This window comes from Pelagerythrobacter marensis, from assembly GCF_001028625.1.
GTDB classification, from domain to species: Bacteria; Pseudomonadota; Alphaproteobacteria; order Sphingomonadales; family Sphingomonadaceae; genus Pelagerythrobacter; species Pelagerythrobacter marensis.
Genome location: NZ_CP011805.1, coordinates 1,690,793 through 1,748,463 on the forward strand (window position 1 = coordinate 1,690,793; position 57,671 = coordinate 1,748,463).

At 65.5% G+C, this 57,671-nt stretch carries 49 protein-coding genes and 2 pseudogenes (2 of these 51 running past the window's edge); 18 read left to right on the forward strand and 33 right to left on the reverse strand.

What is annotated here, in order from left to right; all coding sequences use genetic code 11:
• The 4 genes from AM2010_RS08185 to AM2010_RS08200 all read left to right on the forward strand — a co-directional run.
• Window positions 1-98, forward strand: partial view of an acyl-CoA dehydrogenase family protein gene (locus tag AM2010_RS08185; protein WP_047806657.1) — the 3' portion only. 1,072 nt of this gene lie to the left of the window's left edge; 98 of the gene's 1,170 nt are visible here — the last part of the coding sequence; the start codon falls outside the window, past its left edge; it ends in the stop codon at window positions 96-98.
• Between the two features lie 127 nt (window positions 99-225).
• The gene (locus AM2010_RS08190) at window positions 226-2,628 is read left to right on the forward strand and encodes a membrane-bound PQQ-dependent dehydrogenase, glucose/quinate/shikimate family (RefSeq protein WP_047807818.1); all 2,403 of its coding nucleotides are present in this window, start codon (window positions 226-228) and stop codon (window positions 2,626-2,628) included.
• 24 nt (window positions 2,629-2,652) lie between these two features.
• The gene (locus AM2010_RS08195) at window positions 2,653-3,381 is read left to right on the forward strand and encodes a ZIP family metal transporter (RefSeq protein WP_047806658.1); all 729 of its coding nucleotides are present in this window, start codon (window positions 2,653-2,655) and stop codon (window positions 3,379-3,381) included.
• Window positions 3,382-3,384: 3 nt separating this feature from the next.
• Window positions 3,385-4,428: a sodium:calcium antiporter gene (locus tag AM2010_RS08200; RefSeq protein WP_047806659.1), complete on the forward strand. Its 1,044-nt coding sequence runs from the start codon at window positions 3,385-3,387 to the stop codon at window positions 4,426-4,428.
• Here AM2010_RS08200 and AM2010_RS08205 read toward each other — a convergent pair.
• Genes AM2010_RS08205 through AM2010_RS08220 form a run of 4 tightly spaced genes read right to left on the reverse strand, consistent with a single transcriptional unit; the run spans window position 4,425 to window position 8,475 of the window.
• Window positions 4,425-4,706, reverse strand: a complete 282-nt coding sequence (locus tag AM2010_RS08205; RefSeq protein WP_047806660.1) for a hypothetical protein — start codon at window positions 4,704-4,706, stop codon at window positions 4,425-4,427. The genes AM2010_RS08200 and AM2010_RS08205 overlap by 4 nt on opposite strands.
• Window positions 4,707-4,713: 7 nt before the next feature.
• A complete protein-coding gene (locus AM2010_RS08210) occupies window positions 4,714-7,254 on the reverse strand; it encodes a cbb3-type cytochrome c oxidase subunit I (protein WP_047806661.1) in 2,541 nt (846 codons plus the stop codon).
• Window positions 7,251-8,213 (reverse strand): cytochrome c oxidase subunit II, encoded by a 963-nt coding sequence (locus AM2010_RS08215; protein ID WP_047806662.1) that lies wholly within the window; start codon window positions 8,211-8,213, stop codon window positions 7,251-7,253. Before AM2010_RS08215 ends, AM2010_RS08210 begins: the two co-directional genes overlap by 4 nt.
• Window positions 8,194-8,475 (reverse strand): c-type cytochrome, encoded by a 282-nt coding sequence (locus AM2010_RS08220; RefSeq protein ID WP_236699526.1) that lies wholly within the window; start codon window positions 8,473-8,475, stop codon window positions 8,194-8,196. Before AM2010_RS08220 ends, AM2010_RS08215 begins: the two co-directional genes overlap by 20 nt.
• A gap of 500 nt (window positions 8,476-8,975) precedes the next feature.
• On the opposite strand from AM2010_RS08220, the pseudogene AM2010_RS14535 reads away from it, so the two are divergent.
• Window positions 8,976-9,239: pseudogene (locus AM2010_RS14535) on the forward strand (c-type cytochrome); the annotation flags it as partial.
• 13 nt (window positions 9,240-9,252) lie between these two features.
• Here AM2010_RS14535 and AM2010_RS08230 read toward each other — a convergent pair.
• The 4 genes from AM2010_RS08230 to AM2010_RS08245 form a co-directional block, all read right to left on the reverse strand.
• Window positions 9,253-9,924, reverse strand: coding sequence for a cytochrome b (locus AM2010_RS08230; protein WP_047806665.1), 672 nt, complete (start codon window positions 9,922-9,924; stop codon window positions 9,253-9,255).
• Entirely contained in the window at window positions 9,921-10,652 is a 732-nt protein-coding gene (locus AM2010_RS08235; protein ID WP_047806666.1) for a cytochrome c oxidase assembly protein, read from the reverse strand. The genes AM2010_RS08230 and AM2010_RS08235 overlap by 4 nt, the downstream gene beginning before the upstream one ends.
• A 141-nt stretch (window positions 10,653-10,793) precedes the next feature.
• Window positions 10,794-11,669: a PRC-barrel domain-containing protein gene (locus AM2010_RS08240; protein WP_082132984.1), complete on the reverse strand. Its 876-nt coding sequence runs from the start codon at window positions 11,667-11,669 to the stop codon at window positions 10,794-10,796.
• Between the two features lie 107 nt (window positions 11,670-11,776).
• Window positions 11,777-13,015 (reverse strand): S8 family serine peptidase, encoded by a 1,239-nt coding sequence (locus AM2010_RS08245; protein WP_047806668.1) that lies wholly within the window; start codon window positions 13,013-13,015, stop codon window positions 11,777-11,779.
• A 107-nt stretch (window positions 13,016-13,122) separates the two neighbouring features.
• On the opposite strand from AM2010_RS08245, the gene AM2010_RS08250 reads away from it, so the two are divergent.
• Both AM2010_RS08250 and AM2010_RS08255 read left to right on the forward strand, forming a co-directional pair.
• Window positions 13,123-13,587, forward strand: a complete 465-nt coding sequence (locus AM2010_RS08250; RefSeq protein ID WP_236699527.1) for an RNA polymerase sigma factor — start codon at window positions 13,123-13,125, stop codon at window positions 13,585-13,587.
• Window positions 13,584-14,291, forward strand: a complete 708-nt coding sequence (locus tag AM2010_RS08255) for a hypothetical protein (RefSeq protein WP_047806670.1) — start codon at window positions 13,584-13,586, stop codon at window positions 14,289-14,291. The genes AM2010_RS08250 and AM2010_RS08255 overlap by 4 nt, the downstream gene beginning before the upstream one ends.
• A 127-nt stretch (window positions 14,292-14,418) precedes the next feature.
• Here AM2010_RS08255 and AM2010_RS08260 read toward each other — a convergent pair whose 3' ends face one another.
• The 4 genes from AM2010_RS08260 to AM2010_RS13775 form a co-directional block, all read right to left on the reverse strand.
• Window positions 14,419-14,763, reverse strand: a complete 345-nt coding sequence (locus AM2010_RS08260; protein ID WP_047806671.1) for a hypothetical protein — start codon at window positions 14,761-14,763, stop codon at window positions 14,419-14,421.
• Between the two features lie 69 nt (window positions 14,764-14,832).
• The gene (locus AM2010_RS08265) at window positions 14,833-15,762 is read right to left on the reverse strand and encodes a sigma-70 family RNA polymerase sigma factor (RefSeq protein ID WP_420834958.1); all 930 of its coding nucleotides are present in this window, start codon (window positions 15,760-15,762) and stop codon (window positions 14,833-14,835) included.
• On the reverse strand, window positions 15,759-16,220 hold the full coding sequence (locus tag AM2010_RS14330) for a carboxymuconolactone decarboxylase family protein (protein ID WP_047806673.1): 462 nt from the start codon (window positions 16,218-16,220) through the stop codon (window positions 15,759-15,761). The genes AM2010_RS08265 and AM2010_RS14330 overlap by 4 nt, the downstream gene beginning before the upstream one ends.
• Before the next feature lie 170 nt (window positions 16,221-16,390).
• Entirely contained in the window at window positions 16,391-17,083 is a 693-nt protein-coding gene (locus AM2010_RS13775) for an outer membrane protein (protein WP_053044009.1), read from the reverse strand.
• Between the two features lie 287 nt (window positions 17,084-17,370).
• On the opposite strand from AM2010_RS13775, the gene AM2010_RS08280 reads away from it, so the two are divergent.
• On the forward strand, window positions 17,371-18,567 hold the full coding sequence (locus AM2010_RS08280; RefSeq protein ID WP_047806674.1) for a GGDEF domain-containing protein: 1,197 nt from the start codon (window positions 17,371-17,373) through the stop codon (window positions 18,565-18,567).
• A 694-nt stretch (window positions 18,568-19,261) separates the two neighbouring features.
• Here the strand turns inward: AM2010_RS08280 and AM2010_RS08285 are convergent.
• From AM2010_RS08285 to AM2010_RS08310, 6 genes are all read right to left on the reverse strand, one after another.
• Entirely contained in the window at window positions 19,262-21,052 is a 1,791-nt protein-coding gene (locus tag AM2010_RS08285; protein WP_236699528.1) for a flavin-containing monooxygenase, read from the reverse strand.
• A 69-nt stretch (window positions 21,053-21,121) separates the two neighbouring features.
• Window positions 21,122-23,404, reverse strand: a complete 2,283-nt coding sequence (locus AM2010_RS08290) for a TonB-dependent receptor (protein WP_150115355.1) — start codon at window positions 23,402-23,404, stop codon at window positions 21,122-21,124.
• Between the two features lie 172 nt (window positions 23,405-23,576).
• Complete coding sequence (locus tag AM2010_RS08295) at window positions 23,577-24,881, reverse strand: MFS transporter (protein WP_047806677.1); 1,305 nt, start codon at window positions 24,879-24,881, stop codon at window positions 23,577-23,579.
• Window positions 24,882-24,884: 3 nt separating this feature from the next.
• A complete protein-coding gene (locus AM2010_RS08300; protein ID WP_047806678.1) occupies window positions 24,885-25,535 on the reverse strand; it encodes a carboxymuconolactone decarboxylase family protein in 651 nt (216 codons plus the stop codon).
• Window positions 25,536-25,640: 105 nt separating this feature from the next.
• Window positions 25,641-26,858: a CoA transferase gene (locus AM2010_RS08305; RefSeq protein WP_047806679.1), complete on the reverse strand. Its 1,218-nt coding sequence runs from the start codon at window positions 26,856-26,858 to the stop codon at window positions 25,641-25,643.
• A gap of 71 nt (window positions 26,859-26,929) precedes the next feature.
• The gene (locus AM2010_RS08310) at window positions 26,930-27,727 is read right to left on the reverse strand and encodes a crotonase/enoyl-CoA hydratase family protein (protein WP_047806680.1); all 798 of its coding nucleotides are present in this window, start codon (window positions 27,725-27,727) and stop codon (window positions 26,930-26,932) included.
• Between the two features lie 455 nt (window positions 27,728-28,182).
• Between AM2010_RS08310 and AM2010_RS08315 the strand changes: the two genes are divergently transcribed.
• The 5 genes from AM2010_RS08315 to AM2010_RS08335 all read left to right on the forward strand — a co-directional run bounded on the left by AM2010_RS08315 (window position 28,183) and on the right by AM2010_RS08335 (window position 34,324).
• Window positions 28,183-29,031, forward strand: a complete 849-nt coding sequence (locus tag AM2010_RS08315; RefSeq protein ID WP_053044011.1) for an SDR family NAD(P)-dependent oxidoreductase — start codon at window positions 28,183-28,185, stop codon at window positions 29,029-29,031.
• A 66-nt stretch (window positions 29,032-29,097) separates the two neighbouring features.
• Complete coding sequence (locus AM2010_RS08320) at window positions 29,098-31,512, forward strand: TonB-dependent receptor (RefSeq protein WP_058350961.1); 2,415 nt, start codon at window positions 29,098-29,100, stop codon at window positions 31,510-31,512.
• 70 nt (window positions 31,513-31,582) lie between these two features.
• Entirely contained in the window at window positions 31,583-32,854 is a 1,272-nt protein-coding gene (locus AM2010_RS08325) for an MFS transporter (protein ID WP_047806683.1), read from the forward strand.
• Complete coding sequence (locus AM2010_RS08330; RefSeq protein ID WP_047806684.1) at window positions 32,851-33,612, forward strand: SDR family NAD(P)-dependent oxidoreductase; 762 nt, start codon at window positions 32,851-32,853, stop codon at window positions 33,610-33,612. Before AM2010_RS08325 ends, AM2010_RS08330 begins: the two co-directional genes overlap by 4 nt.
• 22 nt (window positions 33,613-33,634) lie before the next feature.
• The gene (locus AM2010_RS08335; protein WP_053044012.1) at window positions 33,635-34,324 is read left to right on the forward strand and encodes a GntR family transcriptional regulator; all 690 of its coding nucleotides are present in this window, start codon (window positions 33,635-33,637) and stop codon (window positions 34,322-34,324) included.
• Window positions 34,325-34,334: 10 nt separating this feature from the next.
• Here the strand turns inward: AM2010_RS08335 and AM2010_RS08340 are convergent, their stop codons facing one another.
• The 3 genes from AM2010_RS08340 to AM2010_RS08350 are packed head-to-tail and all read right to left on the reverse strand — an operon-like array spanning window position 34,335 to window position 37,560.
• Window positions 34,335-34,727, reverse strand: coding sequence for a nuclear transport factor 2 family protein (locus tag AM2010_RS08340; RefSeq protein ID WP_047806685.1), 393 nt, complete (start codon window positions 34,725-34,727; stop codon window positions 34,335-34,337).
• Window positions 34,724-36,490 (reverse strand): class I adenylate-forming enzyme family protein, encoded by a 1,767-nt coding sequence (locus AM2010_RS08345; RefSeq protein ID WP_053044013.1) that lies wholly within the window; start codon window positions 36,488-36,490, stop codon window positions 34,724-34,726. Before AM2010_RS08345 ends, AM2010_RS08340 begins: the two co-directional genes overlap by 4 nt.
• Window positions 36,487-37,560 (reverse strand): phosphotransferase family protein, encoded by a 1,074-nt coding sequence (locus tag AM2010_RS08350; RefSeq protein ID WP_047806686.1) that lies wholly within the window; start codon window positions 37,558-37,560, stop codon window positions 36,487-36,489. The genes AM2010_RS08345 and AM2010_RS08350 overlap by 4 nt, the downstream gene beginning before the upstream one ends.
• A gap of 145 nt (window positions 37,561-37,705) precedes the next feature.
• On the opposite strand from AM2010_RS08350, the gene AM2010_RS08355 reads away from it, so the two are divergent.
• Window positions 37,706-37,906, forward strand: coding sequence for a hypothetical protein (locus tag AM2010_RS08355; RefSeq protein WP_047806687.1), 201 nt, complete (start codon window positions 37,706-37,708; stop codon window positions 37,904-37,906).
• Window positions 37,903-39,072: a CaiB/BaiF CoA transferase family protein gene (locus AM2010_RS08360; protein ID WP_047806688.1), complete on the forward strand. Its 1,170-nt coding sequence runs from the start codon at window positions 37,903-37,905 to the stop codon at window positions 39,070-39,072. The genes AM2010_RS08355 and AM2010_RS08360 overlap by 4 nt, the downstream gene beginning before the upstream one ends.
• A 35-nt stretch (window positions 39,073-39,107) precedes the next feature.
• Here AM2010_RS08360 and AM2010_RS08365 read toward each other — a convergent pair whose 3' ends face one another.
• From AM2010_RS08365 to AM2010_RS08405, 9 genes are all read right to left on the reverse strand, one after another.
• Window positions 39,108-40,019: a hydroxymethylglutaryl-CoA lyase gene (locus tag AM2010_RS08365; protein ID WP_047806689.1), complete on the reverse strand. Its 912-nt coding sequence runs from the start codon at window positions 40,017-40,019 to the stop codon at window positions 39,108-39,110.
• Between the two features lies 1 nt (window position 40,020).
• Window positions 40,021-41,175: an acyl-CoA dehydrogenase family protein gene (locus AM2010_RS08370; protein WP_047806690.1), complete on the reverse strand. Its 1,155-nt coding sequence runs from the start codon at window positions 41,173-41,175 to the stop codon at window positions 40,021-40,023.
• Window positions 41,172-41,984 (reverse strand): acyl-CoA dehydrogenase family protein, encoded by an 813-nt coding sequence (locus AM2010_RS13780; RefSeq protein ID WP_053044014.1) that lies wholly within the window; start codon window positions 41,982-41,984, stop codon window positions 41,172-41,174. The genes AM2010_RS08370 and AM2010_RS13780 overlap by 4 nt, the downstream gene beginning before the upstream one ends.
• A gap of 32 nt (window positions 41,985-42,016) precedes the next feature.
• Window positions 42,017-42,433: a GlcG/HbpS family heme-binding protein gene (locus AM2010_RS08380; protein WP_047807823.1), complete on the reverse strand. Its 417-nt coding sequence runs from the start codon at window positions 42,431-42,433 to the stop codon at window positions 42,017-42,019.
• A gap of 28 nt (window positions 42,434-42,461) precedes the next feature.
• Complete coding sequence (locus tag AM2010_RS08385; RefSeq protein WP_236699529.1) at window positions 42,462-43,439, reverse strand: alpha-ketoacid dehydrogenase subunit beta; 978 nt, start codon at window positions 43,437-43,439, stop codon at window positions 42,462-42,464.
• On the reverse strand, window positions 43,436-44,419 hold the full coding sequence (locus AM2010_RS08390; protein WP_047806691.1) for a thiamine pyrophosphate-dependent dehydrogenase E1 component subunit alpha: 984 nt from the start codon (window positions 44,417-44,419) through the stop codon (window positions 43,436-43,438). The genes AM2010_RS08385 and AM2010_RS08390 overlap by 4 nt, the downstream gene beginning before the upstream one ends.
• A 1-nt stretch (window position 44,420) precedes the next feature.
• Window positions 44,421-44,660: a biotin/lipoyl-containing protein gene (locus AM2010_RS08395; protein WP_047806692.1), complete on the reverse strand. Its 240-nt coding sequence runs from the start codon at window positions 44,658-44,660 to the stop codon at window positions 44,421-44,423.
• 39 nt (window positions 44,661-44,699) lie between these two features.
• Complete coding sequence (locus tag AM2010_RS08400) at window positions 44,700-45,098, reverse strand: nuclear transport factor 2 family protein (protein ID WP_047806693.1); 399 nt, start codon at window positions 45,096-45,098, stop codon at window positions 44,700-44,702.
• A 70-nt stretch (window positions 45,099-45,168) separates the two neighbouring features.
• Window positions 45,169-46,617, reverse strand: coding sequence for a flavin-containing monooxygenase (locus tag AM2010_RS08405; RefSeq protein ID WP_236699530.1), 1,449 nt, complete (start codon window positions 46,615-46,617; stop codon window positions 45,169-45,171).
• Window positions 46,618-46,950: 333 nt separating this feature from the next.
• Between AM2010_RS08405 and AM2010_RS08410 the strand changes: the two genes are divergently transcribed.
• The gene (locus AM2010_RS08410) at window positions 46,951-48,678 is read left to right on the forward strand and encodes a thiamine pyrophosphate-binding protein (RefSeq protein ID WP_047806695.1); all 1,728 of its coding nucleotides are present in this window, start codon (window positions 46,951-46,953) and stop codon (window positions 48,676-48,678) included.
• A 37-nt stretch (window positions 48,679-48,715) separates the two neighbouring features.
• On the opposite strand, the gene AM2010_RS08415 is transcribed toward AM2010_RS08410, so the two are convergent.
• From AM2010_RS08415 to AM2010_RS08425, 3 genes are read right to left on the reverse strand one after another with little or no spacing between them, the layout of a single operon-like run.
• Window positions 48,716-51,946, reverse strand: coding sequence for an error-prone DNA polymerase (locus tag AM2010_RS08415; protein ID WP_047806696.1), 3,231 nt, complete (start codon window positions 51,944-51,946; stop codon window positions 48,716-48,718).
• A complete protein-coding gene (locus tag AM2010_RS08420; protein WP_236699531.1) occupies window positions 51,943-53,463 on the reverse strand; it encodes a DNA polymerase Y family protein in 1,521 nt (506 codons plus the stop codon). The genes AM2010_RS08415 and AM2010_RS08420 overlap by 4 nt, the downstream gene beginning before the upstream one ends.
• Window positions 53,369-54,070: an ImuA family protein gene (locus AM2010_RS08425; protein WP_053044015.1), complete on the reverse strand. Its 702-nt coding sequence runs from the start codon at window positions 54,068-54,070 to the stop codon at window positions 53,369-53,371. The genes AM2010_RS08420 and AM2010_RS08425 overlap by 95 nt, the downstream gene beginning before the upstream one ends.
• 339 nt (window positions 54,071-54,409) lie before the next feature.
• Here AM2010_RS08425 and AM2010_RS14520 point away from each other — a divergent pair.
• Both AM2010_RS14520 and AM2010_RS14405 read left to right on the forward strand, forming a co-directional pair.
• Window positions 54,410-54,673, forward strand: a pseudogene (locus AM2010_RS14520) (BapA/Bap/LapF family prefix-like domain-containing protein); the annotation flags it as partial.
• Between the two features lie 2,613 nt (window positions 54,674-57,286).
• Window positions 57,287-57,671: the start of an Ig-like domain-containing protein gene (locus tag AM2010_RS14405; RefSeq protein ID WP_420834977.1), read on the forward strand. Its footprint extends 3,455 nt past the window's final position; only the first 385 of its 3,840 coding nucleotides appear in the window; it begins with the start codon at window positions 57,287-57,289; the stop codon falls past the right edge of the window.

The window sequence follows — 57,671 nt, forward strand, 5'->3', positions numbered from 1 at the left end:
TCCGCGAAACGCGCCTCTACCAGGTCGCCCCGATCTCCACCAATCTCATCCTGTCCTACCTTGCCGAGCACGTTCTGGACATGCCGCGCAGCTATTGATCCGCTCTTCGCGGAACCGCCTCTCCCCGCGCTCATTACCGTAAGCAGAGGCGCATGGCAGCGGGCTGTGGCTGCGCAAACCATCTCGCACGTGCGCGAACCCTCCCGGGGCACGGAGAAGCGAACGATGGACGACGCCACCACCGGAAGGCAACATGATCGGCCGCACTGGGCGGCGATCGTGCTCGGCCTCCTGCTCGCATTGCTCGGGCTGGCGCTCTTCGCAGGCGGGGCCTGGCTCGCCGCGCTGGGCGGATCCATTTACTACCTTCTGGCCGGGCTGGTGGTGGGTATCAGCGGAATCCTGATTGCGCGCGGCCGGATCGCCGGCGTCGCGCTCTATGCCCTCGCGTTTCTCGCAACTGTCGGCTGGGCGCTGTGGGAGACAGGGTTCGACGCATGGCCGCTCGTACCGCGTATCGTCGGCCCGGCGGTTCTGCTGATCCTCGTCATCCTCGTCGCGCCGTTGATGCATCGCCGCCCCTTCGGCTGGGGTGGGGCGAGTGCGCTGGCAGCCGTGGCCTTTCTGGTAGTGGGCGGGGGTTTCTTCCTCGTCGCCCAGTCCGGCAGCAGAACCGCAGGTGCCCTGCCCGCCGCCGATTTCGCCGCCGGAGGCGATTTTCCCGCCGCTAGGGGCGAGTGGACCGCCTATGGCGGAACAGCCGAAGCGCAGCGTTATTCCACCCTCGCCCAGATCACCCCGGAAAACGTCGATCGGCTCGAACGCGCGTGGGTCGCCCACACGCGCGACCTGCCCGCCGACATGAACGACAACAGCTATGGCGCCGAAACGACCCCACTCAAGATCGGCGACCGGCTGTTCCTGTGTTCCGCCACCAATATCCTGATCGCGCTGGATGCGGCGACCGGGCGCGAGATCTGGCGCCACGACCCCGGCGTCTCGGAAGACTGGATCCCCTATACCGCCGCCTGCCGCGGGGTCGCCTATCACGAGGCGGACAGCGGCGACCCCGAAGCCCCCTGCGCCAGCCGGGTGATCGAGGGGACACTGGATGCCCGGATCATCGCGGTCGATGCGCGCACCGGGCGGCCCTGCGCCGGCTTCGGCGATGGCGGTTCGGTGGACATCACACAGGGGATGGGTCCGGTCGTACCCGGCATGGTCTCGATCACCTCGCCCCCTGTCGTGGTCCGCGGCAATATCGTGACCGGGCATCAGGTTCTCGACGGACAGAAGCTCGACGCACCTTCGGGCGCGATCCAGGCGTTCGACGCAACGACTGGCGAACTGGCCTGGGCCTGGGACATGGACGCACCTGAGCGTCAGGGCCGTCCCGAAGGCGGCGACATGTACGCCCGCGGCACGCCCAACATGTGGACGATGGCCTCCGCCGACGAGGAACTGGGCCTCGTCTATCTGCCGATGGGCAATTCTGCGGGCGATTACTACAGCAGCGGCCGCTCCGAGGCGGAAAACCGCTACGCCACTGCGCTGGTGGCGCTCGATGCCGAAACCGGGCGCCCGCGGTGGCATTTCCAGACCGTGCACAAGGACGTGTGGGATTACGATCTGGGGTCGCAGCCGACGCTGATCGATCTGCCGGGTGGCATCCCCGCAGTCGTCCTCGCCAGCAAACAGGGGGACATCTATGTCCTCGACCGGCGCACGGGCCGCTTGCTGACCCAGGCCGAGGAACGCCCCGTGCCCCAGGGCGGCGTGGAACCGGCCGAACGAACGGCGACGCAGCCCTTCTCGCTATTCCACACGCTTGCCCGGCCGCGACTGGAAGAGCGCGACATGTGGGGCATGTCCCCACTGGACCAGCTCGCCTGTCGCATCCAGTTCCGCCGCGCCGCCTACGACGGGATATATACGCCCCCCACTGCCGACCGGCGCTGGATCCAGTATCCCGGCTACAATGGCGGTTCCGATTGGGGCGGGATCGCGATCGATCCGGTGCGCGGCGTGATCGTGGCCAATTACAACGACATGCCCAACTACAACCGGCTGGTCCCGCGTGAAGAGGCGGACGCGAAAGGCTGGGCCCCGCGCGGTTCGGCGCGCGGCGGGGCGATGGGCAGCGGCGCGGAGGGCGCGGGCGATCCGCAGATGGGCGCGCCCTATGCGATCGACGTCAACGCCGGCTGGCGGCTGCCCTTCACCGGCCTGCTGTGCAAGGAACCGCCCTATGGCGGCATCCGCGCGATCGACCTGCGAACCGGCGAGACGATCTGGGACCGACCGTTCGGCACCGCCCGGCGCAACGGGCCCTTCGGCATCCCCTCGATGCTGCCGCTCGATATCGGGACGCCCAACAACGGCGGCAGTGTGGTCACCGCGGGCGGGCTGATCTTCATCGCCGCGACGACCGACAACCTGTTCAGCGCGATCGACCTGCGAACCGGCGAGACCGTGTGGCAGGATGTCCTGCCCGCGGGCGGCCAGGCCACCCCGATCACTTACGAGGCGAATGGCCGGCAATACGTCGTCGTCATGGCCGGCGGGCACCATTTCATGGAAACCCCCGTAGGGGACGAACTGATCGCCTATGCCCTTCCCCGCGAATAGCGGCGCCGCGGACGAAGGTTCCGCATGACGCTGGAGATCGCGCTCCTGCTCGCCCTGTTGCCGGCAGTCGGCAGCCTGGCTGGCTTCGGCCTTGCCGAATGGCACAAGCCGCCACCCTGGCTGACCGGCGCGGCGCTGCACATGGCCGCGGGGATTGCGACCGCGGTTGCCGCGATCGAACTGGTCCCCCGCGCGCAGGACCGCGCCGCGATCTGGTTGCTGGCGATCGCCATAGTCGCGGGTGCGCTCGTCTCCGTGCTCCTGGTCAGGCTCAGTCGCCGCGTACGGGGCGGCAAGCAGGGTTCGGGCGGTTTCGTCTGGGGTGCCTATACCGCCATAGCCGTCGATCTGTTCACCGACGGCCTGATGACCGGGGGCGGAGGCGCGGTGGCGGCCGATCTCGGCCTCCTGCTCGCCGCTTCGCAGGTCCTCGGCAATCTGCCCGGGGGCTTCGCGATCGCGGCGGCGCTGCGATCGGGCAATGTCGCCGTGCGCAAGCGGCTGCTGGCCGCCCTTGCCTTCCCCCTTGCCCCGCTGTCGGGCGCGCTGGCCGGGTTTCTGGTGCTGGACGGGGCGAGCGCCGCGCTCTCGGGCTTCGTCCTCGCGCTCTTCGCCGGGCTGCTGCTGACCGCGACCATCGAGGACTTGGTGCCCGAAGCCGATGCCCCCGGCACCTCGCGCAAGCTTTCCAGCCCGGCCTTTGCCGCCGGCTTCGTTCTGCTGATGCTGATGTCCGCCTATCTCGGGGCCTGAACCGTGCCCGACCTGACCAGCCTGCCGCTCGTCTGGCTTGCGGCCCTGTTTATCGCCGGGGCCGCCACCGTATGGTTCGCCGGGGCGCGGCTGGCCCGCTATGCGGACGAGGTTTCGCAGCGTTCGGGCATAGAGCAGGCCGTCATCGGTGTGCTGCTGCTGGGCGCCGTCACCTCGTTGCCCGAAATATCGACTACGACAGTCGCCACGCTGTCCGGCAATCCGGCCATGGCGGTCAATAACCTGCTGGGCGGCATCGCCTTCCAGGTGGTCGTGATCGCGCTGGCCGACCTGTTCGTCGGCAAAAGCGCGCTGACCAGCATGGTTCCCGGCACGCGCACGATCCTGAATGCGGGGATCAGCATCGTCCTGCTGGTCCTGGCCGCGATCGGGGTGATGATCGGCGATTGGGAACTGCCGCTGGGCAGCGTCGGCTTCTTCCCGGTGCTGATCGCGGTGGTCTACGTCCTCAGCCTTTCGCAGCTCAACCGCGAAGTGGCGGCGGGCGGCTGGGTCCCAGCGACGGAGGCGCGCGTCGAGCAGGACGCGATAGAGCGGCCCGCGATCGGCAACATGCGCCTGGCCCTGGCCATTGCCTTGGCCGCGGCGGCGATCTTCGCAGGCGGCACGGTCGTGACGCTCGCCGCCGAAGGCCTGGCCGAACAGAACGGCACCGATACCGGCATCATGGGGCTGACCCTGCTGGCGCTGGCCACCTCGCTGCCCGAGCTGAGCACCGCCATTGCCGCCGTGCGCCTGCGCCGGGCGGAGCTGGCGATCGGCGACATCCTGGGCGGCAACATGTTCGATGTCGTCCTGATCCTGCTGGTGGACATGCTTGATCCCGGCCCGCCGGTGCTGCAGCAGGTGGACCGCGCGTCGATGACAGCGGCGCTGATCGGGGTCCTGCTGACCGCGCTGGTCATGATCGGCCTGGTCGAACGGCGCGACAAGGCAAGGCTGCGCATGGGATACGACAGTATCGCCGTCCTCGTCGTCTATACCGCGGGAATGGCGGCGATCCTCGGCGGAATCGTTTCGGGCTAGGCCATCAGGGCCGGCAGGAAATCGTAGGCCACGCCTACCGCCGCCATCACGATAGCGAGGCCGGCGACCGATGCCGGACCTTCGACCTTGCGCCAACGCCACAGCGCCGCCAGCCCGCCGAACGCGGCCAGCGTCAGCGCCGCGACCAGCCACAGCACGATGGGCTGGTCCGGGAAGATCGAACTGATCGACCATGCGATCATGAAATGCGCCGCCCAGATGGCGAAGGCACCCCCCAGGGCAACCCAGTCCAGCCGGTTGAAGAATTGCGGGTTCATGCGGCCATCATCCCGGTATCGTCCGCATGAGCAGGCTGAGCGCAAGGCCTTGCGCCGCCGCGAAGAACAGGAATCGGCCGACCACGTCCATCGTCACATTGGCCGGTGTCGTCAGCAAACCGCGGCCGCTGCGCAGGCCGAGATAGAGCGCCATGACGATCCCCACTGCCGCGAGACATCCCTGATATGCCAGCATCGCGAAGACGGTTGCCCCCTGCGCGCTGTCGGCCGGGGCCAAGCCCGCGACCTGCCAGCCCGTAACGTCGAGATAGAGCGCACCGGCTGTCAGTGCCGCGCTGGCCGCTGCCGTCAACCACGGGCCCTGCCCCGGAAAGACGCCCGCCTCGTGGCGGGACAGCAGGTGCCGGGCGAGGCGCGCCGCGATCATCGCTGCGGCGAGCAGTGCGGCCACAAGCGCGGTCTGCCGCAGCGGCGGCGCGTCGATCCATACCTCGGGGTAAATGCCGTAGAGGTAGAGATAGCTGAACGCGCCCATCGCCGCGATCATCCCCATGACGACCATCAGCGTGTTGAGCGCCCACCACCCGTGGCCGCGCGGGCCCGTCACCGAAATGGGAACGACGATGCCGGCGCCGATGTCGGCCTCTTTCTGGGCGATCGGCCGGTCGGTCTCCCACAGCCAGCGCAGCACGCAGACCGTCGCCACCACCCCGCTGAACCAGGCGAAGGCATAGGCCTGGACCGTCAGCGAGAGGAAGAAGAACGCCGTGAACGCCGCGGCGCCCACCGGCCAGGGCGAAGGCCCGGGCATGAGCTGCATGTATTGCGGCTCTGCATTGACCGGCGAGGTGATGATCGTTTCGCGCAGGCCCGTCGCGCTGTTGGGCAGGAAATAGCGCCCCTGCGCCACGTCGTCGCAGATGGCCGGATCGTCCCACAGCGGCTCCCGACTGCGGACGAGCGGGATCGAGCGGGTCGAATACATCCCGGTCGGCAGCCATTCCAGCGTCCCCCCGCCATAGACGTTCCCGGCGTCGTGACCGGTGGTGAAACGGAAATTGCGCGCCAGGTCGATCAGGAACAGCAGGACCCCGGCCGCGATGGTGAAGGCGCCAATGGTGGAAACGAGGTTCAGCAGGTCCAGCCCCCGGTCGGGCAGGTAGGTATAGACCCGGCGCGGCATCCCCATGAAGCCGGTCAGGTGCATCGGCAGGAACGTGACGTGCAGGCCGGTGAACATCAGCCAGAAGACCCACCGCCCCAGCCTTTCGGAAAGCGGATTGCGGCTGGTCATTCCGTTCCAGTAATAGAACGCGGCAAACATCGGGAAGACCATGCCCCCCAGCAGCACGTAGTGCAGATGCGCGACGATGAAGTATGTATCGTGGACCTGCCAGTCGAACGGGACCATGCCGACCATCACGCCCGTCAGCCCGCCCATGACGAATATCAGGATTGAGCCGACGATGAACAGCGCGGGCACCGACCAGCGTATCCGGCCCGCCGCAAGCGTCGCGATCCAGCAGAATACCTGAATCCCCGCAGGCAGGCTGACCGCCATGCTCGCCGCGCTGAAATAGCCGGCCGATACGCGCGGCATGTCGGTGGTGAACATGTGGTGCGCCCAGACGCCGAAGCTGATGAACCCGGTCGCCACCAGGGCGAGCACGTTCAGGCGGTATCCCACCAGCGGGGTCCGCGCGACGGTGGCCACCATCATGCTCATCAAACCGGCCGCAGGCAGGAAGATGATATAGACTTCCGGGTGCCCGAAGAACCAGAACAGGTGCTGCCACAACAGCGGGTCGCCCCCGCGCGTGGGATCGAAGAAAGGCCAGTTGAACGCCCGCTCCAGCTCCAGCAGCAGGGTGCCGAGGATCACGCTGGGAAAGGCGATGACGATCATCACCGCGAAGACCAGCATGGCCCAGGCGAACATCGGCATCCGGTCGAGCGTCATGCCCGGCGCGCGCGTGCGCAGGACGCCGACGATGATCTCGATCGCGCCGGCAATCGCGCTGATTTCGATGAAGCCGATCCCCAGCAGCCAGAAATCGGTGTTGATCCCCGGGCTGTAGGCGATCGAGGTCAACGGGGGGTACATGAACCATCCGCCATCGGGCGCGAGCCCGACGAAGAGCGAGGCGAAAAAGCACAGGCCGCCGACGAAATAGGCCCAGAAGGCGTAGGCGGAAAGCCGCGGAAACGGCAGGTCGCGCGCGGCCAGCATCTGCGGCAGCAGCATGATCCCGATCGCCTCCACCATCGGCACGGCGAACAGGAACATCATCACCGTGCCGTGCATGGTGAAAAACTGGTTGTAGGTTTCCTGCGGCAGGAATTCCTGCAGGGGCGCACCCAGCTGAACCCGCATCCCCAGCGCGAGGATCCCCGCGAGGAGGAAGAACAGGAACGCGGTCGCGACGTAGAAGAACCCGACGTAGTTGTTGTTGACGACGGTCAGCAGGCCCCAGCCCCTGGGATTGTCCCAGATCCGCTCCAGTTCCTCTACCTCGCCTTCCGGGCGCGGCCGATGCGTGGGGAAAAGCCGGTAAAGATCGTGGTCGAAGCCGGTTTCGGACTTCATTTCTGCTGCTCGAGCCAGATCGCAATGGCTTCCAGCTCACTGGCCGAAAGCATGTCGTAACTGGGCATCCGGTTGCCCGGCTTGATCGACTGGCTGTCTCCGATCCAGCCGATCAACGTGCCGCGATTGTTGGGCAGGATCCCCGCGCCCAGCGTCTGGCGGCTGCCGACGTGGGTCAGATCCGGCCCGGCAAGCCCGTTGGCATCGGTCCCCGCCACGCGGTGACAGGCCGCGCAGCCGCTATCCATGAACAGCTGGCGGCCGTTGTCGCCACCCGGCGCGGCCCCGGCGGTCTGCCGCCGCGCCCTGTCGGCCAGCCACGTGCGGAAATCGTCCTGCTCATGCGCGATCGCGACGAAGCCCATCAGGGCATGGGGGCCGCCGCAGTATTCGGCGCAGACCCCGCCGAAGCGGCCCCGCCGGTCGGCCTGAACCCGCAACAGCGTCGTGCGCCCGGGGATCATGTCCTTCTTGCCCGAAAGGTGCGGCACCCAGAAGCTGTGGATCACGTCGGCCGATTGCAGTTCCAGCACCACAGGCTCGCCCACTGGAAGGTGCAGTTCGTTCGCGTCGGCGACCAGGACATTGCCGTCTTCATCGAGGTACTCGACCCGGAACCACCACATTTCCCCGGTCACCCGAACGCGCATTTCATCGCCGGTAATGTCGTCGGTCAGCGAAGCGGTCAGCGTCAGGCCCCAGACGAGCAGCGCGGTCAGGACAACGCCGGGGAAGGCAACCCCGCCGATCCACACGGTCCGCTCCCCGCCCAGCTTGCGCTTGAGCGCGACCGGCCCGCGCAGCGCCACCCACAGCGCGATGACGACGATCGCGGTCACCACCACGCCCATACCCAGCAGTACCCAGGCCAGCGTGGTCACGCTTTCGGCATATGGCCCGGCCGGATCGAACACCGGCGGCGGCCAGCCCCACAGCGCCTCAAACACTGTCGAGCCCATAGAGATAGGCGGCCACGGCATGGGCCTCCTCTTCGGAAATCGGCATGGCGGGCATCGTCGAGCCCGGCTTCGCTGCCGGCGCATTGCGCACGAACCGGGCGAGGTTGGCGGGATTGTTGGGCAGCGCCCCGGCGATCGGGCCGACATCGTCGAATCCCAACAACGGCGGTCCGGTGCGGCCCTGGGGCCAATCGATCCCGGGTATTTCGTGGCAGGCGGCGCAGCCGGCCCGTTCGATCACTTCGCGGCCGCGCTCGCGCAAGGCGGAATCGAATGTATAGCGCGACGCCGGCGGCTGCTTGCAAGCAACGAGAGTAATCGCACAAGCGACTGCCGCAGCGTGCCTGAAGGCCTGTTCGCCGGTTATCATGTCGCACCACCCCGCATAACTATGGGAACCGTGCGCCCCGGCGCATGTTCCCGGAAGGCATGGTTTTGCCCGTCAACAGCGCCGTCGCCAGGTCGGCCGTCATCCTCGCGGCGGCGGCGGGAGTGGCTGCCTGCGCCGACATTGCCCCGCAACCCAGCGCGTTCAGCGCCAGCGGCGAACTGGTGGCATTGAGCGGGGGCGCGGCTGGCGCGGCGGGCGCGTGCGTGACTTGTCACGGCCTCGATGGTGCGGGCGACGGCGCTCGGGTTCCCAGGATCGCAGGCCTCGACGCGGGCTATTTCGTGCGCCAGCTGGAACTCTATGACAGCGGGCAGCGGCGGGATGCACATATGCAATGGATTGCCGGCAAGCTCGACAATAATGCCCGTGTTATGCTGGCCGAGTATTATGCCGCCTTGCCCATCCCTGCGAAAGCGTATTCGGATGGGCAGCCAGAAGACTGCGCGCCGGACATCGCCGCCCTCTATCATCAGGGCGAACCGGCGCGCGGCTTGCCGTCCTGTGCGAGTTGCCACGGTGATGACGGCCAGGGCGTCGGCCACGGCAATCCCCCGCTTGCCGGCCAGCCCGCCCGCTATCTCGAACGCCAGCTGCGGCGCTGGCGGACGGGCGAGCGCTACGGCGATCCGCAAGGCACGATGACCCGCATCAGTCACCGTCTGGACGAGCGCGAGGCCGCGGCTCTTTCGGACTATAGCGCGCGCCTGACGGATGCCCGAAATCGTCCGGCACCTCCGGCAGCATGCCTTCGAACACATCGTCCCGATCCCAGAAGTGATGCTTGATCGCAGCGACCGCGTGAGCGGGAACCAGCAGGGTCAGGGCCACGATGCCGACGACGTGAACATCTTCCGCCAGATCGAGCAGGCGAAACTGCCATTGCGTGCTCAGCGTCTGTAACGGCATCGCGGGGACGGGAACGATCCCTGCCAGATACAGTGGGCGCGCTGGCTGGATTGCCGACCACATGATCCAGCCGGACACTGGAACGATCACGAACAGGGCGTAAAATCCGGCGTGGATTGCATGGGCCGTGCTCGCCCGCCAGCCCGGCTCGTCCGCATCGTTGATCGGCCCCGGCACCATCAGCCGCCACGTCAGGCGCAACCCGCCGAACAGCAGCAGAGTCAGGCCGACCTGGCTGTGATCGGCATAAGCTTCCAGCTTGTCTGCACCGACCAGATTGCGCTGCATCATCCAGCCAGTGAAAAGCTGGTATATGACGACGCCCGCCATCAGCCAGTGGAACGCGACCCCCACGGGCGTGTACTTGCCCCGGGTGCGATAACGTTCCGCCCAGTCGCGCAGCGCGCGGATCATCGGGCTGGTTCCGCCGCGAAGGAACGGTACAGGATCGTCAGCGCGCACAGCAGGTAAATGGCGGAGGCAGGCGCCCACATGATGATCCCGGCGATCTGCTGATCTTCCATCGGGGAAAGCCCCCAGGGCTGCGTCGTGAGCCAGTGCGGCGCGTAGTAAGCGCGCCCCGCGAACGTGAGGATAGCGCCAAGGAGGCCCATCTGCACCATCGTTGCCAGCAGCGACAGAACGGCCGCCCCCGCTTCGGCACGCAACACCCTGGCCCACCACAATGCTGCGCTGAGCGTTATCGAAATCTGCATTGCCCAGAATACCGCGTCGCTGGAAAGCGCCGCGGAATAGGCCGCCGGAAGATGCCAGGCCCAGAGGACAAGCGCCTGAATCGCGGTCCACCCGGCCAGCGATCCGGACACACGGCGCATGTCGAACGCCGCGACCAGCAGCGGGGCGAGCAGCGTGGCCAGGAGGACATGGTGAACCACGCGGGCGGTAAACAGGGCTGAACTCAGCGCGCAGAACGGCGTGACAAACAACAGCAGCACGGCGGCCAGCGCCGCTGCCGCCGGCTTGCGGGCGGCGCGGAGGTGACCGGCGCGGCGCCACCACACGATGCCTGCAATGGCGATGGCGGCGAAAAGCACGGGATCGAAATTCCAGCTTTCCCACCATGCGGCAGGCACCGGCGCAACGCCGCAATAGGGATGCCACGCGGGAGGAGACACAACCATTGCAAGGTTGAACGCGCGAAAGCGGAAGTGGGTCCGGGTGGACCTGTCCGGTCACCGCTGCGCTCTACTCCCAGACGAACGAAGGGCGGCCGGATCGTCGACCCGGCCGCCCTGTTGTTCTTCACGCAGTGGAATCGATCGTCAATCGTCGGTGGTGGTGGTCGCGGTGCCCGATCCCTGCGCGATCACCAGCACGTCGGCGCCGGCGGCGAGGTTGCCGGCAGGCACGGCGAGATCCGTGCCCCGCGCATCGACGATCACCTGCTCGACCCGGCCCCGCGAATCGCTGACGATCTGCCGGACTTTGCCGACTGCGGCACCGTCGGGCGCGACAACCGGCATTCCCGGTGCAATGGCAACGGCGCCTTCGCCAGCCGCAGCCGCGCTGCTGGCGGCAGCGAACATGCCGCCGAGGCCGTTTGCCGAACCCTGCCCGGCGGCAGAGCCATTGCCGCTGGCCGAACCGCCGGCATTGGCAGCCCCGGCAGCAGTGCCGGCGGCCTGGCCCACAAGACCGGTCGCCCGATCGCGCGCCGCGCCGGCGGCGGGCATGGCCACGTTGCGAACGTTCGCGACAGTGCCGCGCGCACGCTGGACGCCGTCACCCGCAATGGCGCGGACATCGTCGGTCCCGAGCAGCTGCGCGTCGGCGCTGCCCGAACCCGATGCCCCCGCATGGCCGGAGGCCGAACCCTGGCTGGATCCCAGCGGCGTTTCCACAACATCGCTGGCGATTGCGGTGACCGAGGTGTCGACCGAACGTTCTGCCGAAACCCGGCCCGAACGGCGATCCACCTTCTGGCTGCCCCGCGTGCGCGCATCGCCCCGGGCTTCACCGCGGGCTTCACCGCGGACGGTGGAGCGCAGGGTTTCGCCGGGCATGCTGCGAACCGTATCGAGGGGGGAACCGATGGAACCGGTCACCTGGCCCAGCCCGCTGCCCGAAAGCAGTTGCGCCTGCGCCTGGGGAACGGCCACAATCGAGAGAGCCGAAGCGGCAAGTAGAAGCTTTTTCATGATGACTTCCTTTCCTTTCGGCGGGGCCGGAATGACATTGGCACCCGCTTCGAAAGGAAAACGAAGCAAGCCGGCGCTTTAATCCACCGGCGCGAAAAAAGTGGTGCTCAGCGTCCGCGGCACTCCGCGCAGAGCAGGCCGCGCCCGAAGGTATCGTCGCGCCCCTTGCGGCCCAGATCGACTGCCTCGGCATCCAGTCGCGCGCGCCAGTTCCGCCCCGACGCGAGCGCGTGCGCGACGCGCGCGGCGGCGAGCGGCGTGGCGAACGAGGTGCCGCGCAGCCGGACGCGCTTGCCCCCGGCATTCAGGCCGAAGACGTCCGCCCCGGGCGCGGCATAGTCGAGATCGAGCGCGCGCCCCGCTTCGATCAATGCGCGGCCTCGCCCATCGACCGCCGTGACCGAGACGACACCTTCGTAGCTTGCCGGATAGGCAAGCGGCGCGGCAGGGCCGCCGTTTCCGACCGCCGCCACGACCACGACCCCTTTCGACCGCGCAGCCGCGACCGCGCGCGCGAGCACGGGGTTCTTCGGCCCGACCAGACTGATGACGACGACCCGACTTCCCCGATCCGCCAGCCATCCCAGACCGCGCGCGATCGCAAGCGCGTTGCCCCCGGCCTGATCGGTTCCATAAACGTCGGCCACGCGGATCGGCCCGGCCCCGGCGGACGCCAGCAGCGAGGCAACGGCGCTGCCGTGATTGCTGGCGACCGGTGCCCCTTGCGCGAAACCGCGCGTTTCGGCCACCGGCACGGCCTTGCCCGGCGCGCCGTCGATCATTCCCACCGGCGCGCTGCCCCCGGCACCCGATACCTCCGCCGCTGCGGCACGGCTGGTGACGGCGAGCGGCGGCGACAGGGCAACCCCCGACTGGAAATGCAGCGTATCGGCGGAAACCGTGGCTTCGGGCAGCAGGCGCGCGAGGTCGCGCTCCGCATCCGCCAGATCGCTATCGCCCGGCGTGCGGAGGCGCGCGAATGCGATCCCCAGCCCTTCGATCTCGCCGCTTTCGATCACGGCGAACCCCGCGGCGCGTGCCCGGCCGAGCATCGCGGGGCTGGCATCGAGCACCAGCAGTTCGCCCCGCCGCGCCGGATCTCCGGCGGCGTCCCGTTCCACCAGATCGCCGTTGCGCCGCACGAACCGGTCGATCTCGCGCAGCCTGTCCTGCGCCAGACGATCGGCGAGCCGGGCGGTTCGATCCAGCCGCCTGTCCAGTTCCTGCGTCAGCGGCCCGATCACATCCCCCACGCGGGGGACCTGCACGCCGGGCAGTGCCACTTGCGCGGCGAGCGGCCCGGACAGCAGGCAAAGGGCTGCGAAAATGAGGAAAATTCTGTGCATCGGCTGTAAAGTATCTCAAAAGTTCGATTAAGCATGGATGAAACGAACCCCCTCGCACGTTTAATCCACGGAAGGCAGAGACACTGAGCGCATCGTTCGACAAGGACTTGCTGGAACTGCTGCCCCGGTTGCGCCGTTTCGCGACCGGGCTGGCCGGCACCCCTGCGGACGGTGACGATCTCTGCCAGATGACGCTCGAGCGTGCGCTGGCAAACCGGCAGAAATGGCGGGAGGGCACACGGCTCGACAGTTGGATGTATCGCATCATGCGCAATATCTGGATCGACGAGGGCCGGGCCACCACGCGGCGCAGACAAACTTTTGTCGCGGACGAAGCCGGCCTGACGGTCGGCGCCGAAGGGGCGCAGGAATCGGCGGTCGAGCTGTCGATGGTCGATCGCGCGATCCAGACACTGCCCGCCGAACAGCGCGAGGCGGTCCTGCTGGTGATGGTCGAAGGCTATGCCTACCGCGAAGCCGCCGAAATCGTGGGCTGTCCGGTCGGAACCCTGAATTCGCGCCTGGTTCGCGGGCGCGATGCGCTGCTCGATCTGCTGGGAGAGGCAACATGACCATCACGCGCGAAGAACTGGCGGCCTTTTCCGATGGCGAATTGCCGGATGAGCGCGCAGCCCAGGTCGCGGCGGCAGTGGATGCCGACCCGGCCCTTGCGCGCGAGGTCGAAGCGCACCGCGCGTTAAGGGCGCAGCTTTCGGGCCATTTCGCCCCCGTGCTCGACGCCCCCGTCCCCGACCGCCTTGCCGCGCTGCTGCAGGCCGATGCCGCGCCGGAACAGGCCGTGGTCACCGACCTTTCGGCAGCGCGCGAACGCCGTCAGGCGAAGCGCACGATCCCGCGCTGGAGCTGGATCGCCGGCCCTGCCCTGGCGGCCTCGCTGGCGCTGGTCGTGCTGTTTCCGCGCGGCGAGGCGGATAATGCGGGCTACGCCGGGACCTCGCTCGCCGCTGCGCTGGACAGCACGCTGGTGGCCGAACAGGCACCGGATGCGGACACGCGCATCCTCTTGAGCTTCCGCGATGCGCAGGGCGAATTCTGCCGCGCATTCAGCCGGAGCGAGGGAAGCGGCATCGCCTGCCGCGACGAACAGGGCTGGCGGATAGAAGCGCAGGGCAAAGGATCGGCCGGATCGCAGACCGAATATCGCATGGCCGGCGCCGACGAAGCCTCCATCCTGGCGCGCGCGCAGGACATGGCGCAAGGCCCCGCCCTCGACGCGCAGGAAGAAGCCGCCGCCCGTTCGCGCGGCTGGCGCTGATCCGCACCGCGCCCCGTCGCCAGCGGGCAATCCTGGCCTCGGGCGATAACGCAGGCACGAAAAAGGGCCGGGAAACTCCCGACCCTTTCGCGCGGCCCCGCAGGCACTGCGATAGATGTGGCGGCACTTATCCGTCGATATAGACGGTGCCCTGGCGATATCCGCGCTTGGCCATGTCGTGGATGTAATCCTCGCGCTCGTGCTTCAGCTCGCGGGCGTATTCTTCCCAGGCATCGCGCTGATCCTCAAGATCGCTTGCGCGGCGCAGGTCGCTCGCCAGCTCTTTCTGCGCTTCGGTGATGTCGAGGCGGTAATCGAACCAGAGGTTGTTTTCGATCCCGGCGATCGGACTGGTCAGAATGCGCGATTCTTCGGCGCGCGCGAGGCGTTCCTCGTCCAGTGCCGGAAGGGCCGCCGTGGCCGAACCCGCAACACCGAGGGCGAGGAGCGGGAGAAGAAACTTGGTATTCATCGGGCATCTCCTTGGTGCGCGAACCGCTCTGCGCGGTCGCTCAACGGAGAAACGAACGATCCGCCCGCTTTAATGCATCAGCCGGTCATTTTCTTCATCACGTCCTGCCGCGAGCACGCGATAGGGATCGAGATGGCGCAGCTTGTCCGGGTTGCGCATGACGTAGATCGCAGCAATGCGCCCGTCCTCGATATCGAGCGCGGTCGTCTGTAGCTCCCCATCCGCTTCGCTGGTAACGAAGCCCGGCAGACCGTTGATCACGACCGTTTCGACCAACCGCGAAGGATGCTTGGCAAATATCACGGCGAGCGCCTTGTGAAGGCGCAGAACGTGAGGCCGCCCGATCACCGGGACCACGGCGGCGGAACGCTTCCCCCCGCCGTCCGAATGCAGCGTGACGTCGCTGGCGAGCAACGCGCCCAGCGCCGCGAGATCGCCGCTGCGCGAGGCGGCGAAGAATTCCTCCGCAATCGCGAGGCCCTTGCGCCGGTCGACCGCGAAGCGGGGCCGGGCCTCGCGCACATGGGCACGCGCCCGCGCGGCGAGCTGGCGGCACGCGGCGGCGTCGCGTTCCAGCGTCTCGGCAATCGTGTCGTAATCCTGGCCGAACACATCGTGCAGCAGGAACGCCGCCCGCTCCAGCGGCGACAGCCGTTCCAGCGCGAGCATGAGCGGGAGGGTGACGTCCTCCGGCTCGTCGGGTTCGATCACCGGGTCGGGCAGCCAGGGTCCGACATAGGTTTCCCGCCGATGCCGCGCCGATTTTAGCTGATCGAGGCACAGGCGGGTGACGATACGGCGCAGGAACGCTTCGGGGACCTGCACGGCCCCCCGCTCGGTGTTGAGCCAGCGGATGAAGCATTCCTGCACGATATCTTCGGCATCGGCCACCGAACCGAGCATGCGATAGGCCACCCGCAGCAGCATGGGCCGGTGCGCCTGAAACGCCGCAGCCGCACGCCCCGCTTCCCCGGCCTCCGCCTCCGGCACGCCCGTCACACCAGCGCCCTTGCCTCTTCCGGTTCGAACCACAGGCCGAAGCCGACCGCCAGCCGGTTCCACCCATTGATCACATTGATCATCAGGGTCAGCTTCACCTGCTCCTCCTCGGAAAAATGGTTCGCCAGCGCGTTGTAGGCGGCGGCGTGGGAATGCCCTTGGGACAACTGCGTCAGTGCGTCCGTCCAGGCCAGGGCGGCGCGTTCGCGGTCGGTATAGCACGGCGCCTCGCGCCAGGCGGCAAGAAGATACAGCCGCTGTTCGCTTTCGCCCTGACCGCGCGCCTCGATCGTGTGCATGTTGATGCAGTTGGCACAGCCGTTGATCTGCGAGGCGCGAACCTTGACCAGTTCGACCAGGCTCGGTTCCAGGCTTTCCATGATCGCGACGGCGGCGGCGGTCCAGGTTTTCATCGGGCCCGACGCTGCCGCATAGGGGTTCAGTTTCACGTTGGTCATTGCGAGTGCTCCTTGACGGTATCACTCACATGACGACACGCGATCGGCCCGTGTGACATCGGGCCCGATTTTCCCCGCAGTTTTTTGCAGAGTGCGGTTTGTCGATCGCCCGCGCACTGCGCGCCATCGGCAAAACGGGGGAGACCGCTGGCGGCCTCCCCCTCTCGCTGTCAGAATCGAACGCCGAGGCCGAGCAGGACCTGATGACGGTCGGTGCTCATGTCGATCGCGAATTCCTCGTCCTCGTCGAGCACGAAGGAACCATCGCCGAAGTCGGTGTAGGTATATTCCAGCTTGGCATAGGCACCGGCGGTAATGCCGATCTCTACCCCGGCGCCGGCGTGGTAACCGCCGCGGGTGTCGGAAAACCGTGCGACTTCGCCCGGCTCTTCGTCTTCATTGTCGGTTACGTCGGCATCGTAGCTGCCCTTGAACTTGCCGTTCGAATAACCGCCCTTGGCATAGATCAGCGAATTATCGCCGATCGGGACGCCGGCGCGCAGGCCGACGGTGAAGGTGCGGTCAAGCTCTCCGCAGACGAGATCGTCCTCCACCAGTTCGGAGCACATCGAATTGCTGGAGAAATCGATACCGGCATAGGCGCCGACAACGAAACTGCGCCCGATCTGCGCGTCGTATCCGATCTCCGCCCCGAAAGTCGGGCGGTCGTCGTCAGCCGAAGCCAGGAGGAATTCGTCGCCTTCCTCCTCTTCGTCGTCGTCGGGGTTGGGGGCGATCGTATCGACGCTTCCCGTTTCCCAGCCGACACGACCTTCAACGCGAAATCCCGATACGTCCTGCGCATAGGCGGAAGTGCTTGCGAGGGAGAGTCCAGCAGCACCGATTAATACGATGACCTTCATTTTCTTCCTTTCCAGACATGGCGAGGTTCCCATGTTCGGATACGGGAAGCCGCCCCTCCGCTGGCGTGCCCGCATTGAAACGTGCCGAACCTGAACCTCGCCCCTTGGACGGAGACCTCCGCCAGGGACCTTGGCCAGGGCGGAAGATTTTTGTGTCGCGAACCTGTGGCGATCCTGCGCGCAGAACGTTTTTTTCGAAAGCGTCATACGGGGCAAAATCCGCCCGCATTAACCATCCTTTTCCTTTCGTCGCGCATGAAGCCGGTCATCGCGTCGAGAGGAGTTCGATGACTGCCGCTTTCGTCCTTGGCATCAACACGTTCATTGCGGCCATCTTCGCCATTGCGTTCGGCGTGGTGGCCACGATGAACCGGACCGCGCGCGGGGCCCGGTGGCTCGCGGTCGGCTATGCCACGGGCATTCTGACGGTCATTCTCGAATTTGCGATTCCCTGGCAGGCCAATCCCCTGCCGACTTCGGTCGCGATCTTTCTGGTCTATCTGCTGACGCTGACCATCTGCCTCGTCGGCGTGGCGCGGCATTACAAGGTGAAGCCTTCCGCCAATGTCCTCGCGGCGATCTGGCTGATCAGCGTGCTCGCGCTCCCGCTGATCTTCAGCCTCCCATACGGCACCCCGCTGCGCGGCCTGATCTATCAGTTCCCCTATTTCGCGATGCAGACTTTGGCGTGCGTCGTCATCTGGCGGTCCGGCCGGCGCGAACCGCTCGATCTCCTGCTGATCGCCCTCAACGCGCTCGTTGCCATGACATATCTGTCCAAACCGGCAATCGGCTGGGCGGTGGGCACCGCCAGTTCCTCGCAGGAGTACATGACCAGCACATATGCGGCGATTTCGCAAAGCATCGGGGCGATCACGCTCGTCATGCTCGCGCTCGTCATGCTGCTGGTCATGATGCGCGACACGACCGCCGAAATGCTCGCGCGATCGGAAACCGACGCGCTGTCGGGCATCCTTAATCGCCGCGGGTTCGATGCCCATGCGGAAATGGCACTGGCATTGCCGAGGGCCGCAGGAGACCCGGTGACGCTGATCGCCGCCGACATCGATCATTTCAAGGACGTCAACGACACTTATGGCCATGCCGCAGGCGATGCCGTCATCGCGCACTTCGCCCGCCTGCTGAAGGATATGGCAAGCGAAACGGCGGTGGTCGGCCGGCTCGGCGGGGAGGAATTCGCGGTCCTGCTGACCGACACAAATCTGGCCGACGGACGCCGTTTTGCCGAAAGCGTGCGCGAACGGCTTTCGGCTGCACCCCTGATCGAACTGGGCGTCGGGCATGTCGTCACCGCTTCGTTCGGCGTGGCCCAGCTAACCCTCACCGACAGCCTCAACGACTTGTCCCGCCGCGCCGATACCGCGCTCTACCGGGCGAAAAGGGCAGGCCGCAACCAGGTCAGCCTCGCGCTGGTCCAGCTGCCACAGGCCCCCCTGCCTTCCCCCCAGTCGCTCTCGGCCTGATCCGATTTCCCCCGCGCAGGCGGGGGCCTCAGGCCGCAGGCGCTGTGCCCGATAGCATGAGACCCCCGCCTGCGCGGGGGATCGGGAGGGGGGAACGGGCGGTCTTCGCGGGTAGTGATCCCCTGCGAAAGCAGGGGTCCAGGACGGCGTGCGGTGCGGCTGGGTCTGGGTTCCTGCTTTCGCAGGAACCCACGGGGGGCGGTCAGGGCCAGCTCGCGCCCGATCATCCGCTGGCGAGTGCGGACGGTATCGCCATTGGCAAGCGGACGGAATCGGCCGGTGCCGCCTGGGCATCACAGGATTGCCACCTGGGCGTCACAGGGTTGCCTTGGTAACATCGTCGCGAGTGGCGGAAGGGGTTACACACAACCTGCCGCTCAGCCCTAAGGGAATGCGAGGCACGGAAGAGGGCCAGGGCTCGCGCTCACCCAATCCGTCTGGAATGCGAGTTCGTCTCGTTCGCGGCGTTGAGGGCCACCGCGACAAACGAACCTGCCTTTCCAAAACTCCTCGCATTCCGGCACAGGGTGCTTTCTCTAGAAGGTCACTAGCCCCCCGAGGCACCGGCCGTATGGACGAAGCGGCCAGACGTGACGCGTACACGCTTCGACCCCGTCGCTTGAGCCAGTGTGGACTGGCCCTCACCACATAACCAAAACGGTTACAAATGTCAAGCTAAATGTGCCAAAAGCCTCTAGCGGCGCAATTCCAGCCTGTCGGAGAAGCCGCCTTCGATGCACTCTTCCAGCGCCTCGAAATAGGCCAGCGGCCCGCCGCCATAGGGCGAATTCAGTTCGAACTCGCGCGGACGTGCGCCTTCGAAGTTGAAATAGCTGGGAGTGCATTTCTCGAAGAAAGCCAGGCGGTCCGCCGACAGCGCCACGCACTGATCCACCCAGGCCGCCTCCGCCTCCTGCGTCGGTTCGACGGTGGCGATGTCCTGATCCAGGCAATGGGTAATCAGCTCTGCCATATAGACCGACTGCGCATCCGCGGTGTGGAGATAGTTGATGGACGTGCCCGCCTGCACGATCGACAGCACGAACAGATTGGGAAATTCGCGGGTCTGCATGCCGAACAGAGTATGCGCGCCGTTCGACCATTTTTCGTCCAGCGCCCGCCCCCCGCGACCGGTGACCACCAGGCCCGATTCCTGCGTGAAACTGGTCATGAAATCGAACCCGGTCGCGTAGATGATGCAGTCCAGGGCATATTCCTCGCCTGCGACCACCAGCCCCCTGCGGGTCACCTGCTCCACCCCGCGCCCGGCGGTGTCGACCAGGGTCACGTTCGGGCGATTGAACACCTGCAGATAATTGTCGCTGAAGCCGGGCCGTTTGCAGAAATAATGGAAATAGGGTTTCAGCGCCTCCGCCGTCGCGCGATCTTGCACGATCGCATCGACCCGCTGGCGAACCCGCTCCATCTTCGCGATTTCGGCCCGCTCGCGCTCGTCGGGCGCCATGGCGATCCCGGCCGAGAGGCTTTTCTCGCGAAACAGATCGGTCATGCTGTCCGCGACCAGATCGACCGCCTGCGGCAGGCCGGAGGTCCACTGGGTGAAATTCATCATCCGCTCGCGCTGCCACCCCGGTTCCTGCGAGCGGAACCACTCCTCGTCGGTCGGCCGGTTGCCGCGCACATCGACCGAGGCAGGCGTTCGCTGGAACAGATAGAGATGCCGGGCCGAGCGGGCGACCGGCGGCACGCACTGGATCCCGGTCGATCCGGTACCGATGATCCCCACCGCCTTGTCCGCCAGCCCGGTCAGCTCTCCATCGGCATCGCCGCCGGTGAAGCCGTAATCCCATCGGCTGGTGTGGAAGCTGGGCCCCTCGAACGTCTCGATCCCCGGAATGCCGGGCAGCTTGGGGCTGCTGTAGAGGCCCGTCGCCGCGACGACGAACCGGGCGCGCACGGTATCGCCCCGGTCGGTCGTAACGATCCAGCGCTGCGCCGCGTCCGACCAGGTTACGGTGCGCGCCAGGGTCTGGAACAGGGCATCGCGATAGAGGCCGAACTTCTCGGCGATCAACCGGCACTGCTGCTGGATTTCGGCGCCTTTGGCGTAGCGTTCGCTCGGCACGAAGCCGGTTTCTTCCAGCAGCGGAACGTAGATGTAGGATTCGACATCGCAGCGAATGCCCGGATAGCGGTTCCAGTACCAGGTGCCGCCGAAATCGGCCCCCTTTTCGACCACCACAATGTCTCCGACATCGCGCTTGCGCAGTTGGGCCGCCGTCAGCAGCCCGCCATACCCGCCGCCGATTATCAGAACGTCGGCATCGCGTTCGACCGGCTTGCGATCGAAATCCTGCCGGGCGTTGGGGTCGGTGTCGAAATCGGCAAACGCGCCTTCGAGGCCCTGATACTGCCGCACCGCGTCAGGACGCAGCCGTTTGGCGCGCTCTTCCGCATAACGACGCGCGAGCGCATCGTAGTCCAGCGCTTCGTCTCCGTCGCGGTCGCCACCCTCTCCCTTCAAGCTGCAGTCCCTTGCATTGGCCAGTAAATCCATGCGGCGGGCAGAGCCGGAGCCCCGCCCGCCAGCCGCTCAGAAACGGACAGTACCGTTGATGGAGATGGAGCGATACTCGTCCATCCAGCTGAGCGAACGGGTTGTCGCCGTGATCGACCCGGGGAAGCGCACCGCCGCACCGCGGGTGCGCTCGTCGGTCAGGTTGCGGCCGACGAGCGCGATGTTCCAGGCATCATCGTGCGGGCCGATCTGCACCCGCGCATCGAACTTGGCCCAGCCGCCCTGCAGCCCCCAGATCGGGCTGTAGCCATCGGCGATGTAATACTTCGACCGGAATTGCATATTGGCGCCGGTCACGAGCTGCAGGCTGCCCAGATCCGCGCGATGGCGGAAGCCGGCATTGCCGCTCCATTTCGGGGCGAACAGCAGCGGCAGCCCGGCGATATTGTGCTCGGCAAGCGACGTGGGGTCGGAGGAATCGCATTCCGCCACGGTTTCGTAAGCAAGACACGGCGCGCCGGGATAGTCGAGAAAGCGGGCATCGAGATAGGCGAGGCTGGCGTTGAGCGTCAGGCTGGCCGTCGGCATGACCTGCACTTCCATCTCCACCCCTTCCGAGCGCGCCTCCGCCGCGTTGCGGGTGAAGAAAGTGCGCAGGTCGGGATCGTAGGCCGACTGTTGCAGATCGGCAAAATCCATGCGGAATATCGCGAGGTTGATCGTGGCGACGCCGCCGCCCAGCGTCGACTTCACGCCGAGTTCGTAATTGGTGGAACGCTCCGACGCGAACTGGAAGCCTTCTTCGGAAACGTTGTAGGTGTTCGAAACGAAGCCACCCGATTTCGATCCGCGCGCGACCGTTGCATAGACCATGACGTCGGGCGTCACGTCGTACTGCAAGGTGCCCGATGGGTCGAAATAGTCTTCCGACAGGTCGCCCGCACGATCCGGGCCGATCGGATTGAGCGCCTGGCCGGAAACGGTGGCCTGCGTGAACGTCGCCGATTTATCCACCTGCGAATAGCGCAGACCGGCGATCAGCCGCAGATCAGGGGTGAAGTTGAAGGTGCCCTGCCCGAAGATCGACCAGGCATCGCTGTCCTGATGGAAATCGGTCGACTGGTGCCCGGTCAGCGCGAACACCTCGCGGTAATAGCTGTCCTGATGCAGGTGATAGTCCGACGTATCGTAATAGACGCCCAGAACGTATTCGAGGAACTGGCCCAGCGGAGACGCGATGCGCGCTTCCAGTGACCACTGATCGAAATCCTCCGGAAATCCGTTGCCGAAGCGGGCGTTGCCGCCATTGGCCGGAACGGTGCCATCGGGCGCGATTTCGTCGTAACCGGTAAAGCGGCTGGTGGTGAAGTGCGAATAGCCGCCGACCAGGGTCAGCGTATGATCGCCCAGGCCGAAATCGGCGTTGATCGCGCTGTTCCAGGTTTCGATCCCGCTCCCTTCGGGCAGGCCCGCGCCGGCATAATTGTCGGAAATGTACCGATTGTCGCCGAAATCGCTGTCGTACACGTCTTCGGTGAGCGAACCCGATACGGTGACGCCGCCCTTCAGCCGGTGCTTGCCGTATTCGTTCTTGAACACGATATCGACGTCTGCCGACGGCTGCCAGCGCAGGGTCAGGCGCGCCATTTCGTCGCGCAGCAGGGGCTCGTCCCGGTTGTTGTAGAGGTTGCGGATGTAGCCATCCTGCCGGGTGACCTTGCCCGCCAGGCGGGCGCTCAACGTATCGCTCAACGGGCCGCTGATCACGCCGGTCAGGTCGAAGCCCTGCCGATCGAAATCGTATCCGGCCGAAAGATAGCCTTCCAGCGTCGAGGTCGGACGCGCGGAGACCAGGCTGATCGCGCCGGCGGCCGTGTTCCGGCCGAACAGCGCGCCCTGCGGCCCGCGCAGCACCTCCATCCGTTCCAGATCGAAGAACGGCGCGCTGAACTGCGCCCCGCGCCCGCCATAGATTCCATCGAGATAGACCGACACTTCCTGATCGAACGCCACGTTGTTGGGGCCCGATCCGAAGCCGCGGATGAAAACGACCGGGTTCACGCCCGAATTGAGCACTGCCATGTTCGGCACGTAGCTTTGCACGCTGCGCAAGTCGGTGATCTTGAGGTTTTCGATCTCCTCCCCCGACACCGCGGTGATGGAGACCGGCACGTCCTGCAGCTTCTGTTCGCGCTTCTGCGCCGTGACCACGATTTCACCCAGGCGCGGCTGCTGGCCGGTGGATGACGCCCCGCCTTGCCCGGCAGCATCTTGCGCGCGCGCGTCTTCGCTGGCGAGAAGGGCCGGCACCAGCGCGGCCATCGCCACGGCACCTGCAAGGCGTGTTGAAATCGACATATCTTCCCCTCCGAGAACGACGATCAGGCTCAATGCGAGTCGCCCTATTTTGCATGCAACTTAACACGCGAAAGATGGCGAGCAAGAGGATTCTATGCGTTATGCCGGCGTTTCCGGTCGGTTTCCGCCGCCCCTTGCGCTTAATTGGATGCAAATAAGATCGAGGCGGCACTCACGAGCCCACCAGGCTATGGGCGAGCCGCTTCCCCGGGGCCAGGCCGACGATCAGGAGGACTACGGCGACCGTCCCTGCCCCGCCTGTCATCAGCGCCAGCGCCTTGCCGATCCCCATCGGGCCGCCAAACAGGCTTTCCGCCAGGGCCGCGGTTATGGTCGGCGCAATGCCGAACCCGGCGAGGTTGACGCAGGCGCCGAACACCGCCGCCATGATCCCGCGCAGGCGGTTGGGGGCAAGCGACTGCACCATCGATATCTGCAACCCCCCGACAATGCTCGCCACCGTCATGCCAGCGCAGAAGAGGACCGCGGCAAGCATGAAGTCACCAGCAAGATAGGCACCGACGAACAGCGGCGTTTCCACCACGACTGCGCCCAGCGTGACCAGGACCGGTGCCTCTATCCGTCCGCCCGCGACCAGCCGGTCGGAAACCATCCCCCCGGCAAGCAGGCCGATCGTGCCGCCAACGCCGTATCCCAGACCGAGCAGCAGGCCCACCTCACCGGCGGCAAGATCGTGCAGCCGCATGAAATGCACCGGTCCCCAGACCATGAAGGAATAGCCGATCACCGCAATGCAGGAATACCCTGCGAACAGCGGCACGAACGCGCCGGCATGCTTGCGGATGAAACCGAAGGCATCGCCGACGCCGGGAATTTCCTCCCCCTCGCCAGCGGCGAGCGTGCGTCGCGGTTCGCGCACGGTCACGGCGATAAGCAGGGCGACCAGCACGCCGGGCAATCCGATCGCGACGAACACGACCTGCCAGGGCTGGGAATCGGGCAGGAAAGGCAATTGCGCACCGGTGGCATAGGCCCAGTCGACCAGTTGCCCGCCAATCATTATCGCAAGCCCGCCGCCCAGCGTCGCACCGCAGGCGAAGATCGCCGTGGCGATGCCGCGCCGGGTCGGCGTGAAGTAATCGGCAATCATCGAATAGGCCGCCGGATTGAGGCTGGCTTCCCCCACCCCGATCAGCGCCCGCGCGGTGAACAGCCCGGCGAAGCTGCGCGCCAGGCCGCAGGCCGCGGTCGCCAGGCTCCACAACGTCATTCCCACGACAATCGCCCCGCGGCGTTCCCGCGTGTCGACCCAGCGCCCGAAGACGAACGCAAACAGCACGTAGGAACCAGCGAATGCCGCGCCCGCCAGAACGCTGACCTGCGTGTCGCTGAGCCCGAGGTCCGCCTTGACCGGTTCGATCAGCATGCTCAGCGCCAGACGATCGAGGAACGACAGCGCGCTCGCGATCATCAGGCATACGACGACGTAATAGGGATAGATGGCCTGCTGCCGCATTGTTCAGCCCCTTTTCGGCAAGGGTGCCGGTTCGGCATCCACGAAACGGTATTCGGGCGGCGAAGGCATTTCGCGCACCCGTTCGTCATAATCGTCATGTTCCAGCCTGAGCGCACGGATCATCGCGGCATTCGCGAGGAACATGCCGGCGACATATGTCAGCTCGACGATCTGTTCGTCGCTGAATGCCGTGCGCAGGCGAGCGAACAGGCGATCGGGCACGCGCCCGTGATCGAGCGCGAAACAATCGGCATAGGCCAGCACGGCGCGCTCGGTCGCGGTGAACGCATCGCTTGCCTGCCAGTCGGGCAGATCCGCCAGCGCGCCTTCCGTATAGCCGAGACCACGCAGGATCTTGATATGTTCGGAGAACATCCACCGGCACGAACTGGCCCAGCCGATCCGGGCTATCGCAAGCTCCATATAATGCAGCGGCAGCTTGCGCGCCCTGGTCTGTTTCAGATGAAAGCCGCGAACCAGATGTTCGAGGACATCGGGCGAATGCGCGAAAACCGCTTCGAAATTGCCCGGCGCGCCGGACGCGGTCTGGCCCGGTTCGGTCGCAGGATCGCGGCCGGGAAACTTGCGGTCGTACATATGCGCGACAAGCGGATCGGTTACGGCGCGCCGGCTGACCAGTGGGAGACGGGGCATTTTCAGCCGTCCCGCCCCGGGAGAGGCCATGCCGCCACTTCCCGCACGTGCGCCCCATGTCGTTGATCCGGCATAGCTTCCTCCCCCCGGCAAACGCCCTCGCCCTCAATCGGCCCGTGCGACAATTCCCCTGTCGACGAGGCTGGAAAATTCGCCCGATCCCAATCCGACGACGTCCATCAGGACACGCTCTGTATCGGCGCCCAGCGTGCGGGCGGGGCTGGGTTCCTGCCGGTCCAGGCCGGGCAGGGTCGCCATCGCCCCCGGCACGGCGTAACTTTCTCCGCTGGGCTGCGCGATCTGTGAGAAGAGGGGATTGTTGCCGACCATTTCGGGGTCGCGAACCGCCTGCTCCATGCGTTTGTAGGGCCCCCAGCAACAGCCTGCCGCGTCCAGCTGCTCCATCAGTTCGCCGCTATCGCGAGACGCCGCAGCCTGTTCGACCAGCGGGAACAGGGCGTCGCGATGGCGGAAACGTTCCCCTTCGTCGGTCGCGAACGACGTGCCCCGCTCCGCCTCGATCCGCGCGACCTGCTCTGCGATGTCCAGAACCGAAACAAGCCCTTTCCATTGGCGCGGCGTGATCGCCATCAGCATCAGCCGCTCGCCATCGCGGGTAACGAAATCGCGGCCGAATGCGCCGAACACCTCGTTGCCGTAGCGCTGGCGATCCCCGCCCTGCAGCGTTTCGGCCAGCTGGCCGAGATTGGCGATCGTCGCGATCCCCACATCCGCCAGCGGCACGCGCACTTCCTGCCCTTCCCCCGTCGCGTCGCGGTGCCGCAGCGCCGCGAGGGTGGCGAAGGCGGCATAGGCGCCGGTGAGAAGATCCCACGCGGGCAGGACGGCGTTGACCGGTTCTTCCCCCATGCTTTCGGGGCCAGTGATGAAGGGAATGCCAAGCGCCGATGCCACGGTGTAATCCAGCGCCGGCCCGCCGTCCGGCTTCCCCATAACGCGCGTCAGCACCAGATCGGGGCGCAAGGCAGACAGCTTTTCCCACGACAGGAAGCCGTTCACCGGGAAATTGGTCAGGAAGACACCTGCCTGCTTCCCCGGCTGGGTGGCGATCCGCGTCAGCAACTCGCGCCCTTCCGGGGCGGACAGGTCGATCGCCACCGACAGTTTGCCCTTGTTCAGCCCTTCCCAATAGAAGCTGCCGCCGCCCGGCGCCCTGGGCCAGCGGCGATAGTCGGGCCCGCCGCCAACCTGATCGACGCGAATGACCTCCGCCCCCATCTGCGCCAGATAGAGCCCGGCAGTCGGGCAGGCGACGAAGGACGATGCCTCCACCACGCGCAGCCCCGGCAACAGCGAATACATTGGCGTTCGGCTCCTCTCGTCGTTCCGTGCCGTTTGTCGTTCCGGGCCGCCACTGGCGACCCGCCGCAAACTCAGTTTCCGGTGAATTCGGGCCTGCGTCGTTCGAGGAAGGCGGTCACGGCCTCCTCGTGATCCCGGGTTTCGTGGACCGCGGCCTGATAGGCAGCGGAAAGATTGAGCACGGTGCCCAGCGAAGCGTCCTGCGCCTCGCGCAGGAGCCGCTTGGTCAGGCGCACCGCACGCGGCGGGTTGGCGGCAATTTCTGCCGCGATTTCCTGCGCGGCGGGCATCAGCTCGCCTGGTTCGACCACGCGGCTGACCAGGCCCCAGTCGAGTGCGGTCGCTGCGTCGATCGCGCGTCCGGTCAAAGCCATCTCGGTGGCGCGCGACCAGCCGACGACGCGGGGCAGCAACCAGGCCCCGCCATCGCCGGGGACGAGGCCCACCTTGACGAAGCTTTCGGCGAATTTCGCACCGCTGGTGCAAATGCGGATGTCGCACATGCAGGCAAGATCGCACCCCGCGCCGATCGCGGGGCCGTTCACCGCCGCAATCACGGGCACTTCCAGCGACTGGAAGGCAAGCGGCAGCCGCTGAATGCCATCACGATAATTGCGCACGGTTTCCGCCGGCTGGTTGCCGCGCAAGCCCTTGCCCGGCCCCATTTTCGACAGGTCTCCGCCCGATGAGAACGCCGTCCCCGCTCCGGTCAGGATGACCGCCCGGACCCCGACATCGCGATCGGCCGCCTCCAGAGCGGCCAGAAGCGCATCGATCATGCCATTGTCGGAGATCGGATTGCGCAAGTCCGGCATATTGAGAGTGATCGTGGCCACGCCTTCGCCCTGATCAACCACTACTAGCGCCATCTTGTCTCCCCTATCTGATTTCAGCTTGCATATTGCATGCAACCCTGCAGTGCAAGAAGCAACTCCCCCACCATCGCGCACCCCCGCCCTGCCGCATATCGCGCGGAATTCCGCCATAATCGAGGGGCCCGCGCCGAATCCCCGAGGCACCGCCTGTTTACGCGCCTTGTCAGGCATTTTTGCATGCGAAGGCGGTAAACTTCCTCCGATAAGCGCAACATCCCTGCAATGCCTATTGCCAGGCCGGAGACAATTAACGCGTTTTATCAATGGTATGCCTGAAAACCGCTCGCCACGAGGTTGGACGGCGCGCATAAACTTGCATGCAATTCTGTTTTTGGATACTGTTTGCCTCAGCCGACATCGAGATCGGCCGGGAGTCTGGGTGAAGTGATGGCGCGAGCGCTCAACATTGCATGCAACAGGTGCAACAGGCTCCGGTCTGGGATTTGCCTGTGACGCATCGGTTCGAGGGCAAGGTGGTCGTCATCACCGGCGCCGGCCGGCCCGGCGGGATCGGCGAAGCGATTGCCCGGCGTGTAACCAGCGAAGGCGGCCGGTGCGCCTTGCTCGACCTGTGCCGCGACAACCCGCAGGTCCCGCGCGAAAGCTTCGCCAGCATGGCCTCGCTCAGCCAGGTCGCGGCGGATCTGGGTGAACACGGCCACCCCGGCATCGCGGTCCGCTGCGACGTGACCGACGAGGGCGAGGTTCGCGATGCAATGCAGCAGGTTCGCGCCGAACTGGGCGGAATCGACGTGCTTTATGCCAATGCCGGCGGCGGCACCGGGGCCGGGCCGGTCGACCAGACCTTGGTCAGCGACCTTTCGCGCGAGGCCTGGGATTATACCGTCCAGCTCAGCCTGACTTCGGTCTTTCTCTGCGCGAAGCACGCCGCCCCTGCCCTGCGCGAACGGGGCGGCGGCGCGATCGTCAGCACGACTTCGATCAGCGCCTATCACGGCGTCCCCGGCCTTTCGGCCTATTCGGCAGCCAAATATGCGGTGACCGCGCTGACTCGCGATCTCGCGCTGGAACTGGCCGATGCCGGCATCAGCGTGAACGCCTTCGCACCGGGCATCACGCTGACCCCTTACGTGCGGCAACGGTACGAAACGCTCGCGAGCCAGAGCCCGGACGCGTCCGCGCAGGACTTGCTCGATGATTTCGTGGCTTCGCGCATCCCGCTCGGGCGCGCGGCGGAACCGGCCGAAATGGCCGCCGTCGCAGCGTTCCTGGGCAGCGGCGATGCCAGCTTCATGACCGGCCAGACCCTGTTCGTGGACGGAGGAATGCGGGTCTGACGACCCAGCCAACAAAGGGCGGCAGCGAAAACAGCCGCCACATCGGGAGGTAAGGAAATGAAAGACATGAAGCCTATTGCATTGTTAGCAGGCGCCAGCCTGATCGCCATCGCATGCCCCGCGGCGGCGCAGGACGGTACGCAGACCGGTCCTGACAGCCCCGCGACGACAGCCGAAACGACCCCGCGCGCGCCGGGCGAGATTATCGTCACCGCCCAGCGGCGCGAGCAGTCGCAGCAGGACGTGCCGGTTTCGATCTCCGTCGTATCATCCGAAGCGCTGGCCCAAAGCAATCTTACCACCATTGCCGACGTGCAGTTCCTTGCCCCCGGCGTGAACTACAACGCCAACTTCGGCGGCGGGTTCAACATTCGCGGCGTGGGCACGCAATCGCTGCTGATGTCGGCCGAACAGTCGGTTGCGCTGATTATCGACGATGTCATCCAGGGCCTGCCCGAAGTTTCCTTCGCCGGGCCGAGCTACCAGTCGCTCGTCGATATCGAGCGGATCGAGGTGCTCAAGGGTCCGCAGGGGACCCTGTTCGGCAAGAACAGCTCCGCCGGGGTCATCCAGATAATCACCGCCAATCCCAAGCTGGGGCAGCGCACGCTCGACGGATCGCTGTCCTACGCGACGAAGAACGAGGTGAATGCGGAATCGGTCATCAATCTTCCCCTGGGCGAAACCGCGGCGCTGCGGGTCGCAGGCGGGCTCCAGCGGCGCGACGGTTTCGTGCAGGATCTCTTCAGCGGTGAGGATCGCTGGGCTTACGAACGCTATTCGGTGCGCGGCAAGCTGTTGTGGGAACCCACGGCCGATCTCAGCGTGCTGCTGACGGGCGAATACCGGTACCTGACCGACAACGCCAACGGCCTGTGGACTTTCCGCAATTGCGGCAGCGGCTTCGGCGCGTTCAACCCTTGCGAAGAAGTGGAACCGTACGGCATCGAAGCCGGACCGGAAAACCTCGAGGTCGCGACCGACGGGCAAAGCTATACCCGGCAGAAAGCCTATGCGTTCAGCGGGCGGGTCGATTACGATCTCGGCAACGCGACGCTGACCTCGATCACCGCCTATCGCCACCTGCGCCAGCCGATCTCGCTCGATACCGATGTCACGCCCAGCGCGATCTATTCGCGGAACGAGAATATCTCCGGTGGCACGCAGTTCACGCAGGAACTGCGGGTGAACGGCGATGCCGGCATCTTCAACTACACGCTCGGCGGGTTCTTCTACGATGCGCGACCGTTTCAGAAGGGCATGAACGGCGGAACGCTGGGCTTCCTTCCCGACGATACCGAAACGCTCGTATCGCTCAACGCTATCGGGCCATATTCGGGTGACGGGTATGGATCATGGGTCAAGGCCAAGATCAGAAGCTATGCCCTGTTCGGCCAGGTCGAAGCGGCGGTCACGCCTGACCTGACCCTGATTGCCGGCGGCCGCTACACCCACGACGACGTGCGCCAGGTGATCGATTATTTCGATGTGCCGTGGCTGTGCCGCGTGACGTTCGCCTTCGGGCAATCCTGCCACGGGCTGTCACTGCCGCTGTCATCGGGCGAATCGCGCGTGAAGGCGAGCAAGTTCACGTACAAACTGACGGCCAAGTACGACATCACGCCCGACATCAACGTCTATGCGACATATGCCACCGGCTACAAAGGCCCGATGATTTCGCACCCGGCCAACCAGCCGCAGCTCCTGCTTCGCCCCGAATTGTCGAAATCCTACGAGCTGGGCCTGAAAGGCGAACTGTTCGATCGCGCGCTCGCCTTCAACCTTGCGCTGTTCAAGGTCGATTACGACGATTTCCAGGGCCAGCAGCGCGTGGGCGTCGCGCCGACGTTTTATTACACCACCACGAATGCAGGCGGACTGCAGACCAAGGGGGTGGAAGCCGATATGGCCTGGCGCGCAACGCCGGAACTGACCCTGGCCGGGAACGTCGCCTACATCCCGACCAAGTTCACCGAGTTCGCGGTGCAATGTTACGACCGCTACACCAACCCGGCGACCACGCCGGGCGAGTGCAATTACGTTCAGCCCGGCCTGCCCGCGGGGACGCCGCCGCAGTTCAATGCGGCCGGATATCCGCTGACATATTCGCCCAAGTGGACCTGGGGCCTGCGCGGCAATTACGAAACCGATGTCGGCAACGATCTGACGTTCAACGCCAGCGCATCGTTCAGCTATCGGTCGAGCACTTATGGCGTCGTCGCCGACGACAATTCGATCAATCCCGGATACGGCCTGCTTAACGGGCAGATCAGCATCGGGCGTTATGACGATCGCTGGCGGCTGTCGGTCTTCGCCCGGAACCTGCTCGACAAGTATTTCGTAGCCGGCATCTTCCGTACGCCGCTGGATTCGGGGACGGACAATTCGACGCCGCTGTCCACGATCGGTTATTCCAACATTCCGGCGATGGATTCCAGCCGGACGGTGGGCATCAAGCTCAGCTACTCCTTTGGCAACTGAGCTACGAACCGAACCTGCCGTTCCCGATGCGGGCGCGGCAGGTTCACCGGCCGCGGGCGGAACGCGGTGGATGCTGGCGCTGCTGACGGTCGGTTTCGGCCTGAACCTGCTCGACCGGCAGATCATCAACATCCTGTCCGAACCGATCAAGCGCGATCTGGGGCTGGCCGACTGGCAACTGGGTGCGCTCAGCGGACTGTCGTTTGCGCTTCTCTACAGCGTCGCGGCCCTGCCCATTGCCCGCTTTGCCGACCGTTCGAACCGGGTGCGCGTGATCGGGATCGCGATTCTGACATGGAGCGCATTCACCGCCGCGACCGCATCGGCGACCAGTTTCGTCCAGATGCTGCTGTTGCGGATAGGCGTCGGGATCGGCGAAGCGGGCGGTGCGCCCCCCTCTCAGGCGCTGATCGCCGACAGCGTGCCGCCCGAAAAGCGTTCCGGCGCATTGGCCGTGTTCGCCCTGGGCGCGCCGGTGGGTGCAGCGGTGGGGCTGATCGGCGGCGGCATTCTGGAAGGCATCATCGGCTGGCGCTGGACGATGGTCTGCGCCGGCGTACCGGGGCTGATAATCGGGGGGCTGGTCCTGCTTACCCTGCGCGACGACAGGCCCCGCGTGGCACCGTCGGGCGTGAAAGCGCCGGGCCTGTTCGCCTCGCTCGGGATGCTGCTTTCGCGGCGGACATTCACGCTGATCGCCCTGGGCGGCGCCTTCCTGAGCTTCTGCAATTACGGCGCGATGGCATTCGCAGGCTCGTATTACCTCAGGCTCCATTCCGCCGAACTGGCGGAACTGGGCGAACAGTTCGGCCAGCAGCCGCTGGGCATCATCGGGCTAGGTCTCGGCCTGTTCGGCGCCAGCGGCGGTGCGCTCGGCGCGCTGGTGGGCGGACGCCTGGGCGACCGTTTCGGTGCACACGACTTGCGCGCACTGGCGCTTATCCCGGCAGTCGGTTCGGTGCTTGGCACCGTGGCCTACGTCGCGATGTTCACGGTCGACAGCGCGGCCCTGTCGCTGGTGATTTTCGCCGTCGCCGCGTTCTTCACCAGCGTGTGGTACGGCCCGGGCAATCTGGCCATGCAACGCCTCGCAGGGCCAGGTGCCAAGGCCATGGCACTGGCGGTCGCCCTGTTCATCAACAGCGCAATCGGGTTGAGCTTCGGCCCCCTGCTGATGGGGGTGGCGAGCGATCTGTTCGCGCCATCGCTGGGCGAAGGCGAAGGGTTGCGCGCCGGGATCCTCGTGGGGCTGTCGGCCGGCCTTCTGTCGGGGCTTCTCTACTGGCTTGCGAGCCGTTCCATCAAGACGGAGATCGCGCAGGCGGAAGGGGGCGCGGCATGAAGCTGGAAGGATGCGGCGTCCTGATCGCGGGGGGAGGATCGGGCCTTGGCCTGGAAAGCGCGAAGCTGCTGCGGTCGCGCGGGGCGCAGGTCGGCGTGCTCGATCTGGAGAAAGGCGACTGGGATGGCCCCTATGCGCAGGCCGACGTTGCCGACGAAGACGCGGTAGGCAGAGCGTTCGATGCCCTGAGCGCGGAAACCGGCACGATACGGGTTCTGCTGAACACCACCGGTATCGGGCATTCCGGGCTTTCGGCAGGGCCCGACCGCAAAGTTACCGCCGCGGGATTTCGCCGCACGCTGGAAGTGAACACGCTGGGCAGCTTCATCCTGGCGCAGGCGATGGCCGAACGCCTGATCGGATCGCAGCCGGACGAACACGCGGAACGCGGGGTAATCGTCAACACATCCTCCATCGTCGCGTTCGAGGGGCAGATCGGCACCGCTGCCTATGCCGCCGCCAAAGGGGGGATCAATGCGATGACCCTGCCCCTGGCACGGGAATTCGCGCGTTACGGCATCCGGGTGGTCGCGATTGCGCCGGGGATTTTCGAAACGCCGATGTTCTCGAAAGCGCGCGGGCCGATGGTTGACTGGCTGCGCGATCAGGTGATCTTCCCCAACCGCCCGGGCGACGCAGTTGAATTCGCCGAAATGGTGGCGCATATCTGCCGGAACAGAATGCTGAATGGCACAGTCATTCGACTTGATGGCGCATATCGCGTCCCGCCCGGCCAACATGACTGGTGGGTCGACTGAAGAAATTGGGAGACGGGGTTCCTTGGTCAAAGCGGTCGATATCGCCTACGAAACTATCCGTGACGGGATACGGAACGGAACCTATCCTCCGGGGTCGCATCTGACGGCGCAGGCGCTTGCCGAAGCGTCGGGCTTCAGCAGAACCCCCGTGCGCGAGGCGATGCGCCGGCTGCATGCCGAGGCGCTGATTCATTTCATCCCCAATCGCGGCGCATTCGTCGCGACCTGGAGCAAGCGCGAGATCGAACAGATCTACGACTTGCGCATCCTGCTCGAAAGTTTCGCCGCGAGCGAGGCGGCGATGAACATTGTCGATGATCAGTTGACGCGGTTGCGCGAAATCGCGCAGCGGATGCACGCCATCACCCAGTCGGCCAAGCCGGAGGTGGAAGCCGTCACCGATCTCAACGACGAATTTCACAAGCTGGTGCTGGATGCCAGCGGCAATGTCCGTCTGCGGAACCTGCTCGGCACGATCGTGGAGATCCCGCTGGTCCTCAATACGTTCCGATCCTACTCGCTGGACCAGATCCGGCGGTCGGCGGCCCAGCACCTGGAACTGACCGATGCGTTCGCAGCGCGCGATCCCGAATGGGCCGCAGCGATCATGACGGCCCATATCCGTTCCGCCCGGCAGACCTTGATGTCGAGCAGCGACGTCCAGTATCCGATGTTGGACGCGGTGGACGGCGATACCGCAGAAGACTTGTGACCCCCACGGCCTAGCGGGCCGCCTTGTGCGCCATGGCCCCGGTCGCGGCCGAATCGTGATAGGCATCCATTCGCTCGATCCTGCCGTCCCGAACTGTGCAGATGCAGCAGCAGCGATCCTCTATCGTCGGCCCATCCGGCATCGCAACCACAAGCGTGTGTTGCTGGACGAACCCGTCCGCCGTCGCGCTGCGCCGAATGTCGCGATAGGCAAACAGCCGCGCGCTCTCGCGAATGGTGCGCAGATTGCGGATCGTGGTCGGAATATCGGTGAAGCTATTATCGGTATTGTGCCACACCCGCGCATCATCGGCGAAAATGGTCCGCAGATCCTCAAGATCGCCATTCTCCACTGTATCGAACAGGCGGCGGGCGGCATCGAGGGGTTCGTTCTTCTCGATCATCGGCGCATCCTCGTTGATACAGGCGATCCAGGGCTGGATTTTCGCGGGGCAGAGGCGGCGATCACAGATGCCCGCAGATCGCGCTTGATCACTTTGCCGGCTGCGTTGCGTGGCAGCGCACTGCAACTGAAAGTGACACGTTCCGGTATCTTGAAGGCGGAAAGGCGATTGGACAGGGCATCGCGAATATCCCGTTCGGTCAATGCGCTGTTCTGCCCCACGACGACGCTGGCGGCGACGATTTCCCCCATCACCGTGTCGGGCACACCGAAGACGGCGCAATCCAGCACGCCCGGGATTCGGGCAATGGCGGCTTCCACTTCCGCACAATAGACGTTTTCGCCGCCGCGAATGACGATGTCCTTCTTCCGGTCGAGAACGAACAGGAAGCCTTCCTCATCCATCCGCACGATGTCGCCTGTCCGATACCAGCCATCGGACAGGACGCGGGCCGTGGCCTCTTCCTCCCCCCAATAACCGCCGAACACCTGCGGTCCGCGAACCCACAGCTCCCCCGCCGTGCCGCGCGGGACGTCGCATCCCGCATCATCGACGACCCGCACATCGCAGCAGGGCACAGCCGTTCCCACGCTGTCGGGCCGTTCCAGCAGATCCTCGTGACTGTTCGACGCCACCAGCGAGGATGTTTCGGTCGCGCCATACCCCTGAGCCGGGGCCGCGCCCGGAAACCGGGATATCACCCCTTCGGCCAGGTCCGATGCCGCAGGCGAGCCACCGTAAGTCACGGTATGCACCGATTCCAGCCCCTTCGTTCCCCCGGCGGGCAGCCGCTGGACGAGCTGGACGACCAGCGTCGGAACCAGGATCAGGATATTGACCTGTTCGCGCTGGATCAGGGCAAGCGCCTCGTCCAGATTCCAGCGGTACATCAACATCAGGCGATTGCCCCGCGACAGGGCGGGGATCAGCGCCGAATGCAGCCCGGTCACGTGGAACAGCGGCAGGGGGAGGAGAACCGTCTGCTGACCGGCAGGCCTGTCGCGCGGGGGCCAGGTGTCGCCCCGGCGCAGCGCCGCGCGTGCAACACGGTACTGGGTATTGGCCAGATTGGTCAGCACCATGCGGTGCGTCGTCAGCGCCCCCTTTGCCGCCCCGGTCGTGCCGGAAGTGAACGAGATCGCGACCGGATCGTCCGGCGTCAGCTTTCTGTCCGGCGCCGGCAGTGGCGCAAGCGCGCCCCAGCTGGCGACCGGCCCCACCAATTGCTCGAAACTTCCGGTTCCGCCGCCGGCCCGCACGCTGATTTGCTGGGCGGAACAGGTCTGCCCGGCCAGCCGTTCCAGACGCTCGGCGTCGGCCGCGACGACTTTCGCTCCGCTCGCGTCGATCATCGCAGCAAGGTTTTCACCGGTCTCCCAGGCGTTCAACGGCACCAGGACCGCACCGATAGCCATCGCAGCGAACGCGCAAACCGACCATTCGGGATAATTGCGCATGGCAACAGCGACCCGGTCGCCCTTCGCCACTCCGAAATCTTCCGCCAAAGTCCGGCCGAATGCCTGAACGGCGCGCCAATGCGCTTCGAACGTGACACGCTCTTCGCGATAGATCAGAAATTCGCGGTCGCCATACGCGCGACTGTCATCGATGACCCGGCGCATATCGCGCGGTCCGTGGACGTAGGTGCGCAAGGTGCGCCCGCCGATCGCTTCCGATCGCATTTCCCAGGGCGCGCCCGGTGCCGTCAGCGCTGCCTCGGCTTCGGCAATGGTGCAGGCCGGCCATGATCGATCGGCTGTCACGATCCTGCCCCCGCCCGCAAGGCATTGTCCCAGGCGGTTTGCGCCAGAGGCTCCACCCGATCCTGGGCACGCAAGGCGCGTTCGTTGTTCGCCTGTCCGCGCGCGGCGCGCCCCGCCACGCCCTGAAGGATGGCCGCCAGCCGAAACAGGTTGAATGCGATGTACCATTCGATCGGGCGATCGAGCTGGCGCCCGGTCGCGGAAAGGTAGCGATCCAGCGCCTGCTCCATCGTCGGGATACCCGATGTTGCGAAATCGACCGTATCCATCGCGATCCTTTCGCCGGGCGGCATGCGCCACATCATCAGAAAATAGGTGAGATCGGCAATCGGATCGCCCAGCGTGCACAGTTCCCAGTCGAGCACCGCAGCGACCGCGGGCCTGTCCGGGGTCAGGACCATATTGTCGATCCGATAATCGCCGTGCACGATCCGCGGCGCCACCTCGGGCGGGGGGGCTTCGGCCAGCCAGTCGATCAGGCGTTCCATCTCCGCCTGATGTGGCGGATCGGACGCGCGATACTGCTTGGCCCAGCGCGCGATCTGACGCTCGAAATAGTTTCCGGCCCGGCCGAAATCCCCAAGACCCACGGCCTCCGGCTCGAACCGGTGCAGGGCGGCGAGAGTATCGATCTGGGCATTGTAGATTGCAGTGCGCTGCTCCGCCGTCTGGTCGGGAAGTTTCGGGTCCCAGAGTACCCGGCCTTCCACCAGTTCCATCAGAAAGAAGGCGGAGCCGATGACAGCGTCATCCTCGCACAACCCATAAACCTGCGGAACGGGAAAGCCCCGCGGGCCAAGCGCCGCCATCACTTCGTATTCGCGCTCTACCGCATGGGCGGATCGAAGCAGAACACCCGGCGGTTTGCACCGCAGGACATAATCGCGCACCGGCGTCGCGACGCGGAACGTCGGATTGGACTGCCCCCCGGCGAAGCGTTCCAGCCGGATCGGCCCCGCATGATCCGCAATCGTTGCAGCCATCCAGATGCCGAGACGATCGACCGCCTCCGCGTCGATCTGGCCGGCAGACGTTGCCGGAGGCCCGGCACTGGCGACGGAGGCCTGCATCCTCACTCTCTCCCAATTGCGATCGGAGGAGCTTGCCACCCCTCCTGACAACAATGCTCTTGCCATTTGCATGCAATTTAGTCAAAGCTTGTTGTGTCGATGCGGTCGGAACGGTTGATCGGCACAGATCGAAAGCGGGTTGTACATGGCGGGGGATATTTTGAGTTTCACCACGAAAATCACGCTTTCTCGCCCTGTTCCCTGCCTCGCAGATGGTTTCGGGATCGCTCGCGCCGGCCATCGTCGCGATGCCGGGGCTGAAAGTGTGTGGATGCAAAACAGAAGCAAAAATGCATCCGATCTGACCCGATTCGCGGTTCTGTCAGCACAGGATCAGGCGCAGTGAGCGGTTCGACCGAAAATGCGGACGCGACCGGCTCGCTGCAGGGCGTTCGGGTGGTCGAACTGGGCCAGTTGATCGCGGGCCCGTTCTGCGGGCAATTGCTGGGCGACATGGGCGCGGAGGTCGCGAAAGTCGAACCGCCCGAAAGCGGCGATCCGATGCGCGCCTGGGGCCAGGGCGACAAGCCGACCTGGTGGCGGGTCATCGCACGCAACAAGTATTCGGTGGCAGCCGATCTCAAGACGGCCGAAGGGCAGGATCTGGTCCGCCGGTTGATCGCGGAAGCGGATATCCTGATCGAGAACTTCCGCCCCGGAACGCTGGAGAAATGGTCGCTCGACCCTCGCGATCTGATGGAAATGAACCCGCGTCTGATCGTGGTTCGCGTATCCGGGTACGGTCAGTGGGGCCCCTACGCTGCGCGAGCCGGCTTCGGCGGCATTGCGGAGGCAATGGGCGGATGGCGCAAGATCGTCGGAGAGCCGGATAGGCCGCCCGCGCGCATGGGCGTTTCCATCGGCGACACGCTGGCGGCGACTTACGGATGCATGGGTGCACTGGCCGCGCTTCACGAACGCGCCACCAGCGGCAAGGGGCAGATCGTCGATGTCGCGCTGTATGAATCGGTGCTTCAGGTCATGGAAGGGCTGATCCCTGAATGGGCGATCGCCGGCCACAAGCGCGAGCGGACGGGATCGACCCTGCCGGGAATTGCCCCTTCGAATGTCTATTCCTGCAGCGACGGCGAATTTCTGATCGGAGCCAACCAGGACAGTGTCTTCGCCCGTCTGTGCGAAGCGATGGGACAGGCCGATCTGGCCACGGACGAGCGCTATCGCACCCACACCGCCCGGGGGAAGCATCAGGCCGAGCTGGACGCGCTGATCAACGCCTGGACCCGGCGCTTCACGGTTGCGGAACTCGAAACACTGATGAACGAACATGGCGTACCCGCCGGCCGCATTCTCGATGCCGAAGACATGTTGAGCGATCCGCACTTCGCCGCGCGCGAAGCGATCGTGATGGTCGACGATGCGGAACTGGGGCCCGTGCCGATGCAGGGCGCATTTCCGAAACTGTCGCGCACCCCCTCGAAAATCCGCCGGAACGCGCCGCGCGATGTGGGGCAGGACACCGCCGAAATCTGCCGGCGCTGGCTGGGCGACTGATCACCGTCGCAGCCGTGCCGCGGCATCGGTGAAGGTCAGTCGCCCACGCGATGCGTGCGCGCAAGGGCGCTGGTTCTTTCGCGGCCCAGCTGCCGATTGAGCCAGTGTGCGGTATCGACAAGCCTGTCGAGATCCAGCAACAGCGCGCCACCCTCGCCGCCGTCGGGGCCGCCGCCCGTGGCATAGACAAAATCTTCGGTCGCCAGATTGCCCGCCGCACCGGGTGCGAAGGGGCAACCGCCGGTTCCGCCGATGGAGGCATCTATAACGCGCGCTCCGCCGCGAATGGCGGCCAGGGCATTGGCGACACCCATCCCCCGCGTATCATGCAGATGCACGCGCACCGGCACCGGGCCGACGGCCTCCACCACCATGCGCGTGAGGTGCTCCACTTCCTCAGGACGCGCAATTCCGATGGTGTCGGCCAGGCCGATTTCATGGCTACCAGCCGCCGCCAGTCGGCGCGCCATTGCAACGACATGCTCGCGGGAAACGCGCCCTTCGAAGGGGCAGCCCCAGGCGACCGCGATCATCGCCTGCGCGGCGCGCCCTTCGCTGCCGGCAAGCTCCAGCACATCGCACGCGATTTCCAGTGATTGTGCGCTCGACTGGCGCTGATTGCGCATGCCGAAGCTGTCGCTCGCCACGCAGACGAAGCCGATCTCGTCCACCTGCGTTTCCAGCGCTCGCAGGGCGCCGCGCTTGTTGAGCACGAGGCCGATATAGCGGGCGGCGCCGGGCGGCAGGCGGTCCACGACCTCTTCGGCCCCGGCCATCTGGGGCACGGCATCGGGCCGCACGAAGCTTGCCACTTCCAGCCGCGATGCGCCCGCTGCGATGGCCCGTTCGATCAGTTCGGCCCTGATCTCGACCGGCAGGATGCGCGGTTCGTTCTGCAACCCGTCACGGGGGGACACTTCGACCAGTTCGATTGCCGTCCCGCCCATCCTAGCGCAGCCCAAGCTGGCGGGCGATGATCCCGCGCAGAATCTCGCGCGTGCCGCCGCGCAGGGAAAATGCCGGAGCGGCCATTGCAGTGTAGGCGAGCACTGCTGCGAACCGGCTCGTGCTCTCCAGATCCGGCTCCTGATCCACCAGCGATCGCGCGATGTCGGGCAGGTCCTGTTCGAACGTGGCGCCCAGATCCTTGACGATGGCGGCATGGACCGAAGCGTCCTCCCCGCGTTCCAGCAGGGTCGCGACGCCGCGCGACATATGCCGCAGCGTCACCAGATGGGCGAACAGACGCCCCACCGCCTGCTGTGCGGCCGCGCCTTCGCTGCCCTGCAAGGCCCCGATCAATTCGATCAGCAACTGGATCGAGGACAGGAAGCGTTCCGGTCCCGAACGCTCGAACGCAAGTTCGCCCATGACTTGCGCCCAGCCCTGCCCTTCGGTTCCCAGCAGGGCATCGGCGGGAAGCACGGCATCTTCGAAATGGACTTCGTTGAAATGGTGCTGGCCCATCAGGTCATGGACCGGCCTGACCGTCACGCCCGGCGTATCGCGCATATCGACGAGCATCTGGCTGGTCCCCTTCTGCCGATCGGCCGGCGTCCCGGACGTTCGGCAGAACAGGATCATATAGTCGGCCTCGTGCGCATATGTGGTCCACAGCTTGGTACCGCTGACCCGCCAGGTGCCATCGCCCTGTTTCTCGGCCCGTGTTCGGGTCGCTGCCAGATCGGACCCGGCATCGGGCTCGCTCATCCCGATGCAGAACGTGCATTCGCCCGCTGCAATGCGCGGAAGGATCGCGCGCTTTTGCGCTTCGGTGCCATAGCGCAGGATGGTCGGGCCGCTCTGTCGGTCGGCGATCCAGTGCGCGGCCACCGGGGCGCCGGCGGCAAGCGTTTCTTCCATCACGACATAGCGTTCGTATGCCGTGCGGTCATGGCCGCCAAATTCACGCGGCCAGGTCATGCCCAGCCAGCCGCGCTGCCCTAGCGCGCGCGAAAAATCCCGGTCGAACCCGTTCCAGCTTTCCGCCCTTTCCAGCGGCGTCCGCTGCGCCAGCGCCGTGCCGAGGAACGTGCGCACATCGCGCCGCAAGCTTTCGTCGTCCGGGCGAACAGGCGGAGCGGGAAATGCCAGAACGCTCATGCCGCGGTCACCATCGGCCAGAAGCCATCGGCCCCCTCCCCGATGACCGCGCGGCCCACGCGGCGGGTCCACCAGGCCTGGGTGCCGAACTCGTCGCGCCAGCGCCACAGCGCGGTGGTGTAGCGGTGCAGGCGATGTTCGCGGGTATACCCGATCGCGCCATGCAACTGATGGGCGATGGCGGTGGCGCGCGAAGCGGCCTCCCCCACCCGCGCCCGCGCTATGCCGATCGCGAGCGGAAGATCGGCGTTGTCCCCCTCGACCCGCTGGCAGGCGAAATCGGCCGCAGCGCGCCCCGCTGCCACCTCACCCGCCAGTGTGGCGAGCGAATGCTGGATCGCCTGGAAACGCGCAAGCGGTCGCCCGAACTGGCTTCGTTCCTCGACATGCCGAATGCTCATTTCCAGCACCGCCTCCAGCGCGCCCGCCATCTGGCAGGCGCGGGCCAGTGCCGCGAGATCGCGCTGATGCGCTGCAAGCTCACCCAGGCCGTCGACCGCGACTGGTCCTGTGCCCGCGCGCGCGCCATCTTCGGCTGCAAAGCGGCGCGCCAGCATCGTATCCACCAGCGGCCAGGGCCCGTGATGCCGCCCGGCGATCCGCACCAGTTCCATCCCGTCGGTCAGCGGAAGGCCCAACCCACCCTGCTCGCCTGCGACCAGTGCGAGAGTCAGACCCGATTCCTCGATCGTTGCCCAGCCCGCGGCGTAGGCGTTTTCGGGCATGCTCTCCCACGGGCCGGCACGCTCCGCCAGATCGGCAAGCAGCCGCTCCGCGGTCTCGAACACGATGGCCGACGTTTCATCCATGTCGCATTCCTGTTTCCGGCTCTCCCCCCGGCTCAGAGCGCCGCGAGGCCTGCCTCGGCGACCTGCATATCCTGTTCGTAGTGGCCGCCGCTGACCCCGATGCCGCCGATGACGTGATCGTCCTCGGTAATCGGGTAGCCGCCACCGAATACCACCAGACGCGGCGTGTGCACGATGCCGTGCAGCAGGGGCGGGTCGTTCTTGATGAATTCGTGCCATCCGTGGCTGGGCATGCCGAAACTGACCGCGGTGTAAGCCTTGTTGGTCGCCAGATCGACGGACAGCAGCGCCGCACCGTCCATTCGGCGGAAGGCCTTGAGAATGCCCGATTCATCGACGACCGAAATAACCATCGGCACGCCCATCTCAGCCGCTTTCGCGCTCGCGGCTTCGATCAGCCGGTCTGCGGTTTCCTGAGTGATCGATCGTTTGGTTACGCTGTTTGCCATGTCTTCGCTGCTCCCGTGTTCACGCATTTCAATTGAGTTTTTCGACCGCTGCCACGATTTTGTCGCGCGTGACGAACAATCCCTTTTCCAGCGCCCCGTTGTAGGGGACATGGACCTGCGGCGCGGTGACCCGCCGAACCGGGCGCTTCAGCGCGTCAAACGCTTCTTCGCAGACGACCGCCGCGATTTCCGAAGCGACGCTGCCCACCCTGTGCGAATTGTCGGCGATGACCAGGCGGCCGGTCTTCGCCACCGACGACAGGATCGTCGTACTGTCGAGAGGGGCAATGGTCCTGATGTCGATGACTTCGGCCGATATGCCGCGCCCTGCAAGATCGTCCGCCGCCTTCATCGCGTGCGGCAGGCACCCGGCGATCGAAACGATGGTCACATCGTTCCCTTCGCGCCGCACAGCCGCCTTGCCGATGGGCACCAGGACATCCGCATCTACAGGAACGTCTTCCTTCTTGTTCCACAGATTGATGTCTTCGAAAATCACCACCGGATCATCGTCACGCACCGCGGCCTTGAGCAGCCCCTTGGCATCGCTCGCCGTAGCCGGAGCCAGCACCTTCAGGCCCGGCGTGTTCATGAACAGCGGATAAGGGCGGTCTGCATGCTGGGCGGCGGTGCGGTTGTTGTAGAACGTGCTGGTCCGCACCACCAGCGGCACGGACAGCTGCCCCCCGGTCATGAAACGCAACTTCGCCGCCTGGTTGATCAGCTGGTCGGACGCCAGATAGCAGAAGCTGGCGATAGTCAGGTCCACGATCGGACGCAGGCCGGTCAGCGCGGCCCCGACCCCGACGCCGACGAAACTGTTTTCCGAAATCGGCGTGTTGCGCAGGCGGCTGGCATCGAATTCGTCGAACAGCGATTGCGCGCCGTACACGGCGATATCCTCTCCCATCAGGATGACATTCTCGTCCCGCCGCATCTCTTCGCGCTGCGCCTCGACAATGGCCTGGAGGTAGGAAAGGCGGGTGGTCGAATTGGCGAGCGTCACGACTGCCCCTCCATCGCGCGATCCAGCCCGATGGGGTTGGCGTACATGTTGTCCCACAGGTCGCTCGTTTCGGGTTCGGGGCTTTCCTTCGCGAATGTAACCGCTGCATCGATCGTTTCGCGAACCTCCGCTTCGATCGCCTCGATATCGGCCAGCAGGTCGCGCTGGATCAGGATGGCGCGATAGAGCGCGACGGGATCGCGTTCGTTGCGATAGTGATCGATTTCCTCCTGGCTGCGATATTCGATCGGGATGGCCAGCCGGTTCGAATGTTCATCGAAACGGTAAGTCCGCGCTTCGATCAGCGTAGGCCCTTCGCCGCGCCTTGCGCGCATGACCGCATCGGCCGTGACAGCATGGACCGCCTCGACATCCTGGCCATCGACCGTGATGCCGGGAATTCCGAAACCATCGGCCCGCCGCGCGATGTCGGGCTGACCATGCGACATGGAAACCGGCGTAGTCACTGCATAACCGTTGTTCTCGCAGAAATAGACCACCGGCAGTTTCCATACTGCGGCCATATTGATGCTTTCGCCAAATGTGCCCTGATTGGTCGCGCCATCGCCGAAGAAGCACAGGCTGGCCTGGTCCGTCCCCCGCACTTGCGCGCTGAGCCCGGCCCCGGTGGCCAGCGGAAAGCCGCCACCGACGATGGCCGATTCGCAAATCAGCCCCATCTTGGTGTCGGTCAGATGCATGGAGCCGCCCAGCCCCTTGCAAATGCCGGTCCGCTTGCCGAAAATCTCCGCCATCAGCGGGCCGATTTCCGCACCCTTGCCGATGGGGTGGCCGTGCGAGCGGTGGGTCCCCGTGACATAGTCGTCATCGCGCAGCGCCATGCAGGCCCCGACGATAGCGCCTTCATGTCCGATGCTGAGGTGTCCCACCGGGTTGTGCGCGATCAGCGCCTCCTCGAACAGGCGAATGCGCAGCATCCGCCGGAACGCTTCCAGTTGCTGTTCGCGATCCAGCGCCATCTCAATCCGGCCTTATCTTCGCGATGTGGGCGCCGACCTCGACTTCATCATCAGGAGCGACGAGGATTTCGATCAGGGTGCCCGAAGCAGGCGACTCGACCTCCACCGTCGACTTCGCGGTTTCGACTTCCACCAGCGCTTCGCCCGCTTCGACCCGATCGCCGACAGCCTTGAGCCACCCGACGATCGTCGCTTCGGTCACGCCCATGCTGATTTCGGGCAGTTTGACACCAACAGCCATTCGTATGCTCTCCGTAGAAATACGCCGGTGCGCCAGCGCTCAGCCCTTGCGGTAGAAGAAGTCTTCCGGATTGAAGTTCATCCAGTAACGCTGCACGCGCCCTTCATCGTTGAACTCGAATTGCGAAGATCCGGGCGCACTGACGGCCTGGCCATCGAACGTGCCGCGGATGGTCCAGCCGGTCGCGGCAAAAGGCGGTTCGATGATCGTGCGCTCTACCTCGCGATTATAATCGACCAGCGCGCCGAACGCCTTTTTCTCCACCTCGCGCTCGCTTGCGCGGTCGGGCACGTGAACGCCGTTGCGCCACCCTTCCACATCGGGGGCCATGATCTTGTCGATACCGGCGCTGACAGCCTCCACCCCCGTGCGGTGACGCGCGTTTTCGGTTTCGTTCAGCGCAGTCAGCGCCTTCATTATGGTGTCGCGGTCGACCATATCCGTTCCTCTCTCTCCATTGCGTTCGTTGCCGTGTGGCCGGGCGGCGCGACGATGCCCGCCGCAACCTTTATCGCGTGTCGAAATCCTCCATCCGGGGCCGCGCCATTTCTTCTTCGAAACGGTCGTAGGAAAATGTCCACGATGCAGGCACGCCCCGCTTGTCGAGATACCAGCTGTCGCACCCCGTGACCCAGACCGTCTTGCGCGCCGCTTCGCACCGATCGTCCTCGAACCGGCGCATCGCCGCGGGCGTGACGCTGACTTCGGCGTATTCTCCGTGACGAATGCCGTCGATCAGCTGCAGGATGTATTCGATCTGGTGTTGCGCCACCTCGACCAGCGAGAAGTTGCCGATCGGACTGTTCGGACCGTTGAGAAGAAACAGGTTGGGAAAATCGGGGACACTTACCGACAGATAGGCTTGCGGCCCCTCCGCCCAAACGTCGTCCAGCGAAATCCCCCCGCGCCCCACGACCGTGGTGGGCCGGATGAACCGGTCGACCAGAAAACCGGTCGCCAGCACCAGGATATCGAGATCGTGGAAAGCGCCGTCGGCGGTCCTCACCCCTTCCGGCTCGATCCCCTGGATCGGCGCGGTCACCAGATTGGCGTTGGGGCGCTGGATCGCGTCGTAGAACGTGCCCGAAATGACAAGCCGTTTGCACGCCGCGCGATAATCCGGCGTCAGGCGCCTGCGAAGCTCGGGATCGCGAACGGTATCGAGATTTTCACGGCATAGCCGCTCGATCGCGGCAAGTTCCGGCGAATCCACGTCGATCACCGCCGCAGCATACCCTTCAAGCGTCTTGGCCCGCAGCTCGCGGACAAGCTCCTCCAGCTCTTCCGGGTTTTCGCGAAAGCGCGCCCGCTCTTCATCCGAATAGGGCACGTTCTGGCGCGGCAGAACCCATTGGGCGGTCCGCTGAAACAGATCGAACCGGCGCGCGCGCGGAACAAGTGCGCTGGCCAGTTGCGCAGCGGTCGATCCCGTCCCGACAACGCCGATGCGGCGGTCATCCAGCGGCACATCGTGATCCCATCGCGCCGAATGGAACACGTCCCCTTCGAACGATTCGATACCCTCGAAATGCGGAATATTGGGGTGGTGCAGCACGCCGGTTGCCGCGACGACCACGTCGAAAGTGTCGCCGTGGTCCGCCGCCGTCTGGAGGTTCCAGACACTGTCGGCATAGCGCAGGCTGATGACTTCTTCGCCGAAGCGCGTGATCGCGTCGATGCCATATTCGCGCGCGACCCGGTCGAAATAGTCGCGGATATCCGGCCCTTCGGCCATCAGCGATTTCCAATCCGGGTTGCGGGCGAAACTGTATGTGTACCAGTGCGCCGAGACATCGCAGGCGAGGCCGGGATAAGTGTTTTCGCGCCAGGTCCCGCCGAAGCCGTGCCCCTTCTCGAACACGACCACCTGCATGCCCCGTTCGCGCAGCTTGATGGCGGCGAGGATGCCGCCCATGCCCGCACCGATCACCGCGGCGCGGATCGGTCTGTCGCCCACCTCCGGTTGGATGCGTGTTTTATCGTGCGGCGCGCTGTTCATCTCGTCGATTCGAAGCCTCTCCCTTCGCCGCCTCGTCAGAAGGTCAGCGCACGTGCATATTGCATCCAATTATGGAGCGATCAACCCAGTCCGGCCAGTCTTTTGTATCAAATCGTGCTGAAATTGCTCACTCGACCGGCAATCTAATGCAGACGGCCCACTCGCGGACCATTCAGCAACCGCCCGAATGTCCCGCAAAAGCGGTGATTGGACGAATTTGCATACAATGTCTTGTCAGCGCCGGCAGGCTGGCCTAGCGTCGCACGAAACACGGGACCTTGGGAGAATTCGATGACGAAGAAGCGAGCCGCAGGCGAACTGGTCGCCGCGACGCTGGCGGGTATCGGCGTGGACGAGATATTCGCGCTCCACGGCAGCCATCTCGATCCGCTGTACATGGCTTGCGAGGAATTCGGCATCCGGCTGACCGATACGCGGCATGAAGCGTCCGCCGGCCATGCCGCCGATGGCTATGCCCGATCCACCAACGGGCGACTGGGCGTATGCGCCATCACGGCCGGCCCTGGCTTTACCAATGCCCTGACTGCGATGGCCAATGCCCATCTCGACCGCATCCCGACGCTGTTCATCGCCGGCGCCGCGCCCTTGCGGGAAGCGGAAACGAACACCTTGCAAGGCGGCTTCGACGCGGTGGCGATGGCGCGTCCGGTGACCAAGTGGGCGCAGCGGATCACAGAGCCTGACCGGATCGTCGAATTCGTCCGCCGGGCCTGTGAGATCGCGCTTTCCGGCCCGCCGGGTCCGGTCTTCCTCGAAATACCGATCGACGTCATGTTCTGGCCCACCGATGAACAGCCCCCCGAAACATCCGCCTGGCGCGGCCCCCGCCAGCCTGCCCCGGAACCGTCCGCCGTCGCGGAAATTCTCGAGCAGCTGCAGTCGGCCAAACGCCCGGTTATGATTGCCGGGGGCGGTGTGACGCTTACAGCCTCGGGCGAGCGCCTGCGCCGCCTGGCCGAAGCTTCCGGCATTCCGGTAATCGCCAGTCAAAAGGCGCTGGGCGTTCTGCCCGACGATCACCCCCTTTACGGTGGTGCAGCCGCCGGACTTGCAATGGCGGCCGCAGCGGGCGAACCAACCGACATGGTCCTGCTGCTGGGCGCGCGCATGGGAATGTTCCTTGGCGGCGCGATGGGCGCGATCATCCCGCAGGAAGCCTATGTCGCCCAGGTGGAAATCAACGGCGAAGAAGTCGGCCGCGTGCGCATGGCCGACTTGCCGGTTATCGCCGACGTCGGGCAGGCGATCGATGCGCTGGCTGCAGGTGCAGCCGAGTGCGACTGGCCCGACCGCTCCGCCTGGGCAGAGAAGCTGCGAAGTTTCCGCCCCGCTGCACGAAACGCCTTTGCCGACGCGCCGAAAGAAAGCGCCCCGGGCAGGATACATCCCGGTCACGCCGTCGCCGCGATCATGGACGCACTGCCCGAAGGCACGGCGGTGATTGCCGATGGCGGCGAGGCGGGAAACTGGGTCGGCGATCTGATCCGTTCGCCCGGTGCCGGCCAGCATCTTCGCTGCGGTTATCTGGGATGTCTGGGCATTTCGCAGGGCTTCGCGATCGGTGCCGCGCGCGCTGATCCAGGCCGCCCGGTCGTCAGTTTCGCCGGTGACGGCGGCGTCGGCTTCAATCTGCAGGAATTCGACACGATGGTCCGGCACCGACTTCCGATCGTTACCGTGGTGCTCAACAATGCCGAATGGGGCATGTCCCGCAATGCGCAGAATCTGTTGTACGGCAGAGAACGCGAAGCAATCGTGGCGCTGGAAGAAACGCGATACGATCTGGTTGCCGCCGGTTTCGGGATCGAGAGCCGTCTGGTCGACCGCTATGACGACCTGGGCGATGCGGTGCGCGAGGCGTTCGCTTCCGGCAAGCCGTGGTGTCTCAACGTGATCGTCGATGCGGCCGTGATGCACCCGCGGACCCGGATGATGGTGGGCGACGGCGCGGACGAGAACGACGTCCCGATCCCCTACTACGCCAATATCAAGCGGTAGGCGCCGCTTCCTCCCCACCGGATGCACGCACCCGCGATCAGTGAAAATCGCGCGACCGGGGCAGGATGCGCACGTTGCGGGGATGCTGCGGATGGACAAATTCATCCGCGCGCGAGAGCAGCGGATTCGTCTCGTGCACTTCCGACAGGCGGGCAAGCTCCGCCGTGCGGTCGTGGATGCGGCTGGCCATCAGGTGGATCACCCCTTCGCGGCTTTTCTGCACTTCGCCTTCCACCAGCATCAGGCGGGCGGCCATTACCTCGCGGCGAAAGCGTTCGAACAGGCGTGCCCAGATGACGATATTGGCAATGCCCCCTTCGTCTTCGAGCGTGACGAAGATGGCATTGCCCTTGCCGGGGCGCTGGCGCACCAGCACGACCCCGCCCACTTGCGCGCGGGCGCCGTTGAGACAATCGGTCAGCGCAGTGCAGGGCAACACGCCTTCCCGATCGAACATCGGGCGCAGGAAGGCCATCGGATGGGCTTTCAGCGAAAGACGGGTGGTCTGATAATCGGCCGCCACCTGTTCCGACAGAGGCATGGCGGGTAAGGCGGCAGGCGGTTCTTCCCCCAATTCACGGGCGCGTGCGGCCGCGAACAGGGGCAGTTCGTCGGGGGGCGTTCGCCGCGCTTCCCATAACCCCTCCCGCCGGTCCAGCCCAATCGAGCGCAGCGCATCGGCGTCGGCCAGCAGGCGCAAGGCGCGCTGGGGAAGATGCGCCTTGCGAGCAAGCTGCTCGATACTCTCGCATGGTGCGGCGGCGGCGATTTCGTCGGCCCATTCTTCGCGAAACCCTTCGATCTGGCGCATTCCCAGCCTGAGGGCGAATGCGCCCCCTTCGGTACGCTCCAGCGTCGAGTCCCAATGGCTGTGGTTGATGTCGATCGCGCGCACATCGACATCGTGTTCGCGCGCATCGCGCACAATCTGGGCCGGGGCATAGAATCCCATCGGCTGCGAATTGAGCAGCGCGGCCGCGAAAACCGCAGGATAGCGGCACTTGATGTAGGAAGAGACCCAGACGAGGCGCGCAAAGGCCAGGGCATGGCTTTCGGGAAAGCCATAGCTGCCGAACCCTTCGATCTGGCGGAAACAGCGGTGGGCGAAATCGCGCTGGTAACCGCGGGCAACCATGCCTTCGACCAGCTTGCTTTCGAAATTTTCCATCGTTCCCAGATTGCGGAACGTGGCCATCGCCCGGCGCAGCTTGTTCGCTTCGGACGGGGTGAACCCGGCGGCGACGATGGCCAGCTTCATCGCCTGTTCCTGGAACAGCGGCACGCCATTGGTCCGCCCCAGCAGCCCGCGCAGTTCATCCGGATCGTGCGGCGGAGCGGGAGAGGGATATTCGACTTTCTCGATCCCCTGCCGGCGGCGCAGGTAGGGGTGGACCATGTCCCCCTGGATCGGGCCGGGGCGCACGATCGCCACCTGGATCACCAGATCGTAGAACTCCTTGGGCCGCAGGCGGGGCAACATGTTCATCTGCGCCCGGCTTTCCACCTGGAACACGCCGATGCTGTCCCCGCGCTGGAGCATGGCGAAGACATCGGGCGCATCGCCGGGCACGCTATCGAGCCGGTATTGCCGGCCCAGGTGGGTTTCGATCAGGGCGAAGGCCTTGCGAATGCAGGTCAACATGCCCAGCGCCAGAACATCGACCTTCATCAGGCCGAGCGCGTCGATATCGTCCTTGTCCCATTCGATGAACGTGCGGTCTTCCATCGCCGCGTTGTGGATCGGCACCGTCTCGTCCAGCCGGTCCTGCGTCAGCACGAAGCCGCCGACATGTTGCGACAGGTGCCGCGGGAAATGCAGTATCCGCTCCACGAAAGCATTTACCCGCGCGATCGCCGGGTTGTCCGGGTCCAGCCCCGCCTCGGCACAGCGCTGCCGGTCGTAGGTGGAGGCATAGCTGCCCCAGACCGTGCTCGCGAGGCGCGCGGTAACGTCCTCGCTCAGGCCCAGGGCCTTGCCCACTTCCCGCGCCGCGCTGCGCGGACGGTAATGGATCACCGTGGCCGCGATCCCCGCCCGGTGGCGCCCGTAACGCTTGTAGATATACTGCATCACCTCTTCGCGCCGTTCGTGCTCGAAATCGACGTCGATATCGGGCGGCTCCTTGCGTTCGGGCGAAATGAAGCGGGAAAAGAGCAGGTTGTGCTCCGCCGGATCGACCGCGGTTATGCCGAGCACGAAACAGACCGCCGAATTGGCCGCCGACCCGCGCCCCTGGCACAGGATCCCCTCCCCTTGCGCGAAACGAACGATGTCGTGCACGGTCAGGAAATAGGGGGCGTATTGCGCATCCGCGATAATGCCCAGTTCCTCGTGCAGCAGGGCCGCCAGCTTTGCCGGCACCCCTTCGGACCAGCGGGCGCGCGCCTCGGTCCAGACGAGTTCCTCGAGCCATTCCTGCGGGGTGTAACCGGGCGGCACCGGCTCGTGCGGATATTCATATCGCAACTGGTCGAGCGTGAAATCCACCCCGGCGGCAAAATCCTGCGTCGCTGCGACCGCCTCGGGCACAGCGGCAAAGAGGCGCGCCATTTCCTCCGGCGATTTGAGATGCCGTTCCGCGTTGACGGCAAGCCGGCGCCCGGCCGCTTGCACGGTCGTCTTCTCGCGGATCGCGGTCATCACGTCGTGCAGCGGCCGCACGTCCGGATCGGCATAGAGCGCATCGTTGAGCGCGATCAGGGGCACGCCGGTGCGGGCGGACTGTTCGCGCAGGCCGGCCAGGCGGCGCGCATCGCGCCCCCGGCGCAGCATGGCCGCGCCCAGCCACACCCGCTGCGGCGCCGCAGCCGCCAGTTGCCCCAGCAAGGCATCGCCGGCCGGGGGCAGGACGATGAGCTGCAGGTCTTCGAGAAAAGCGAACAGGTCGCTTTCGCGCAGCAGGCAGGCGCCTTTCTCGGCTCGCAGATTGCCGGTGGTGAGCAGGCGCGTCAGCCGCCCCCAGCCGCGGCGCGAAACCGGATAGGCCAGGATGTCCGGCGTTCCATCGGCAAAGGCCAGGCAGCTCCCTACCAGCAGGCGGAACGGGGGAAGCCCCACCCCTTTCTCCTCCGCCCTGACGAATGCATCGCGCAAGGCGACATGGGCGCGCACCACCCCGGCCACGCTATTGCGATCGGCAATGCCGATACCCGCATGGCCCAGTTCCAGCGCACGCGCGACCATGTCCAAAGGCGGGCTGGCCCCGCGCAGGAAGGAAAAATTCGTCGCCGCCGCCAGCTCAATATAGAAAGGCCGGGAACCGGTCATGCGAAGAGGCCGTGCAGATACCACTGCGGATGTTCGTTCTCGCGGCCGTAAAGTCCGTGGCGGAAAAGCCAGAACCGCTGCCCCGTCTCGTCCTCCACCCGGTAATAATCGCGGGTCGGCCCGCGCCCTTCCGGGTGCTTCCACCACGGGTAGGCGATCCGTTCGGGTCCTTCGTGCCGCACCACGCGATAGGGCTTGCCGCGCCAGACGAAACGCCGCGGCGGGCCATCGGGCACTTCCGCCACCACGCTGACCCGCCGCGGCGGGTCGTAGAGGAACAGTGGGCGCAATGGCGGCTCGCCCGGTTCGGGCCGGGGCCAGGCGGCCGAGGCACTTTCCGGCGGCACGGCCCGGTCGGCATATTCCGGCAGATGCTCGTCGCGCGGCTGGAAACGGCTGATGCTGCGAGGCCCGAAGCGGACCGCCAGCCGATCGATCAGCGGGGCCAGATCCGGCTGCCCCCGCGCATTCCCCTCTTCCGCCAGATCGGGCTGCTGGCTTTCCAGCCGCTCGACCAGAGGAACGACCATACGCGCCATGTCGTAGCCGAAACCGGGATCGAGCGGGTCGGCCAGCGATTCCAGCCGTTCGGCAAACAGCCCCCGGATTGCCTGGGGATCGCGCAAGGGGCGGCCGCATGTCACCGTAAGCCGCGCGACATGGCCATCGGTGCGGAACAGCGCGACATCGAACCGGCGCCCCCCTGCCCCGCGTTCGGCAAGCGTGCCTTCTAGGCGTTGGGCGAGACGCTCAATCACGTCGAGCAGCGGCGAAACCGTCATCAGCGGTTCGGCAAAACGATATTCCGCCCGGATCGTCCCTGCCGGCCGATGCGGCGTGATCCGCCGGTCCTCTTCCCCCAGCAAGCCAGCCAGCCGTGCAGACAAATCGCGGCCGAACCGCGCAGCCAGCGGCGCGCGAGGGCGGGATTTGAGTGCCCCGATCGTTCGCAGCCCCGCACGGCAGAGCGCCAGATGGGCTTCGTCGCCCAGATCGAGTGCAGCCACGGGAAGATCCTCGACATTGCGCGTGCCGAAACGCGCCAGCGCCAGCGCCGCATCGGGCGTCGTGGCATGAGCTGCCCTGCCCCGAAGGCCCAGCCGCGCGAGCCGGGACCGGGCATCATCCGCTATCGTTTCCTGCGTCCACCCGGCAATCTGAAAGCAGCCGGTCAGATCCAGCACCAGCGCATCCGCGCCATCGGGAGCGACCATCGGGGTATAACGCTCGCAAGCGATCACTGCGCGCATCAGCACGGCGCGATCGGCCTCCGGATCGTGCGGGTAGGCAGGCAGTTCGGGAACCAGCGCGCGCGCATCGGCCAGGGCCAGCCCTGGCCGCAGGCCCAACGCCGTTGCTGCCGGCGAAAGCGCCATGATACGAAGCGCCCCGCGCTGCTTTTCGATAAGGGCGAAAGGGCTCTCAGGCGGCGCGACGCCGTCCGCGATCCGCCATTCCGCCGGCAGGAACGGCAGATGGATCGCCATATATCGGCGTTCGGAAGACAGCTTGTTCACGATTCCATTCCAGTTGCACGTGGAGCCCTTCCGGCCCTCCGCGCTGGCGCAACAGTTGCAGGTCGAAGACCGGGGGCCCGGGGGCATTGGCGGGCAAGGCGGGTGAAGGCGCAGCCGATACCTGCCAGCGGGTGTGGGCGGCACTGGCCACGGGCCGGGCACTGCGGCGAACCAGCAGAACCGCGGTGCCGCTGCGTTCTGCGGCCAGGGCCAGCCGGCGCGATGCGGTGAGATCGAGCAGCCGGGCCCGCCCCTGAATTTCCAGTATCACCGCCCCCGCCCCACCATGCCGCACGCTTTCCGCCGTTGCGACCAGCAGATCGGACAAGTCCCGCAGTCCCACCAGAAATACGGCATCGGGGTCGATCCCCAGTTCGGCAAGTCCTGGCGCATAAGGCCGTTCCCTGCGACTGCCGCGATCCTTGCGCAGCCAGATCAGCGGCAGGTCTGCACCGCAGATCAGGCGCCCGACCAGCAGCGCGAATGCGGACGCGCCTGCCCCTTCGCCATCGGGTGGGGCGTAGAATTCATGCACGCCATCGCGCCGCAAGCCACCCTGCAGCCACCGATCGACATCGGGCACGCCCAAGCCCAGCGCCCCGCCCACCCTTTCTGGCGAGGGCGCAGGCATGAGCGTCGAAGCTCTGCACAGGTTCGGCGAATCGGGCATATGTTCCCATTATGTTCCATATCTTGCGATATGCAAGATGGCACCGAACCATCCAATCCATCTGAATTGGATTAGTGCCGAATGAATTAAATATAATTACTCCGAAAGCGGAGGCATACCCCCGATTGCAGTTGCCAGAATATAGAGCGACCCATAGCTTCAAAACACAAGGAACCAGAACCCAATTGCTAATTTCTGTTAGTCATTACAGCTAACAGAAATTTATAGCGCTGTGTTTTTAATGCCAGACGTTCCCCTGGCTATGGGAGTTAGTGCGTGCCTGCAGAACTTTACGACAAAGCAACTGGTGAAGTTCGCACTGTCGAGGAAGGCAGCATTACTCTTGACGGGCCGACTGTCGTAAAACTCTCTTTCCAGCGGGAAGATGTGACCGAAATGGTCCGGGACGGCGGCGACCTCGTCTTGCATCTCACGAACGGCGAAACGATCCGGATCGTCAATTTCTACGCAGCTACCGAAGGCGCGAGCGAGCTTGTTCTTGAAGAAGCCGATGGATCGCTGTGGGCGGTCCAGCCGGGCCAGCCGCTCCAGTTCACGTTTCTTGAGCATATCGACGATCTGCTATCGCAGATCTCCTCCGCGGCGGCAGAAAGCGGCGGAGGCATCGGCGCAGTCCTTCCCATAACCGGCCTCCTCGGCGCCGCGGGCCTCGCAGCAGCAGCTGGCGGCGGCGGCGGCGATGACACTGATGCGGACGCAGACTCTGATGCTGACGCAGATGCAGACGCAGATGCTGATGCTGATGCCGATGCGGATGCGGATGCTGATGCTGATGCTGATGCCGATGCAGACGCAGACGCAGATGCAGACGCAGACGCAGACGCCGACGCCGATGCTGACGTCGACGCAGATGCGGATGCAGATGCAGATGCAGATGCGGATGCGGATGCGGATGCGGATGCTGATGCCGATGCCGATGCCGATGCCGATGCCGATGCCGATGCTGACGCCGACGCGGATGCAGACGCTGACGCTGACGCTGACGCTGACGCAGATGCTGACGCCGACGCAGACGCAGATGCTGACGCCGACGCCGACGCAGACGCTGACGCAGATGCTGACGCCGACGCGGATGCAGACGCTGACGCCGATGCGGATGCAGACGCTGACGCTGACGCAGATGCCGACGCTGATGCGGACGCAGACGCTGACGCAGATGCAGACGCCGACGCTGATGCCGACGCGGATGCCGACGCAGATGCTGATGCTGATGCAGACGCTGATGCTGATGCTGATGCCGATGCCGATGCCGATGCCGATGCAGATGCGGATGCCGATGCTGACGCCGACGCGGATGCAGACGCTGACGCTGACGCTGACGCTGACGCTGACGCAGATGCTGACGCAGACGCAGACGCTGACGCAGACGCAGATGCTGACGCCGACGCGGATGCAGACGCTGATGCCGATGCGGACGCAGACGCTGATGCCGATGCAGATGCGGATGCCGATGCCGACGCTGATGCGGACGCTGATGCCGACGCAGATGCCGACGCGGATGCCGATGCGGACGCAGACGCTGACGCTGACGCTGACGCTGACGCTGACGCCGATGCAGACGCAGATGCGGATGCAGACGCTGACGCAGACGCGGATGCTGATGCGGATGCAGATGCAGACGCAGACGCCGACGCCGATGCCGATGCCGATGCTGACGCCGACGCGGATGCAGACGCTGACGCCGATGCAGACGCTGACGCTGACGCGGATGCAGACGCTGACGCTGACGCTGACGCAGATGCCGACGCTGATGCGGACGCAGACGCCGACGCCGATGCTGACGCCGACGCGGATGCCGACGCAGATGCTGATGCTGATGCTGATGCAGATGCGGATGCTGATGCTGATGCGGACGCTGATGCCGATGCGGACGCAGATGCGGATGCGGATGCGGATGCGGATGCGGATGCTGATGCCGATGCCGATGCCGATGCCGATGCCGATGCCGATGCCGATGCTGACGCCGACGCGGATGCAGACGCTGACGCTGACGCTGACGCTGACGCTGACGCTGACGCAGATGCTGACGCCGACGCGGATGCAGACGCTGACGCCGATGCGGATGCAGACGCTGACGCTGACGCAGATGCCGACGCTGATGCGGACGCAGACGCTGACGCAGATGCAGACGCCGACGCTGATGCCGACGCGGATGCCGACGCAGATGCTGATGCTGATGCAGACGCAGACGCTGACGCAGATGCAGACGCTGATGCGGACGCTGATGCCGATGCGGACGCAGACGCTGATGCCGATGCGGACGCAGACGCTGATGCCGATGCGGATGCAGACGCTGACGCTGACGCCGACGCCGATGCTGACGCCGACGCCGACGCCGATGCTGACGCCGACGCAGATGCGGATGCAGATGCAGATGCAGATGCAGATGCGGATGCTGATGCTGATGCCGATGCCGATGCCGATGCTGATGCCGATGCCGATGCCGATGCCGATGCTGACGCCGACGCGGATGCAGACGCTGACGCTGACGCTGACGCTGACGCAGATGCTGACGCCGACGCGGATGCAGACGCTGACGCCGATGCGGATGCAGACGCTGACGCTGACGCAGATGCCGACGCTGATGCGGACGCAGACGCTGACGCAGATGCAGACGCCGACGCGGATGCCGACGCGGATGCCGACGCAGATGCTGATGCTGATGCAGACGCAGATGCGGATGCTGATGCTGATGCTGATGCCGATGCCGATGCCGATGCCGATGCAGATGCGGATGCCGATGCCGACGCTGATGCCGACGCAGATGCCGACGCTGATGCGGACGCTGATGCCGATGCGGACGCAGACGCTGATGCCGATGCGGATGCAGACGCTGACGCTGACGCCGACGCCGATGCTGACGCCGACGCAGATGCTGATGCTGATGCTGATGCTGATGCTGATGCTGATGCTGATGCTGATGCAGACGCAGATGCCGATGCCGATGCCGATGCAGATGCGGACGCTGATGCCGACGCAGATGCCGACGCTGATGCCGATGCCGATGCGGACGCCGACGCAGACGCCGACGCCGATGCTGACGCCGACGCAGACGCCATCGATGACAGCGCAGAGGTCGAATTCGGGCTATCCGTCGAAACAACGACCGACAGCGACAGCACGACCTACCTTGTGGCGATCGGCACATTCGTTGAAACTTATGGCTTCGCCGTCGCGGCCGGAGCCGAAGTCGACACCGTCTTCACGCTCACGGCCGACAGCATTGCTACCGTCCTTTCGGATGTCGAATTCACGTTGCAGCGCGAGTTGCCCGACGGCTCCTTCGAGGATGTCGCGAGCACCTCAGGCGGCGGCGTGCTGGATCTGCTCACGCTGGACATCCTGGCGGACAATCAGGTCCGCGTGACGGCGGACGACCTGCCCCCGGGCAACTATCGCGTGGTCTATGAAGGCGGCGGTCTGGTGGCAGCCGGCATCACCCTTACGCTCGATGCCGAATTCCGCACGATCACGGCGGATGGCGACCCGGCTACCGGCAATGTTCTGGCGAACGACG

Bases quoted from the DNA above. Each gene is read 5' to 3' on its own strand.
- AM2010_RS08415 (WP_047806696.1), bottom strand. From the start codon at position 51,946: ATGACCGGTTCCCGGCCTTTCTATATTGAGCTGGCGGCGGCGACGAAT.
- AM2010_RS08370 (WP_047806690.1), bottom strand. From the start codon at position 41,175: ATGAGCGTTCTGGCATTTCCCGCTCCGCCTGTTCGCCCGGACGACGAA.
- AM2010_RS08235 (WP_047806666.1), bottom strand. From the start codon at position 10,652: ATGGTTGTGTCTCCTCCCGCGTGGCATCCCTATTGCGGCGTTGCGCCG.
- AM2010_RS08190 (WP_047807818.1), top strand. From the start codon at position 226: ATGGACGACGCCACCACCGGAAGGCAACATGATCGGCCGCACTGGGCG.
- AM2010_RS08400 (WP_047806693.1), bottom strand. From the start codon at position 45,098: ATGGTCGACCGCGACACCATAATGAAGGCGCTGACTGCGCTGAACGAA.
- AM2010_RS08205 (WP_047806660.1), bottom strand. From the start codon at position 4,706: ATGAACCCGCAATTCTTCAACCGGCTGGACTGGGTTGCCCTGGGGGGT.
- AM2010_RS13780 (WP_053044014.1), bottom strand. From the start codon at position 41,984: ATGGATGAAACGTCGGCCATCGTGTTCGAGACCGCGGAGCGGCTGCTT.
- AM2010_RS08350 (WP_047806686.1), bottom strand. From the start codon at position 37,560: ATGCAGGCCTCCGTCGCCAGTGCCGGGCCTCCGGCAACGTCTGCCGGC.
- AM2010_RS08230 (WP_047806665.1), bottom strand. From the start codon at position 9,924: ATGATCCGCGCGCTGCGCGACTGGGCGGAACGTTATCGCACCCGGGGC.
- AM2010_RS08305 (WP_047806679.1), bottom strand. From the start codon at position 26,858: ATGTATTCGCTGTTGCCGGGGCTGCGCGTGGTGGAGGCATCGTCCTTC.
- AM2010_RS08240 (WP_082132984.1), bottom strand. From the start codon at position 11,669: ATGAAAAAGCTTCTACTTGCCGCTTCGGCTCTCTCGATTGTGGCCGTT.
- AM2010_RS08380 (WP_047807823.1), bottom strand. From the start codon at position 42,433: ATGGCAAACAGCGTAACCAAACGATCGATCACTCAGGAAACCGCAGAC.
- AM2010_RS08320 (WP_058350961.1), top strand. From the start codon at position 29,098: ATGAAGCCTATTGCATTGTTAGCAGGCGCCAGCCTGATCGCCATCGCA.
- AM2010_RS08195 (WP_047806658.1), top strand. From the start codon at position 2,653: ATGACGCTGGAGATCGCGCTCCTGCTCGCCCTGTTGCCGGCAGTCGGC.
- AM2010_RS08410 (WP_047806695.1), top strand. From the start codon at position 46,951: ATGACGAAGAAGCGAGCCGCAGGCGAACTGGTCGCCGCGACGCTGGCG.
- AM2010_RS08310 (WP_047806680.1), bottom strand. From the start codon at position 27,727: ATGGCGCTAGTAGTGGTTGATCAGGGCGAAGGCGTGGCCACGATCACT.
- AM2010_RS08295 (WP_047806677.1), bottom strand. From the start codon at position 24,881: ATGCGGCAGCAGGCCATCTATCCCTATTACGTCGTCGTATGCCTGATG.
- AM2010_RS08215 (WP_047806662.1), bottom strand. From the start codon at position 8,213: ATGGGCTCGACAGTGTTTGAGGCGCTGTGGGGCTGGCCGCCGCCGGTG.
- AM2010_RS14330 (WP_047806673.1), bottom strand. From the start codon at position 16,220: ATGACCAACGTGAAACTGAACCCCTATGCGGCAGCGTCGGGCCCGATG.
- AM2010_RS08280 (WP_047806674.1), top strand. From the start codon at position 17,371: ATGACTGCCGCTTTCGTCCTTGGCATCAACACGTTCATTGCGGCCATC.
- AM2010_RS08255 (WP_047806670.1), top strand. From the start codon at position 13,584: ATGACCATCACGCGCGAAGAACTGGCGGCCTTTTCCGATGGCGAATTG.
- AM2010_RS08355 (WP_047806687.1), top strand. From the start codon at position 37,706: ATGGCGGGGGATATTTTGAGTTTCACCACGAAAATCACGCTTTCTCGC.
- AM2010_RS08210 (WP_047806661.1), bottom strand. From the start codon at position 7,254: ATGAAGTCCGAAACCGGCTTCGACCACGATCTTTACCGGCTTTTCCCC.
- AM2010_RS08365 (WP_047806689.1), bottom strand. From the start codon at position 40,019: ATGGGCGGGACGGCAATCGAACTGGTCGAAGTGTCCCCCCGTGACGGG.
- AM2010_RS08340 (WP_047806685.1), bottom strand. From the start codon at position 34,727: ATGATCGAGAAGAACGAACCCCTCGATGCCGCCCGCCGCCTGTTCGAT.
- AM2010_RS08300 (WP_047806678.1), bottom strand. From the start codon at position 25,535: ATGCCCCGTCTCCCACTGGTCAGCCGGCGCGCCGTAACCGATCCGCTT.
- AM2010_RS08390 (WP_047806691.1), bottom strand. From the start codon at position 44,419: ATGGCGCTGGATCGCGAACAGCAACTGGAAGCGTTCCGGCGGATGCTG.
- AM2010_RS08245 (WP_047806668.1), bottom strand. From the start codon at position 13,015: ATGCACAGAATTTTCCTCATTTTCGCAGCCCTTTGCCTGCTGTCCGGG.
- AM2010_RS08290 (WP_150115355.1), bottom strand. From the start codon at position 23,404: ATGTCGATTTCAACACGCCTTGCAGGTGCCGTGGCGATGGCCGCGCTG.
- AM2010_RS13775 (WP_053044009.1), bottom strand. From the start codon at position 17,083: ATGAAGGTCATCGTATTAATCGGTGCTGCTGGACTCTCCCTCGCAAGC.
- AM2010_RS08395 (WP_047806692.1), bottom strand. From the start codon at position 44,660: ATGGCTGTTGGTGTCAAACTGCCCGAAATCAGCATGGGCGTGACCGAA.
- AM2010_RS08325 (WP_047806683.1), top strand. From the start codon at position 31,583: ATGCTGGCGCTGCTGACGGTCGGTTTCGGCCTGAACCTGCTCGACCGG.
- AM2010_RS08330 (WP_047806684.1), top strand. From the start codon at position 32,851: ATGAAGCTGGAAGGATGCGGCGTCCTGATCGCGGGGGGAGGATCGGGC.
- AM2010_RS08260 (WP_047806671.1), bottom strand. From the start codon at position 14,763: ATGAATACCAAGTTTCTTCTCCCGCTCCTCGCCCTCGGTGTTGCGGGT.